This is a genomic window from Streptomyces sp. NPDC028331, assembly GCF_055565775.1.
The window spans coordinates 100,834-158,504 of the sequence record NZ_JBVHTR010000017.1 but is presented as its reverse complement, the minus strand read 5'-3'; the positions used below and the strand labels follow the sequence as shown (position 1 = coordinate 158,504).

General features: G+C 70.9%; 44 protein-coding genes and 1 pseudogene. 33 read left to right on the top strand and 12 right to left on the bottom strand.

Going from position 1 to position 57,671, the window contains the following annotated elements; all coding sequences use genetic code 11:
- Window positions 1-170 precede the first annotated feature (170 nt).
- The 9 genes from ACZ4SW_RS24680 (at window position 171) to ACZ4SW_RS24640 (ending at window position 12,305) form a co-directional block, all read left to right on the top strand.
- On the top strand, window positions 171-299 hold the full coding sequence (locus ACZ4SW_RS24680) for a hypothetical protein (protein WP_468249558.1): 129 nt from the start codon (window positions 171-173) through the stop codon (window positions 297-299).
- Between the two features lie 91 nt (window positions 300-390).
- The gene (locus tag ACZ4SW_RS24675) at window positions 391-570 is read left to right on the top strand and encodes an FxLD family lanthipeptide (RefSeq protein WP_468249554.1); all 180 of its coding nucleotides are present in this window, start codon (window positions 391-393) and stop codon (window positions 568-570) included.
- Window positions 571-788: 218 nt separating this feature from the next.
- Window positions 789-3,734, top strand: coding sequence for a lantibiotic dehydratase (locus ACZ4SW_RS24670; protein WP_468249719.1), 2,946 nt, complete (start codon window positions 789-791; stop codon window positions 3,732-3,734).
- On the top strand, window positions 3,731-4,999 hold the full coding sequence (locus tag ACZ4SW_RS24665; RefSeq protein WP_468249550.1) for a lanthionine synthetase C family protein: 1,269 nt from the start codon (window positions 3,731-3,733) through the stop codon (window positions 4,997-4,999). The genes ACZ4SW_RS24670 and ACZ4SW_RS24665 overlap by 4 nt, the downstream gene beginning before the upstream one ends.
- Window positions 5,000-5,020: 21 nt before the next feature.
- Window positions 5,021-7,102, top strand: a complete 2,082-nt coding sequence (gene fxlM, locus ACZ4SW_RS24660) for a methyltransferase, FxLD system (protein ID WP_468249545.1) — start codon at window positions 5,021-5,023, stop codon at window positions 7,100-7,102.
- Window positions 7,103-7,189: 87 nt separating this feature from the next.
- A complete protein-coding gene (locus ACZ4SW_RS24655; RefSeq protein ID WP_468249539.1) occupies window positions 7,190-8,326 on the top strand; it encodes a hypothetical protein in 1,137 nt (378 codons plus the stop codon).
- A 1,316-nt stretch (window positions 8,327-9,642) separates the two neighbouring features.
- A complete protein-coding gene (locus ACZ4SW_RS24650; protein WP_468249533.1) occupies window positions 9,643-10,848 on the top strand; it encodes a tyrosine-type recombinase/integrase in 1,206 nt (401 codons plus the stop codon).
- 148 nt (window positions 10,849-10,996) lie between these two features.
- Window positions 10,997-11,557 carry a nitroreductase family protein gene (locus ACZ4SW_RS24645; RefSeq protein ID WP_468249713.1) on the top strand — a complete coding sequence of 187 codons (561 nt, stop codon included), beginning with the start codon at window positions 10,997-10,999 and terminating at the stop codon, window positions 11,555-11,557.
- Between the two features lie 55 nt (window positions 11,558-11,612).
- Complete coding sequence (locus tag ACZ4SW_RS24640; protein WP_468249530.1) at window positions 11,613-12,305, top strand: maleylpyruvate isomerase family mycothiol-dependent enzyme; 693 nt, start codon at window positions 11,613-11,615, stop codon at window positions 12,303-12,305.
- A 62-nt stretch (window positions 12,306-12,367) separates the two neighbouring features.
- Here the strand turns inward: ACZ4SW_RS24640 and ACZ4SW_RS24635 are convergent.
- Window positions 12,368-13,295, bottom strand: a pseudogene (locus ACZ4SW_RS24635) (IS5 family transposase).
- 453 nt (window positions 13,296-13,748) lie between these two features.
- Between ACZ4SW_RS24635 and pcaDC the strand changes: the two are divergent.
- From pcaDC to ACZ4SW_RS24615, 4 genes are all read left to right on the top strand, one after another.
- Window positions 13,749-15,047, top strand: a complete 1,299-nt coding sequence (gene pcaDC, locus ACZ4SW_RS24630; RefSeq protein ID WP_468249526.1) for a bifunctional 3-oxoadipate enol-lactonase/4-carboxymuconolactone decarboxylase PcaDC — start codon at window positions 13,749-13,751, stop codon at window positions 15,045-15,047.
- A gap of 60 nt (window positions 15,048-15,107) precedes the next feature.
- On the top strand, window positions 15,108-15,743 hold the full coding sequence (locus ACZ4SW_RS24625; protein WP_468249522.1) for an MBL fold metallo-hydrolase: 636 nt from the start codon (window positions 15,108-15,110) through the stop codon (window positions 15,741-15,743).
- 67 nt (window positions 15,744-15,810) lie between these two features.
- Window positions 15,811-16,590, top strand: a complete 780-nt coding sequence (locus ACZ4SW_RS24620) for an exodeoxyribonuclease III (protein WP_468249517.1) — start codon at window positions 15,811-15,813, stop codon at window positions 16,588-16,590.
- A 124-nt stretch (window positions 16,591-16,714) separates the two neighbouring features.
- Entirely contained in the window at window positions 16,715-17,155 is a 441-nt protein-coding gene (locus tag ACZ4SW_RS24615; RefSeq protein ID WP_468249511.1) for a DUF6278 family protein, read from the top strand.
- On the opposite strand, the gene ACZ4SW_RS24610 is transcribed toward ACZ4SW_RS24615, so the two are convergent.
- Entirely contained in the window at window positions 17,152-17,793 is a 642-nt protein-coding gene (locus ACZ4SW_RS24610; RefSeq protein WP_468249506.1) for a ScbR family autoregulator-binding transcription factor, read from the bottom strand. The two genes, ACZ4SW_RS24615 and ACZ4SW_RS24610, sit on opposite strands and share 4 nt — an antisense overlap.
- A 136-nt stretch (window positions 17,794-17,929) precedes the next feature.
- Between ACZ4SW_RS24610 and ACZ4SW_RS24605 the strand changes: the two genes are divergently transcribed.
- Complete coding sequence (locus ACZ4SW_RS24605) at window positions 17,930-18,799, top strand: ScbA/BarX family gamma-butyrolactone biosynthesis protein (protein WP_468249501.1); 870 nt, start codon at window positions 17,930-17,932, stop codon at window positions 18,797-18,799.
- Between the two features lie 267 nt (window positions 18,800-19,066).
- Window positions 19,067-19,849: an HAD family hydrolase gene (locus ACZ4SW_RS24600; RefSeq protein WP_468249497.1), complete on the top strand. Its 783-nt coding sequence runs from the start codon at window positions 19,067-19,069 to the stop codon at window positions 19,847-19,849.
- Between the two features lie 149 nt (window positions 19,850-19,998).
- Here the strand turns inward: ACZ4SW_RS24600 and ACZ4SW_RS24595 are convergent, their stop codons facing one another.
- The 3 genes from ACZ4SW_RS24595 to ACZ4SW_RS24585 form a co-directional block, all read right to left on the bottom strand.
- Window positions 19,999-20,154 (bottom strand): DUF6131 family protein, encoded by a 156-nt coding sequence (locus ACZ4SW_RS24595; protein ID WP_388561174.1) that lies wholly within the window; start codon window positions 20,152-20,154, stop codon window positions 19,999-20,001.
- A 377-nt stretch (window positions 20,155-20,531) separates the two neighbouring features.
- Window positions 20,532-22,100: an alpha/beta fold hydrolase gene (locus ACZ4SW_RS24590; RefSeq protein WP_468249490.1), complete on the bottom strand. Its 1,569-nt coding sequence runs from the start codon at window positions 22,098-22,100 to the stop codon at window positions 20,532-20,534.
- 116 nt (window positions 22,101-22,216) lie between these two features.
- Window positions 22,217-22,963: a hypothetical protein gene (locus ACZ4SW_RS24585; RefSeq protein ID WP_468249486.1), complete on the bottom strand. Its 747-nt coding sequence runs from the start codon at window positions 22,961-22,963 to the stop codon at window positions 22,217-22,219.
- Between the two features lie 104 nt (window positions 22,964-23,067).
- Here ACZ4SW_RS24585 and ggt point away from each other — a divergent pair, with 104 nt between their 5' ends.
- The gene (gene ggt / locus ACZ4SW_RS24580) at window positions 23,068-24,879 is read left to right on the top strand and encodes a gamma-glutamyltransferase (RefSeq protein WP_468249482.1); all 1,812 of its coding nucleotides are present in this window, start codon (window positions 23,068-23,070) and stop codon (window positions 24,877-24,879) included.
- Window positions 24,880-25,051: 172 nt separating this feature from the next.
- Here ggt and ACZ4SW_RS24575 read toward each other — a convergent pair whose 3' ends face one another.
- Window positions 25,052-27,667, bottom strand: coding sequence for an ATP-dependent Clp protease ATP-binding subunit (locus tag ACZ4SW_RS24575; protein ID WP_468249478.1), 2,616 nt, complete (start codon window positions 27,665-27,667; stop codon window positions 25,052-25,054).
- Window positions 27,668-28,034: 367 nt separating this feature from the next.
- Between ACZ4SW_RS24575 and ACZ4SW_RS24570 the strand changes: the two genes are divergently transcribed.
- The 8 genes from ACZ4SW_RS24570 (at window position 28,035) to ACZ4SW_RS24535 (ending at window position 39,071) form a co-directional block, all read left to right on the top strand.
- Entirely contained in the window at window positions 28,035-29,837 is a 1,803-nt protein-coding gene (locus ACZ4SW_RS24570) for a serine/threonine-protein kinase (protein WP_468249473.1), read from the top strand.
- 185 nt (window positions 29,838-30,022) lie between these two features.
- Window positions 30,023-30,865 (top strand): nitrilase-related carbon-nitrogen hydrolase, encoded by an 843-nt coding sequence (locus ACZ4SW_RS24565; protein WP_468249469.1) that lies wholly within the window; start codon window positions 30,023-30,025, stop codon window positions 30,863-30,865.
- On the top strand, window positions 30,862-32,145 hold the full coding sequence (locus ACZ4SW_RS24560; RefSeq protein ID WP_468249464.1) for an aspartate aminotransferase family protein: 1,284 nt from the start codon (window positions 30,862-30,864) through the stop codon (window positions 32,143-32,145). The genes ACZ4SW_RS24565 and ACZ4SW_RS24560 overlap by 4 nt, the downstream gene beginning before the upstream one ends.
- Before the next feature lie 67 nt (window positions 32,146-32,212).
- Window positions 32,213-33,772: a PucR family transcriptional regulator gene (locus ACZ4SW_RS24555; protein ID WP_468249459.1), complete on the top strand. Its 1,560-nt coding sequence runs from the start codon at window positions 32,213-32,215 to the stop codon at window positions 33,770-33,772.
- A gap of 148 nt (window positions 33,773-33,920) precedes the next feature.
- Window positions 33,921-34,763: a nitrilase-related carbon-nitrogen hydrolase gene (locus tag ACZ4SW_RS24550; protein ID WP_468249453.1), complete on the top strand. Its 843-nt coding sequence runs from the start codon at window positions 33,921-33,923 to the stop codon at window positions 34,761-34,763.
- Window positions 34,764-34,938: 175 nt separating this feature from the next.
- The gene (gene hydA, locus ACZ4SW_RS24545; protein ID WP_468249445.1) at window positions 34,939-36,348 is read left to right on the top strand and encodes a dihydropyrimidinase; all 1,410 of its coding nucleotides are present in this window, start codon (window positions 34,939-34,941) and stop codon (window positions 36,346-36,348) included.
- A gap of 12 nt (window positions 36,349-36,360) precedes the next feature.
- A complete protein-coding gene (locus ACZ4SW_RS24540) occupies window positions 36,361-37,380 on the top strand; it encodes a TIGR03842 family LLM class F420-dependent oxidoreductase (RefSeq protein ID WP_468249440.1) in 1,020 nt (339 codons plus the stop codon).
- A 164-nt stretch (window positions 37,381-37,544) separates the two neighbouring features.
- The gene (locus ACZ4SW_RS24535; protein WP_468249435.1) at window positions 37,545-39,071 is read left to right on the top strand and encodes an NCS1 family nucleobase:cation symporter-1; all 1,527 of its coding nucleotides are present in this window, start codon (window positions 37,545-37,547) and stop codon (window positions 39,069-39,071) included.
- 27 nt (window positions 39,072-39,098) lie between these two features.
- Here ACZ4SW_RS24535 and ACZ4SW_RS24530 read toward each other — a convergent pair whose 3' ends face one another.
- From ACZ4SW_RS24530 to ACZ4SW_RS24520, 3 genes are all read right to left on the bottom strand, one after another.
- Complete coding sequence (locus ACZ4SW_RS24530) at window positions 39,099-39,788, bottom strand: hypothetical protein (protein ID WP_468249430.1); 690 nt, start codon at window positions 39,786-39,788, stop codon at window positions 39,099-39,101.
- Between the two features lie 234 nt (window positions 39,789-40,022).
- Window positions 40,023-40,298 (bottom strand): DUF6480 family protein, encoded by a 276-nt coding sequence (locus tag ACZ4SW_RS24525; protein ID WP_468249426.1) that lies wholly within the window; start codon window positions 40,296-40,298, stop codon window positions 40,023-40,025.
- 108 nt (window positions 40,299-40,406) lie between these two features.
- Complete coding sequence (locus ACZ4SW_RS24520) at window positions 40,407-40,967, bottom strand: hemerythrin domain-containing protein (protein ID WP_468249421.1); 561 nt, start codon at window positions 40,965-40,967, stop codon at window positions 40,407-40,409.
- 242 nt (window positions 40,968-41,209) lie between these two features.
- Between ACZ4SW_RS24520 and qcrB the strand changes: the two genes are divergently transcribed.
- Window positions 41,210-42,844 carry a cytochrome bc1 complex cytochrome b subunit gene (gene qcrB, locus ACZ4SW_RS24515; RefSeq protein ID WP_468249708.1) on the top strand — a complete coding sequence of 545 codons (1,635 nt, stop codon included), beginning with the start codon at window positions 41,210-41,212 and terminating at the stop codon, window positions 42,842-42,844.
- Between the two features lie 60 nt (window positions 42,845-42,904).
- Here qcrB and ctaF read toward each other — a convergent pair whose 3' ends face one another.
- Together ctaF and ctaD are read right to left on the bottom strand one after the other, a co-directional pair.
- A complete protein-coding gene (gene ctaF / locus ACZ4SW_RS24510; protein ID WP_468249416.1) occupies window positions 42,905-43,297 on the bottom strand; it encodes an aa3-type cytochrome oxidase subunit IV in 393 nt (130 codons plus the stop codon).
- Window positions 43,294-45,012 (bottom strand): aa3-type cytochrome oxidase subunit I, encoded by a 1,719-nt coding sequence (ctaD, locus tag ACZ4SW_RS24505; RefSeq protein ID WP_468249412.1) that lies wholly within the window; start codon window positions 45,010-45,012, stop codon window positions 43,294-43,296. Before ctaD ends, ctaF begins: the two co-directional genes overlap by 4 nt.
- 438 nt (window positions 45,013-45,450) lie before the next feature.
- Between ctaD and ACZ4SW_RS24500 the strand changes: the two genes are divergently transcribed.
- From ACZ4SW_RS24500 to ACZ4SW_RS24465, 8 genes are all read left to right on the top strand, one after another.
- Entirely contained in the window at window positions 45,451-47,238 is a 1,788-nt protein-coding gene (locus tag ACZ4SW_RS24500; RefSeq protein WP_468249700.1) for a gamma-glutamyltransferase family protein, read from the top strand.
- A gap of 216 nt (window positions 47,239-47,454) precedes the next feature.
- Window positions 47,455-48,300 (top strand): inositol monophosphatase family protein, encoded by an 846-nt coding sequence (locus tag ACZ4SW_RS24495; RefSeq protein ID WP_468249408.1) that lies wholly within the window; start codon window positions 47,455-47,457, stop codon window positions 48,298-48,300.
- A gap of 90 nt (window positions 48,301-48,390) precedes the next feature.
- Window positions 48,391-49,800, top strand: coding sequence for a phytoene desaturase family protein (locus ACZ4SW_RS24490; protein ID WP_468249404.1), 1,410 nt, complete (start codon window positions 48,391-48,393; stop codon window positions 49,798-49,800).
- Entirely contained in the window at window positions 49,797-50,306 is a 510-nt protein-coding gene (locus ACZ4SW_RS24485; protein WP_468249400.1) for an O-acetyl-ADP-ribose deacetylase, read from the top strand. The genes ACZ4SW_RS24490 and ACZ4SW_RS24485 overlap by 4 nt, the downstream gene beginning before the upstream one ends.
- Window positions 50,307-50,443: 137 nt before the next feature.
- Window positions 50,444-52,789 carry a glycoside hydrolase family 65 protein gene (locus tag ACZ4SW_RS24480; RefSeq protein ID WP_468249395.1) on the top strand — a complete coding sequence of 782 codons (2,346 nt, stop codon included), beginning with the start codon at window positions 50,444-50,446 and terminating at the stop codon, window positions 52,787-52,789.
- Between the two features lie 156 nt (window positions 52,790-52,945).
- On the top strand, window positions 52,946-54,412 hold the full coding sequence (locus ACZ4SW_RS24475; RefSeq protein WP_468249694.1) for an AlkA N-terminal domain-containing protein: 1,467 nt from the start codon (window positions 52,946-52,948) through the stop codon (window positions 54,410-54,412).
- A gap of 9 nt (window positions 54,413-54,421) precedes the next feature.
- Window positions 54,422-54,904, top strand: coding sequence for a methylated-DNA--[protein]-cysteine S-methyltransferase (locus ACZ4SW_RS24470; protein WP_468249391.1), 483 nt, complete (start codon window positions 54,422-54,424; stop codon window positions 54,902-54,904).
- A 234-nt stretch (window positions 54,905-55,138) separates the two neighbouring features.
- A complete protein-coding gene (locus ACZ4SW_RS24465; protein WP_468249387.1) occupies window positions 55,139-56,623 on the top strand; it encodes a hypothetical protein in 1,485 nt (494 codons plus the stop codon).
- Window positions 56,624-56,709: 86 nt separating this feature from the next.
- On the opposite strand, the gene ACZ4SW_RS24460 is transcribed toward ACZ4SW_RS24465, so the two are convergent.
- Window positions 56,710-57,450 carry an SIR2 family NAD-dependent protein deacylase gene (locus ACZ4SW_RS24460; RefSeq protein ID WP_468249383.1) on the bottom strand — a complete coding sequence of 247 codons (741 nt, stop codon included), beginning with the start codon at window positions 57,448-57,450 and terminating at the stop codon, window positions 56,710-56,712.
- Window positions 57,451-57,671: the final 221 nt, after the last annotated feature.

The following is a 57,671-nucleotide window of genomic DNA, read 5'->3' as shown; positions in this document are numbered from 1 at the left end:
GATGTACGTCATCGGGACCTTCTGTTCCGGCTCTGGGTGTGCGGGCCCGCCTGCCGATCGCCCACCCCTGGACCGCGGACCGGAGCCGAGACATGACCCAGTGCCCCGACGTACAAGAGCACTGGGCCACCGGTGACTGCTGGCTCGGGTGCGAGCGCACCGGAGTGCCCGTGATTTGGCTCGGTCCACTGCAGTGGGACGGGCAGCACGCCCCGGTCCACGCCTGCAAGCCGTGCCTCGACCGGCTCAAGGCTCAGGCGCTCGCCTACTTCATGGAGCGGCGTCCGGCTGCCGTCTGACCCGACTCCCGCCTCCTGCCGTCTGGACTGTCCCGTATGGCCGGAGGCGGGCACCACCGCACAACACATTTCAACAATCAGAGGAGTTGGCATGACACGTCGCACCGTCGTACCGAGCAGCACTCATGTGAGGCAGCAGACCCCGAGGACGCCGGACAGTTTCGACCTGGACGTATCACTCGTCGAGGTCGCCGACCCCGCGGGTCTGGTCAACCTGACCGACGACAACTGCGGGTCCACCTGCGGCGCCTGCACCACCAACGTCGCCTGACCGAGGCTTCACGTGTCTCCGGGCTGGTGCCGCCGCGTGTGACGGCACCAGCCGCCCGTCCCTCACCTACGGAGGTAGTGGTGGCTGATCTGCGCCCAGTGTTCCGAACCGGCACGGCCGCTCTCGTGCGAGCCGTTGCCCGGCCGACACTGGCGTGTCCTCCGCTCCCGGACCTCGACGATCACTCTCCCAACGGGTCCGCCAGCTGTGTCGCCTGGCTGCGCGAGGTCTGGGCGCACGGCGACCTCGCCGAGGCCCTGGAACACGCCAGCCCGGTCTTGGCCGCGCAGGTACGGACCCTGTGCAGGGCCGAGGAGCCGTCAACGCGAGACGTCCGGAGTGCGGCACTGTCCGTGGCCCGCTACCTGCTGCGCTCCCAGCACCGGCCGACGCCGTTCGGGCTCTTCGCCGGTGTGACGGTTGCGGAATTCGGTCCGCAGGCGGGCGCACGCTGGGGTGTGGAGCACGTGGCCGTCGGCCATGCAGGCGCAGAGTGGTTGGCCGCCGTCGTCGAGAGGCTGGAGTCCTGCCCCGACCTCCTCGAACGGCTCCCGGTGGTCGTGAACAACACCGTGACGAGCCGCGGCGACCGGCTCATCGTGCCGTTTCATTCCGACGCCCAAAACGATCGGACCCGCGCGGTTGAAACGTCCTTGGCCTTGACCGAGCCCGTGCGCGCTGTCCTTGCCGCGGCGCGGGCGCCGCTCCGGGTAGGCGCGCTCGCGGACAAGTTTCGGGCGGAGTTCCCCGAGGCCAGGCTGGAGAAGGTGCGCCGGCTGCTGGTGGAGCTGATCCAGCGCCGTGTGCTGATCACGAGTCTGCACGCGCCCAGCACCGAGACCGACGCCCTCGGGTATCTGCTCGACCAGCTCGACACGATCAGTGCCGATACCCTCCCTCCGGTCGCAGCGAGCGTGCGCGAGCTGCGGGCGATCCGGACCGGTCTGGAAGAGTGCACTTCGGCGGTCGGGCGTGATGGCGTCGCAGCGCGGATGAGTGCTTTCGTGCCGGGCCTGCGCCGCCACCCCGTCGCGCTCGACCTGCGCCTGGACGCACAGCTTGTACTGCCGGACGCGGTCGCCCGCGAGATCGAGCGCGCGGCCGTCATCCTGACCCGCGTCAGCGCCCGCCCGTACGGCACCGCGGCGTGGGGCGCGTACCACCAGCGGTTCTACGAGCGGTACGGCATCGGCACGATGGTGCCGCTCCAGGAAGTCGTCGCGGACAGCGGTACTGGCTACCCCGAGGGCTACCCGGGTACGCCGCCCGGCGCCCGTCGGCCGCGCCTCTCCGCTCGGGATGACGCCTTGGTACAGCTGGCGCAGGCCGCCGCGCTCGACGGCCGTGACGAGGTGGTCCTCACCGACGAGCTGATCGACGCCCTGGACGCAGGGCCCGACGAACCCCGGGTGCCGTCGCACCTGGAGGTAGGGGTGCGGGTCCAGGCAGCCAGCGTGAGCGAGCTGCAGCAGGGGCGGTTCCGGCTGGAGGTCGTGAGCGTGTCTCGTGGCGTCGGCGTCTCCACAGGCCGGTTCCTCAGCGTCCTGGGCCCCGCCGACCGTGAGGTCCTGGCCGCCGAGCTGGCCGACCTTCCGACCGCCGACAGTAACACCGTGGCGGCGCAGCTCTCCTTTCCGCCGCTCCTGGCGGAGAGCGCCCACGTCGCGCGGGCCCCGCGAGTCCTGCCCACCGTGATCAGCTTCCAGGAACACCGAGCCACTGCCGACGATGTCCTCACCCCTGCGGACCTGGCGGTGGGATGCGACGGCCGCCGCATGTACCTGGCGGCCCCCGAACGCGGCCAGCGCATCGAGGCCGTCGGGATGCACGCGCTGAACCTCCATGCACACACTCCGCCGCTGGTGCGATTCCTCAGCGAGTTGTCCCGCGCCCAGTGCGCGCAGGTCACCGTGTTCGACTGGGGTGCCGCGGCGCCGATGCCGTTCCTGCCGCGCCTGCGGTACGGGCGCACGGTGCTCGCCCCGGCCCGCTGGCGGCTGGAGGCGCCCGAGCTGCCTGGCCGCGCACGCCCTCAGGCCGAATGGGACTCCGCCTTCACCGACTGGCGGGCCCGGCGGCGGCTACCTCGCCGGGTCTACCTCGTGGAGGACGACCGGCGCCTCTTCCTTGACCTCGACCAGGCCGGCCACCGGACGCTGCTTCGCCACCACCTCGACCGAGCGGGCCTGGCCCGGCTCGTCGAGGCGGCGAAACAGGGGGAGTTCGGTTGGTGCGACGGTCGCGCCCACGAGGTAGTGGTGCCGCTCAAGGCGATCCGGCCGCCGGCGTGGCCGGCGCTTCCTGCCCCCATGCCGGCTCGTACCCTCTCCCCAGCCCAGATGCAGACGCCGGCCGCTTCGTCGGTGTTGCTGGCCACCTTGTATGGAGACGCTCGCCGCCAGGACACCCTGCTCTCCCGCCACTTGCCAGATCTCCTCGAACGGCTCGGTGGCCCGCCCTGGTGGTTCATCCGTTTCCGCGACCCCGAGCAGCACCTGCGTCTGCGCATCGAGCTACCCACGCCGGAGGCGTTCGCCGAGACAGCCCGAACCGTGAGCGCGTGGGCCGACGAGCTGCGCGGCGCCGGTCTGGTGGCGGACTTGCGGTACCCCACCTCCTACCGGGAGATGGGCCGCTGGGGCTCCGGCGCTGCATGGGACGCGGCCGAGGAAGTGTTCCGGGCAGACTCGCGCGCCATCCTGGCCCAGCTCTCGCAGCCGCGGCGCCCACACGAGCGCACGCTGGTGGCCGCACACACTGTGTCGATCGCTTCCGCTTTCCTCGGCAGCACTCAAGCTGGGATGCGCTGGCTGATCGCCCACATCCCGCCCACAGCGCCCGTGCGTGTACCGCGCGCGCACTTCACCGATGCCGTACGTCTGTCCGACCCCGCCGACGACTGGGCGGCATTGCGCGCCGCCCCAGGAGGAGCGGCGATCGTGTCGGCGTGGGCCGATCGCGACGCGGCGCTCGCCGCCTACCGGCAGCACCTGCCAGGTCCCCACACGCAGGGCATCGCGCTCGATGACGTCCTGACCTCGCTGCTGCACGTCCATTTCGTACGGCACATCGCAGTGAACTTCCCCGAAGAAGAGGTCTGCCACTACCTCGCTCGCGCTGCAGCCCTGGCCTGGACCGCCCGCACCATGGGGAGGACACCGTGACCGCACAGGCCGCGCTGGACTTGGCCGATGCCATCGCCGATCAGCTCGCCGACCCCCACAGCGCACCTCTCGGGCCAGCGGCCTCTCATCGGCAGCACCTTGCCTACGGCTTGCCCGGCATTGCGCTGCTGCACATCGAGCGGGCCGCGGCCGGCCTGGGACCTTGGCGGCGCGCCCACGACTGGCTCGCTGCCGCGTCCCGCGAACCGTTCACCAGCGGCCCCGACAGCCACCCCTTCTATGGGGCGCCCGCCTTCGCGCACGCTCTGGCCTGCGCCGCCGATCACCTGCCTGGCGCCTACCAGCGCGCGCTTGACACCCTCGACCGACACATGGCTGACGACGTGAGCCGCCGCGTCGAAGCCGCACACCGGCGCATTGATGCCGGTCTCCTCCCAGCGCTCGCGGAGTTCGACACCATTCGCGGCCTGAGTGGTTACGGCTCCTACCTCCTGCGCCGCAACCCTGGCAGCGCCACCTTGCGTGCCGTACTCGACTACTGCGTATCCCTCACCGAACCGATCACCCACGACGGCGGGAACTTGCCCGGCTGGTGGACGGCCATGGGGCCCTCGGGCCGACTAGACGACCGTTTCCGAGGCGGACACGCCAACAACGGCATGGCACACGGTATCGGCGGCTTGCTTGCGCTGCTGGCGCTCGCCGCCAGACAGGGCACCTTCGTTGGCGGCCACGATGACGCACTGGGCCGGATTTTGGTGTGGCTGGACCGATGGCGACAGGACGCCGGCCGAGGCCCGGCGTGGCCGTATTGGGTCACCCGGGACGAGCTGCGGACCGGCCACCTGACCCCATCCGCGCCGCGGCGGCCGTCATGGTGCTACGGCACCGCTGGCCTCGCCCGCGCCCAGCAACTCGCCGCGCTCGCCCTCGGTGACACCCGCCGTCAGGTCGACGCCGAGAACGCGCTCGTGGCCGCGATCACCGACCCGTTTCAGCTCAAGGCCACGACGGACAACGCCCTGTGCCACGGCTTCGCCGGCCTCGCCCACGTCGCCGCCCGTGCGGCGGACGACGCCCACCCCTCTACCGTCGGACAGCTCCGCGCCACGATCCCGGCACTCTTGGCCGCAGTCCATCCGCCGGGCGCCGACCCGGCATACGCCGCCACGACGCTCATGCAGGACGGGGTGCGAGGTCCTGGCCTCCTCGACGGCGCGGCCGGTATCGCCCTGGCCGTCATCGCGCCCAGCACCACTGCACCGCCCCGCACCGCTTGGGACGCCTGCTTTCTCATCGCTTGATCCACTGACCCAAGGACCCTCATGTCCCTCGACCACTGGCAGCAGCACAACATCACCTTCATCGACCGCGAGAGCGCCCAGCGCGCCATCATCGAACGTCTCGGCCCCGCCCTGCTCACGGCCGAGACGAAGGGGCAGCTCGCCGGCTGGTGGTTCATGAACAAGCAGCCCTGGCCCCTGCGGTACCGCGCCGCCGAGCCCTCGCCGGTCATCGAGTCACTGCTGAGCGAACTCGTCAGCGACGGCGTGGCCACGTCGTGCCCCCCCAACATCTACGAGCCCGAGGTGGACGCCTTCGGCGGCCGGGAGGCCATGGACGCTGCCCACGACCTGTTCCACCGCGACTCCCACCACCTACTCATCTACCAGCCAAGCCAGGAGCATCTGGGGCGCAAGGAGACTGCCGTCCTGCTGGCGAGCGCCATGATGCGCGGCGCCGGACTCGACTGGTTCGAGCAGGGCGACGTATGGGCGAAGACCGCCGCCCTCCGTCCGGCCACCACCTCTCTACGGCCCGAACGATCCGCCCAACTGATCTCGTCCATGCAGAAGTTGATGACCGCCAACGCTCTCAGCCTCTGCCGCCCGGACGGTCCGCTGCACAGGCATGGCGAGTGGGTCACCGCCTTCGAACGGACCGGCGCCACGCTCGCCGACCTCGCAGGACGCGGCGCCCTCACCCGCGGCCTGCGAGCCGTCATCGCCCACCACGTGATCTTCCACGCCAACCGCGCCGGTCTTCTCCGGGACGACCAGAGCGCCCTGTCCCACATCGCACGAGAGGTAGTCATGGGAACGAGTGACCACACCGCATCGCCCACCGAGGCAACGGCCGACGCCGATAGCGTCAGCGCGGTGAACACCGACACGATCACGACCCCCACGGCGGACGCCGAGCGCCTCCGCAACGCCCTGGTCGACCAGCTCCGCGTGGACGGACACGCCCGCACGCCTGCCGTCGAGACCGCGTTGCGGACCGTGCCCCGCCACGTGTTCGTGCCCGGGGCGTCGCTCGAAGACGCCTACGCCAACGCACCGGTGCACATCAAGTACGACACCGACGGCACGTCCATCTCCTGCGCCTCCCAACCGGGCGTCGTCGCCCTCATGCTGGACCAGCTCGACGCCCAGCCCGGCGAACGCATCCTCGAACTCGGCGCCGGCACCGGCTACAACGCCGCTCTCCTCGCCCACCTGGTCGGGGAGAGCGGGCACGTGACCACCCTCGATGTCGACGACGACCTTGTGGAGGGCGCTCGCGCACACCTGGCCGCAGCCGGTTTCACCAACGCCGAGGCCGTGACCCGCGACGGGGCTCTCGGCTACGCCGAAGGAGCGCCGTACGACCGGATCATCGCCACCGTGGGCGCGCACGGCGTACCGCACGCCTGGATGCAACAGCTCGCCCCCGGCGGCCGGCTCCTCGTCCCCCAGCGCCTGAAGGGCACCGTCTCCCGGTCCATCGCCTACGAGCAGCGCGACGGCCGTTGGGTGTCTCTCGGCAGCGAGATGAACACCTTCATGCCGCTGCGGCGAGGCATCGCCGACGACGACCGCCGCGTCATCCCGCTCAGCGCCGACGGCACCGTCCGGCTTCAGACCCCTGCAGGGCAGAACATCGATGCCGATGCCCTCGCAGGCGTACTTGACCAGCCGCGCACCGAGGAGTGGACCGGCATGACGGTCCGCGCCATGGAGTCGCCGGAGTGGATGGAACTGTTCGTCACCTGTTCTCTTCCCTCCGGCCTCGTCCGGATGCTGTTCCCCCAGAACGCCAAGGGCACTCTGCTCACCGAGGACCCCTACCCCTCGTCGACAGCGGTCGTCGACAAGGGTGCTGTCACCTACCTCGCCCGGCGCCTGTCGGACAAGAGGACGCCCGAGGGCGGCAAACTCTGGGAGTTCGGCGTCATCGGCCACGGCCCCGGCAGCGACGAGCTTGCAGTGAAGGTCGCCGATGCCATCCGCACCTGGGACCGCGAATACCGCCGCCGTGAGGCCACGTTCGAGATCCAGCCCCTCGACGCCCCTGCCATCGAGCAGCGCCCCGGCCTCTTCGCTCTCGACAATCCACTGAACCGCATCGTCGTCGACTGGCAGTGACGCCCCACGCGTAGCGGACGGTGCCCGTCGGCGCACGGCTGACGGGCACCGTCGCCCCAGCAGTTCCCACTAACGCCCGAGGGACCCATGGACCCACACGGACCCACAGCCCAGCGCTTCCCACTCGTCGCCCGATTCCGGCCCGCCTGCCTGCCCCTGCCCACCCGGGTGCGCGGCCTGGCCGAACTTGCCGACACCGCGGTGAAGAAGACCGACCAGGGGCTCGCATCCGCCGTCTACAACCAGGCCGCGCTCATGGCCTCCGATCTCGGCCTGCCCCACCTGGCCCGCAAGATGTGTCACCAGCACGCCGCCGCCTACTTCCACGCTTGCCCCTTGCCCGGCATGAGTGCAATCCGGGGACTGGAACCGGTCGTCAACCTTGCCCGCCTTCAGATCCGCGCCGGCCACGCCGACGAGGGCCGCCAGCACCTACTCGACCTGTACAAGGCTGTCGAGGCAGGCACCGCTGCCCGGTTCGAGGGGGTCGTCGTACCGGCGGACCTCACTGCGACCGGCGAGGACCGCCACGAGGTCCGCGCGTGGCTGTGGCGCGTGCTTCTCGCTGATGGGACCCGCACCCTGACCACCAAGGGACGTTGGGCCGAGGCCAAAGCACATATCGAAGTTCACCACGGCGTGGGCAAACGGATGCTCGACGGGCGCCAAGTCGCCGTACTCGCCGCCCTCGTCGCGGGTGACACGACATGGGCCGCTGCCCTCCTCGCCGACACTGCGCCGGGCGACCCGTGGGAGCAAGCTGTCACGGACTGCCTCACGGTCCTGTGCCGCCGAGATGCCGGCCGGCTGGCCGACGGCCACCTGGGGGACTTGGTTACAGCCTACTCCGAGCGGAAGGCCGAACCCGGTATGACCGTCTTCGACATCCGGCTTGGCCTCACCATCCTCGACGCGATCGGTTCCGCCGAGGCGCCCGGCGCGCACCACATTGTCGAGCAACTGCACCGCAGGATGACGGAGGCCGAGGATGGCTACGCGGCCCGCGAGAATCTGCAGCACTCTCTGTTCACCGCGCTTGCCACGGAGCGGCAAGCGCACGACTGCCGCGCTCTGATTCGCGCCTGCGCCCTCGGAGCAGAGTCCATCCCGAACAAGCTGCACGGAGAACTGGCGTCGGCTTTGCGCGCCAGCGACAGCGTGATCCGGACGAGTCTCGCGTGGCCCTTCCACCCCGGACATGCACCTTCTATGAAGAGAGCCTGATGGCCGTCCTCTGGCGGCTCGTTGCGCGGCTGCGGCGGAGAGGTGCCTGTGGCCCAGCGTTTTGTGACCCTGCGAGCTCTCGCTTCCTCGGCTCGTGGCCTGGGCGCATGGCGCTCGCCAAAGCATCGGATGCCCCAGGTCAGTGCGCGGGCGGGGCTGCGGGCGTCGTCCAGGGTGCGTTGGCCGAGCGCATGATCGAGGCGGTAGCGGGTTGTGTCCTGCTTCCTCTGCCTCGGCGAGCGCGGTGGCGAGCGCGTCCCAGACCGAGTCGGCCAAGGAGGGGCCATTCTGCTGCTGTCTCCTGCTGGGCGTGCTAGCGGGTGCGGTGCCAGTGCATCGCGAACGCCACAGCGGTGAACCGGGGGTCCACGAGCATCACGAATCCAGCCCCGTCCCTGTCCTGAGGACGGTCGCGCCAGATCGCCTGGAGGCTGTGACGCAGGACGCGGGTGCCGCCGAGGTCGGCAGCGACGCGGGAGCGGGTGGCGAACTCGACGAGGGCAGCGGCCTGTTCGAGTTCGGCCGGTGCGTCAATCGGTAGTAGGTCCAGTGCGGAGCCGAGCGCGACCAGTTGTCTTTGGACCGTCGGTCGTCCCCGTGGGTGAGGTGGTGGGCCGGGCTGCGGCCGAGCTCGTGTCCGCTGCTTCCCGGTCGGCGGCGTGACCGAGGCCGTCCATACACACGCGGTCGGGCCCCGAGCAGGGAGCAAGCGTCGGCCGGAAACCTTCAGCTCACGGCAGACGGGAAAGAGCCCAAACGGACTGGAACCTCCTCCGGGATCATGTCAACGTACAACGAGCCGGGAAATGCCAGGTCAGCAAGGGATATGGGCCTCTGAGTCGAACCGGCACACGCCCGGCCGTCCCCAGGCCGCGATCCGCACCACTCGGTCTCGTGAACGAGCGCAGCCCTAAGGAGGTCCACCTGCAAATTCCCGCAATCCGATCTGCTCGTCTTCACCGCCCCCAATCCTCAAGGCGCTTGGCGCCTCGAGCGTCTCGTGGCCAGCAACCTCGACCGCCCCACGGCGACGGGCTTCTGGTGTATGTCACCGATGGCGTGGTCCCCGGCTCTCCGCTCGTACCGTCTGGCCACCTGACGGAGGCGAAGAAAGGTATGAGGGGCAGGCTCCCGTAGTGCAGCGCGATACATAGCAGACGATCCCCGGTTACCGAAACCGGGGATCGTGCGGAGCATTAATGGTGTTCGCACCCGGCTGTGCTTGGCGGTGGAGCCGTAGCGAATGGTGCCGCCAATTCGCCTACCCCGATCGGTAGACGCGGCGTTGTGAAGTCATGTCCGCCTGTTCGAGGAGTGTGAGTATTCTGTCCGATCCGATCAAGAAGCTTCCGCCGAACTCGAAGGGGAAGGTTCGATACCGGTTTGTTGTCGACGCCGGAATCGACCCCGAAACTGGGAAGCGTAAGCAGTTGAGGCGCACCTTTGACTCGTTGAAGGAAGCTCGGGCTGAGTATGCGAACATAACTAATCGGCGGCATGATGGGTCGCTGGTGCCGCCCAACAAGATCACTGTGAATGAGTGGCTCGACCGATGGCTGGACATGAAAGCGGAGGACCTCGAAGAAACCACCATCTACAACTACAGGGTCACCCTGGACCGAGTCCGAGGGAGGCTCGGCAATATCCGTCTCCAGGACCTTACTGAAGAACACGTGGAAGAGTGGAGGGACTGGGCGCTGACGCATGGCCGCGTACGTGGTAAAAGGGCCGGGATGCCACTCAGTGTCACGAGTGTGGATATGAGCCTCGCTCGGCTGAAGGACGCGCTGGGGAGAGCCGTTACCCGGCGGTTGGTGTACGTCAATGTCGCTACGCATGTGACAATTCCCCGGAGAGCGCGCAAAGAAGAGCGTAAGACTAAAGAGGAGGTGCCGCCCTGGAACGTCCAGGAGGTTCAGAAATTCATACATGGAATCAGGGGTGAGCGTCTTTATGCTGCGCTTCTTCTTTCGCTCATGGGGCTTCGTCCAGCTGAAGTCTGCGGCCTCCGGTGGGAAGACGTTGACTTGGAGAACGCCACGATCGTCATTGCCAACACGCGCACGATGATGGGCAACCGGTACGTGGTGGAGAAGGACACCAAGTCCCTTGCGGGTGAGCGTGATCTGCCGCTCCCGACGCTGGTGCTGGGAGCCCTCAAGGCCTTCCGGGCTCTCCAAGCCGAGGAGAGGCTCGCTCTGGGGGAGGCGTACACGGTGTCGGGCTATGTGCTGGCGCACGAGGCGGGCGACGCCTTTACGATCAAGCAACTTCGCCGACGCGCATACCGACTGATGGAGCTTCTCGGGCTCCGTCGCGTCAGGCTCTACGACGCACGCGCGTCGTGCTTCACCTTCCTGGCCAACAACGGCGTCCCGGACCACATCCTCGCGCGATGGGCCGGACATACGAACGTAAAGACGACCAAGCGGTGGTACGTCAAGCCGGATGTAGAAGATCTTCGTGGAGCCGCCACTACTTGGGATGGCCTGCACGGAGGTGTGGCGGAGGGGCAAGAGTGAGCCACGCGGACTAGGGTGCGTATCGAGTCGTGATCAATGTGTGAGCTTTCCCTAGTTGATCGTCGTTCTGGTAGATCGTCTGGCGTGGGCGGTGTTAGCGCTTGTATCGGCCGGAATACGCACTCACGGTCGCCGGTTGCAGCAGAACGTGCACCATCCTCAGGAGCCGTACAACGGCATACACCCACTGCTTGCCAGGCGCTTCAGCCCCTACCGGTTCGACCCGTCGGCGGTGGTCGACGACCATGCCCTCGGGCTGCTGCTGGAAGCCGCGCGGTGGGCACCGTCGGCAGGGAACTCTCAGCCGTGGGGCTTCTTCATTGGCAGGCCCGGTGAGCCGGAGCATGACCGGGTGCTCCCCTACCTTGCGCCGAGCTCGGCCTCCTGGGCGACGGATGCGGGCCTGCTCGTCGTCACGCTGACGCGCCGATACGTCGATGACACACAGCTGCTCTACTCCGAGTTTGCAGACTACGACCTCGGCCAAGCCATCGCCCACATGACTGTTCAGGCCCAGGCCATGGGACTCGCCGCGCACCAATTCCGGGCCTTCGACCTGGAAGGGCTCACCAAGGAGCTGGACCCGAACCCGGGCTGGGTGATCGTCTCCATGGTCGCGGTGGGCACAGCGGCTGACAGACCTTCAGAGGTCCGCGACCGGCGTAGCGTCGCGCACTTGCGCTCCGCTCCCTGGTCACCAGCGGAGTAGGCGACGGGTCGGGTCCGGGTCGCGATGTCAGCGGGCTGGGTTAGGTTCGCTGGTCATGGACTCGGAATCTCTGTTGCAGCACCTGAGTAACGAACTCGACGCGTTCCGCGCATGCCTCGATGGTGATCTGTCTGTACCCGTCGAGCACTGCGGCGAGTGGACGCTCCGCGACTTGGCCGAGCACCTGGGCAGCTCAAATCTGTGGGCGGCGGCCGCAGTCACCGAGCAGCACGGCAAGCACGAGGCCACCTCGGCTCCGCGTGATCCCGATGAGTTTCTGCGGTGGTTTGAGGAGAGTTCAGGGACTCTGCTCAAGGCCCTCGACACCGACCCGAGTGCGAGCGCCTGGACTTTCCATCCGCCGCACACGGTGGGTTTCTGGCAGCGGCGCCGTGCGCTGGAGGCGCTCATTCACCGCTGGGATGCCGAGAACGCACTGGGCAGTAGTCGACCGCTCGACCCGGTCCTGGCCGGAGAAGGCGTGGCCGAGGTCTTCGACACGATGGCACCAAGGCAGATAGCCCGGGGACGAGCTCAGCACCCGCAGCACGCCCTGCGTCTGCATGCGACGGACATCGGGACATCCTGGGTGCACGGCCCTGGCACTGCCGTGGCCACGCTCACGGCGACGGCGGAACAGCTGGTGCTGCTCCTGTGGGGTCGGATGCGCAGCGCGGATGCCGCCTTTAGCTGGTCCGGCGATCAGGAGGCGGGGCTGCGCATCCTGGCTGGCACGTTGACGCCCTGACACTGTTCAGGAGCGTAGCCAGAGGCGGATTGTGGCGATCTAGGACCTGTATCGGATCGTCATCATGCGGTCCGGGTGAGGTCCTTGATCCAGATCATGGAGGCGCGGAGGTGGAGTCCGGCTTGGTAGCTCTCGGGGGTCTTGTCGAAGCGGGTGGCGATGCCCCGCCACGCCTTGAGTTGGTTGATCAGGCGCTCGACGGTGTTGCGCTCCTTGTACAGCTCGGCGTCGTGGGTGACCGGGCGGCCGCCCCGGCTGCCCTTCTTCTTCCGGTTGGCGGCCTGGTCCTTCTTCTCCGGGATGATCGCCTTGATGCCGCGTTTGCGCAGGTGGGCGCGGTTGGCGCGGGAGGAGTAGGCCTTGTCGCCCGCCACCGCGTCGGGGCGCGTGCGCGGACGACCGACCGGGCCGCGGACCCGTACCTTGTCCAGTACGGGGATGAACTGCGGGCTGTCGGCTGCCTGCCCGGCGGTCAGGATGATCGCGAGCGGGCGGCAACGGCGGTCGGCTGCGAGGTGGACCTTGCTGGTCTGGCCGCCCCGCGAGCGCCCCAGTAGGGCGGCCTTCAGCCGGACTCGGTGCCAGCGCCGGATGCGTCTTCGCTCCTCGCGGCGAGGGTCGGCGTCCTGTCCGCTTTGTCCGTCCGGGTCACCCCCTTTTGCCGGGCCTTCTCCTGCTCGGCGGCGGCCTTCTCCAGGGCGGTCAGGACCTCGTCGTCCATGTGCATTCCGGCCGCGTCGTGGTGGGCACGGGCGGTGGTGGAATCCACGCTGACCAGCCGGCGTCGCGCCACTGCCTAAAGCGGTTGTGCACGGTCGACCAGGCGCCGAACTCGGCCGGCATCTCCCGCCACTGCGCTCCTGAGCGAAACTTCCAGATCACGCCCTCGAACTGCTGCCGCAGCCTGGTGGGATACGGGCCGTACTCACCAACCGGCAGATACGGCTCGACGTACTCCCACTCCTCGTCGCTCAGTTGCGCACGCGTCATGCGCTCCGGACTACCGGATCCGCCCCGCCGCGGAGGCGAAACCCACAGATTGATCACGACCCGATACAGGCCCTAATTGGCCGAGAACGACCTGCAAGCTGTATGGCCTGCAGGAGGTGGGGGAGGTGGCCTTCTACCAAGTGTTCACCGTGTGTGGTGTTCAAGTCGCTGTTGGGTGGGATTCCGGAAAGTTTCCAGGTGGGGCATTCCGAGCCTCGTCCGTGCCACCACACTCGATGCTGCAACCCGAACCGCCTGTGAGGCCGTGATCAAAGAGGAAAGCGTTGCTCGTAGCGACTGAAGGAGCGCACGCGCCCGCAGGGTCCGCTGCCGAACGGCCACGAGCACATGCCGGAGAACGAATACCTTGGGTTCTCGTGCCGGAGCGGGGCAAGGCACGCTCGGTCCGCCCCGGCGATGTGACATCTCGTGACAGATGAGAGGGTCTGACGGGTGAGCGAGACACCACCGAACACCCTGCAATACCGCTTTGACGGGCCAGAAGACGCACCGGTCCTGATCCTCGGGCCCTCACTGGGTACCACATGGCACATGTGGGACCGGCAGGTTCCGGAGCTTGCCAAGCAGTGGCGGGTCTTCCGCTTCGACCTGCCCGGCCACGGCGGGGCACCTGCTCATCCGGCGGGCTCCGTCACCGACCTCACCGCCCGGCTGCTCGCCACGCTCGACGCGCTCGGCGTGCAGCGCTTCGGCTACGCGGGCTGTGCCCTGGGCGGCGCGGTGGGGATCGAGCTGGCGTTGCGCCACCCCGAGCGCCTCGCCTCCCTCGTCCTGATCGCCGCCTCACCGCGCTTCGGCACGGCCGACGAGTTCCGCCAGCGGGGTGTGATCGTCCGGACGAACGGGCTGGATCCGATCGCCCGCACCTCCCCCGACCGCTGGTTCACCGGAGGGTTCGCCGCCGCGCAGCCCGCGATCACCGAGTGGGCCGTGCAGATGGTCCGCACCACCGACCCGGGCTGCTACATCTCGGCCTGCGAGGCGCTCGCCGCGTTCGACGTGCGGGCCGAACTCGGCCGGATCGGCGTGCCGACCCTGGTCCTGGTCGGCTCCGAGGACCAGGTCACCGGGCCCGCCGAGGCGCGCACCCTGGTCGCCGGGATCCCCGACGCCCGGCTCGCGGTCGTCCCCGGCGCCTCCCACCTGGTGCCCGTGGAGCAGCCCGCGGCGGTCACCGACCTGCTCGTCCACCACTTCGCGACCGCGTGGCAGCCCGCCTTCGACGCGACCACCGGTCAGATGACCGCGATCGCCACGCCCCCGGCGAAGCCGGCGCCGGTCGCGCCGCCGCCGGTGGTTCCCGTGGCCGAGATCGCCCCGGCCGCCGTCCCGCCCCAGCCCTCGGCCCGGCCCGACCCGTACGACACCGGGATCAAGATCCGCCGCGAGGTGCTCGGCGACGCGCACGTCGACCGGGTGCTGGCCTCCGCCGACGACTTCTCCGGGGACTTCCAGGAGTTCCTCACCCGCTACGCGTGGGGCGAGATCTGGGACCGGCCCGGCCTCGACCGCCGCACCCGGAGCTGTGTCACGCTCACCGCCCTGGTCGCGGGCGGCCACCTGGACGACCTCGCCGCCCACACCCGGGCGGCCCTGCGCAACGGCCTCACCCCGGCCGAGATCGCGGAGGTGCTGCTCCAGGCGGCGGTCTACTGCGGCCTGCCGGCCGCGAACAGCGCGTTCCGAGTGGCGCAGCAGGTGATCCGGGAGGAGACCACCCTGCAGGAGTGATCACCAGCCGGGTAGCAGGGCCACCACGCTGAGCAGGCCGGGCGGGGGCAGGATGGACCCATGAAGCTCACGAAGAAGTCGCACGCCTGCATCCGGCTCGAAAAGGACGGGCGCACGCTCGTCATCGACCCCGGGACCTTCAGCGAGGAGGACGCCGCGGTCGGCGCGGACGCCCTCCTGGTCACGCACGAGCACCTCGACCACTTCAACGAGGACCGGCTGCGGGCCGGCATGGAGGCCAACCCGGGCGCCGAGATCTGGACCCTGCGGTCGGTCGCCGAGCAGATCTCGGCGGCGTTCCCGGGCCGGGTGCACACCGTCGGCCACGGCGACACCTTCACCGCCGCGGGCTTCGACGTCCAGGTGCACGGCGAACTGCACGCCGTGATCCACCCGGACATCCCCCGGATCACGAACGTCGGCTATCTGATCGACGGCGGCAAGGTCTTCCACCCCGGCGACGCCCTCACTGTTCCCGACCACCCCGTCGAAACGCTGATGCTCCCGGTGATGGCGCCCTGGAACAAGATCGCCGAGGTGATCGACTACGTCCGCGAGGTCAAGCCGCAACGGGCGTACGACATCCACGACGCCCTGCTGACGGACCTCGCCCGCCCGATCTACGACAACCAGATCGGCGCCCTGGGCGGAGCCGAGCACCTGAGGCTGGCGCCGGGCGCGTCGGCGCGGGTCTGACGGCCGGCGGGAGCCCGGGAGACAGGGCCGGGACCGGTTGTCGTACCCGCCGGGTAGGTTGTGAGGCATGCGCATCGCGACCTGGAACGTGAACTCGATCACCGCCCGCCTCCCGAGGCTCCTGGCCTGGCTGGAGAGCAGCGGCACGGACGTGCTCTGCCTCCAGGAGGCCAAGATCGCGGAGGAGCAGTTCCCGTACGACCCGCTGCGCGAGCTGGGCTACGAGGCGGCGGTGCACGCGACCGGCCGGTGGAACGGCGTCGCGGTGCTCTCCCGCGTCGGCCTGGAGGACGTGGTCAAGGGCCTGCCCGGCGACCCCGGCTACGACGGCGTGGAGGAGCCCCGCGCGATCTCCGCGACCTGCGGCCCGGTCCGCGTCTGGTCGGTGTACGTGCCGAACGGCCGCGAGGTGGACCACCCGCACTACGCGTACAAGCTGCAATGGTTCGAGGCGTTGAAGGCGGCCGTCGCGGGCGACGCCGCGGGCGGCCGCCCGTTCGCGGTGCTGGGCGACTACAACGTGGCGCCGACGGACGACGACGTCTACGACATCGCCGCCTTCGAGGGCTCGACCCACGTCACCCCGGCCGAGCGCGCCGCCCTGGCCTCCCTGCGCGAGGCGGGCCTCCAGGATGTGGTGCCGCGCCCGCTGAAGTACGAGCACCCGTTCACGTACTGGGACTACCGCCAGCTCTGCTTTCCCAAGAACCGCGGTATGCGCATCGACCTGGTGTACGGCAACAAGCCGTTCGCCAAGGCGGTCAAGGACGCCTATGTGGACCGCGAGGAACGCAAGGGCAAGGGCGCCTCCGACCACGCGCCGGTGGTCGTGGACCTCGAGCCGTAGCCGCCCCCCGCCGAAGGGGCGGACGAGGTCTAGGTCTCTGCGCGGTCGCCCCCGCCGAAGGGGCGTGACGGTGGCCCCTGCGCGCCTGTGGTGTCTCGACGCGCGCCGGTGTCACGCTGGGCGTATGAACATCTCCTTCCTGGGCAACTGGCGCAAGAAACGCGGCCCCGCCTTGGGCGTCGCGGTGTTCTCCGACGGTGACGCCGACGCGGCCGGTGTCAGTGGACTGCTGTCCGAATGCGAGCTGTTGCGTGCGCACGCCGAGCAGGCGGGGGTGGAACTCGACGACTCCACCGCCTCGTTGGAGGCGCTCGACCAGCTTCTGCCGCGCTGGCGCGACGACGCCGAGACCCTGCCCTGGCTCGGGAACGACGCGGGGCTCTACCTGGGCACGGTCATCGTGCGCACCGTCCCGGGCGCCGCCTGGGAGATCTGGCCGAACGGCCACCCGGTGGTCCGGCTGGCCTCGGGACGCGAGATCGACGTGGTCACCGACGGCCACACCTGGGCCGCCACGGGCGCCCCCGAGCTGTCCCAGGTGTATGCGGAGGTGGCCGAGAGCTAACCAGGGACGTCTGCGGCCACCTGGGCGCCCACCCTGGCCAGCAGACTCCGGGGCGCGGGGTCGGCCTGGAGGCCCGGAAGGAGCAACAGCCACAGGTCGGTCAGGCGGTCCTCGATCAGCAGACGGTCGTCGAGGGCGTCCGAGAGCGTGTGCAGCCCGAAGAAGGCGGCGACCAGGGTGGGTGCGTCGCGGCCGGGCTCCGCCCCCGGCGCGAGGTCTCCGTCGGCGCGTGCCCGGGTGAGCATGCGCTCGACCGTGGCGATCCAGTCCACGAAGGGCGGAGGCATCTCGATGTCGATGGACTTCCGCTCGGCCCACAGCCGGGCGCCCGCGCGGACGAGGACGTCGTCACGAAAGGCCCGGGCGACCGTGAAGCTCAGGCCGACGAGCTTTTCCAGGGCCGGTCGCGCGACGGCTTCATGGCGCGCGATCACCGCCGGCCAGGTCGCGAAATGCGCATTCACCACGGCGAGGGCGAGGTGTTCCTTGTTGGTGTAGTGGAAGTAGATGGCTCCGCTGGTGCGGCCGGACCGGTCGCTGATGTCACTGATACTGGTCCCCGCGTACCCTCGTTCGAAGAACAGGTGAGCTGCTGCCAGCAATACGGCTCTGCGGGTTTCTTCCGCCCGTTCCTGCACGCGTCGCCCCTTGTCCGTCGATGGGTCGCGAGGAGGAATGTAGCCGTCCTGCCGGAAAGTCAGGAGCGCCGCGCATGCGAAAGCAGCAATGGTCTTATTAGCTTTTTGCATGGATTCCCGCTTCTGTTGTGCGTCCTTGAGCCGGTCCAGGACCGTCGAACGCGAGGCGGTGCACCGGGTTTCGGTGGCCGAGGTCCTGCTGACGGACGTCCGCCGCTGCGGGCCGCTCACCTTCTGTGCCGCCGCCGCGTGGACCCGCTCGCATCCCACGTTCCCCCGCGGCCGTGACGACCGGCACAGCCCCTGGATGGTCGTCGAGACGCTGCGCCAGCTCGGCATCTGCGTTCCGCTGCGCCACTTCGGCGTGCCGGCCGCGGCGCGCTTCCTGATCGGCGACGTGTCGTTCCGGCTCGACACGGCGGCGGAGCCCACGGCGCCGCACGGCGCCAGCGAGGTCACCTGTCGGGTGTGGGTCGATGACCTCCGTACCGACGGGAGCGGAGAACGGCTGTCCGCCCTGCGGATGCGGGCCGAATTCCACGCCGACGGCCGCACGTTCGCCCGGGCGGCGGGCGGGGCGCGGATTGTCGGCGCCCGGCGGTACGCCGAACTCCGGTCCGGGTCCGCGGCGGCGGTCCCGGCGCCGAGCGGCCGCCCCCGGCCCGAACCCGCCGTCCTGGGGCTGGAGTCGAGGGCCGATGTCCTCGTCTCCCGGCGAGGGGACGACATCCTGGTGGACCCGGCCGACCCCCGTCACCCGTACTACTTCGACCACGGCACCGACCACGTGCCCGGCATGGCCCTGTTCGAGGCGGCGCGGCAGGCGATCGCCCTGCGCAGCGGGGGACTTCTTCTCCGGCCGGTCTCCGGCCGTATGACGGCCCTGAAGTTCACCGAACACGCACCGCCTGCCGTCATTCACGGCTCCCTGCACGGCCGGACCGGCTTTTTCGTCGTCCGGCAGGGCGGTGAGCGCACGGCCGAGGGTGTGCTGCGTTATCGCTGAGGCATCACCCACACGTGGGTATTGCGGTGGCAAATCTTCACGACCGCTCCGAACGAGCGTAGCGTTCATTATGTTTCTGGTTCCGGATGCGGTCAGGACCACCGCAGACCGCGATGTGTGACCCATGCATGCGTGAACCAGCCATCTTCGCCTGCGTCATCACGCTTTCCTGAAGCGAAAAGCGAAGCAGGCGCACACCCGGTACCCCCCACCGGCGGACCGTGCCGCCGTGCGGCCGTTCCGTCCTGCGCCAAGAACGGCACACACATGGCAACCCATCGTATTTTCGACTGGACTCCCGAGGCCGTCGTCTTCGACTGCGACGGCACCCTGGTGGACTCCGAACGGCACTGGCAGAAAGCGCGGGACACCGTTCTGCGGGACCACGGCGTCGCACCCGACGCGGAGTTCACGCGCCGCAGCACGGGTCTGCACTACACCGAGTGCGGCGCCCTCATGGCCCGCCTGGCCGGCAGGCCGGACAGAGCCGAGGAGATGACCCGGCAACTCCTGGCGGCGTTCCGCGCGCTCGTCGCCCGGGATCCCGTGCCGATGCCCGGAGCCCGGGCCCTGGTCACGGCCCTGAGCCGGGTCGTACCGCTGGCCGTGGCCAGCAACTGCCCTGCCGACGTGGTGGAGTTCTCCCTCGAGTCCGTGGGGCTGCGGCACCACTTCCGGCACATCGTCGTGCCGGGCGCGGCCGTACGCCCCAAGCCGTACCCCGACGCCTACGCCGAGGCCGCGCGGCGGCTGGGCGTGGAGTGCGGCAGAGCCCTGGCCGTGGAGGACTCGGTCAACGGGCTGAAGGCCGCCGGTGCGGCGGGCCTGCGGACCGTCGCGGTGGGGCGGCACCCCGACGGTGAGGCCGCGGCCCTGGCCGACCTGTGGGTGGACACGCTGGAGGACCCCGGGCTGCTGGCCTGGGCGTCCGGCAGGCCCGCCGCGCCGGGGGACGGGCCCGGCGCCGCACGCCCCGTCCGGCCCCGGCCGACGGTCCCCAGACAGGGCGGGCCGGCCGGAACCGGGGCCGTGCCCCGGCGGCAGGCGTGACGGCTCCGGCGGACCTCCGGTGACGACGGCCGACGCCGGGTGCGGACACGCACGGGTCCCGCCCTCACGGGCCGGGTGAGCCCGGCCGCGCGGGGAGCGGGACCTGTCGTGTGCCGCCGGTCCCGGCGGCGCCCATCGACGGACCGGCACTACCAGTAGTGCCGTCGCCCGAAGACCGCGTGTCCGAGGGAGCCGAGCAGGAAGAGCACCGCTCCGATGACGACGAGGATGATCCCGATCGTCCAGAGAATGGCGATCTTCGCGACGAACCCGATGATGAGCAGAATGATCCCCAGGATGACCATGACGCCTCCCGACGCGGGCTGCCGCCGGGCCCAGACCCCTTGAGCGGTGCCCAATAAATCCTATTTTCGGAGTTCCCGGCGCCCTACGCTCCAAACACGCCGCGACGAACGGTGCGGCACCGCGGCCCGCCCGCCGTCGCCGCAGGCCCGCGGAGCACGTGTCGTACCGCTCCTCGGAGGGGGCGGGGGTCTGGGACCGCCCGCCCTGAGCGGACCTAACCACCGCCTGCCGGGCACATCGCGCCGGGTCTCGACTACGATGTGCCGTTCATCCCCGTGGTGTTGACGGCCGTGGGGATCCCCCGCGGTCCGTCGACCACGGGGGGACAGGGGAGCAGCAGCTCAGAGGGCCGGGCCCGGAAGGCGGCAGCCGAAGATCACTGCTCGCGCAGCGGAATCGACACGTACGACGGGTCGTTCGCGGGCGAGGAGAAGGTCAGCTGTGCGCCGGACGGGTTGTGCTCCGTGTACAGCGGGTCGACCGTGTCGACGACCAGGGCGAGGCGGTGCCCGGCCGGGACGTCGTAGGCCGTGGAGAACAGCTCCAGGTCGACGCCGAACGGCGTGCCGGGCGTCCGCCCGTGCCAGGTGTACGGCGCGTTGCTGACCAGCTTGCCGAGGCCGAGCGGGCCCACGTCGTACAGGTACGCGACGAGGGTTCCGCTCTCCTCGGTGGGCGTGAGCGTGGTGTGCAGCCTCGCCGTGCCACGCACGTGCTGGGGGCCGGCGTACTTCCCCGACTGCCATACGGCGGCCCAGCGGCGCGGAAGCAGCGGGATCGACGCGACCGGCGGGAGATGGGCCACCTGGTCGAGGATGCTGGAGAGGAAGACCACCCCGCCGTCCGCGCCGGAGTCCACGTTCGCGTGGATCGTGGTGGTGCCCGCGAGGTCGATCTTCCTCGTGGCCGCGCCCACCGACTTCCAGTCCGGGTAGCCCTCGTAGCCGCCGGTGGAGCGGGACTTGAGCTCGACCGGCTGCTCACGGTCGATGCCGTTGTCCGCGCCCTTGAGGTAGTGGTCGAACCAGCGCTCGGTGTCGGTCCACACGTCGTTGGGCACCCCGAACAGCCCGGTCAGCTCGGGCGTGGCATGGTCGCCCGGGCGGAGTTCCAGTCTCTTGGGGACCGTCAGCTTCTCGTAGAAGTCGGCGTACTGGTTGGGCGGGAAGACCGTGTCGCCCCAGGCGTTGGCGAGCAGAACCGCCGCGCCGTTCGTGTTGAGCCGGTCGACGTAGGTGGCGGGGGAGCGCTTCTTGCCCCACGCGATCAGCTCGGGCTCCTTGGCGAGGTTCGAGGCGTAGAAGTCGTCGAACGTCTGCCGCACTTCGGGGCTCTCACGGCCGGTGAGCGTGGCCGCGCCGTCCAGTACGGCGGCCGCCTGGACGTGCTGGGTGCGGCCGGAGTAGATCGAGTCGATCAGGTCCGCCCAGCCGCTGAGCGAGGCGACCGCCTTGATGCGCTTGTCGTGCGCGGCGGCCAGCAGGCTGATGCCGGCGCCGTAGGAGACGCCCGCCATGCCGATGTGCCCGGGGGCGGCCGGGGTGTGCGCGAGCGCCCAGTCGATCACCTTGGAGGCATCGGCTACGTCGGGTGGCCCCGCGACTTCTATCTCGCCGCCGGACTGCCAGAAGCCGCGCACGTTGTAGGTCAGCACCACGTACCCCGAATCCGCGAGCTTCCGCGCCTGCGCCAGGTACTCGACCTGCGGCAGGCCCCAGCTCGTCGGGAGGACGATCAGCGGATAGCGGCGCGTGCCGTCCGCGTCCGCGGGCGTGACGACGTTCGCCTTGAGGACCGTGCCGCCGTCACCGGTGATGTCGACGAACCGGACGTCGTTCGCGGCGGCCTGAGGGACGGGGGCGAGTCCGAGGGCGCTGCCGGCGATCAAGGTCGCCGAGACGGCACCCACGGCGGTCGTGCGCAGGGTCTTGCGGGACGTTCCCACGGGTCACTCCTCACTCGTGTCAGCGCAAAGTGACCCGACGGTAACCGCATCCCCTTACCAGAGGTAACCCGTCGGTAAGTTACGTGCCAGTAAAGATTGTTGAACCCTGTCGCGACCTAGGAGGCGGTGTGCGAGCTCCGTGTGGTTGGCGTGGGGGCCGGAGTCTGCGCCGCGCGTGTGACGTCGCCCACCAGCTCCACCACATCGGGGCCGTACGCCTCGGAGTTGACCACCTTCAGCAGCAGGACGAAGGAACCTGCGCCGTACTTGCGGGCCAGACGCTCGTGATGGCGCGCGAGGTAGCGCGTCGCCGCCTGGTTGGTGATCGCGCGCTGGCCGCAGAAGAGGAACACCGGCCGCGACAGGCCCCCGACGATCCGGGCCAGCAGGACGTACTCGGCGACGCCGCGTTCCATGCGGTACTGCTCGCCGCCGATCTGGAACGCGCCCTGGTCCGGCCCCCGTTCCGGGTCGAGGTTGACCCGCACGCCCGGCAGCATGGCCGACAAGTGGGCGAGCATCCTCCGGTTGGACCCCGGTCCGCCCACACAGAACTCCGTCCGCTCGCCGAAGCCCTGCTGTGCCGCGTCCTGGGTGACGATCCGGGCGTTGGCCCCGCAGTCCTTGATGAGGGCGGACAGTTCCAGGAGGGCGAACACGTCGTAGCGGTGCACCGCCAGATCCGGGCTGCCGGCGTCCCGGTTGACCACGAGCAGCGACTCGGAATTGTCGGGCAGCCCGAAGAAGGCCTGCTTGCGCCGCAGCTTCCGCTTCCAGAGATAGGTGCGGGCCACCCAGCCGAGCGCGGCGCTGATGCCCGTCGCCAACACGCCCAGGACGATGTTGCGCACGTCGTCGTTCATGGGCGCGCATGCTAGTCCCCCGTTCGGGCCACTGGCCCAGGCGGTGCTGACGAGTCCATGGCAATGTGGTTACCCTGCGTGGACGCACGTCACTGGAGGTACGAATGCGTCGCCCTGTCGCGCGGAAACTGGCGGTTTCGGCGGTCTCGGCCGTCCTGGTGTCGGTGGGAGCGGCGGCGCCGCCGCACGCCGCCCCGGCACCGGAGAAATCGACCCCGGAGAAGGTGCCCGTGGCCGTGGGGTACGGCGGGGCCGTGGCGAGCGTGGACGCGGACGCGTCCGCCGCCGGCATCGAGGTCCTCAGGAAGGGCGGCAACGCGGTCGACGCGGCCGTCGCCACCGCCGCCGCGCTCGGCGTCACCGAGCCCTACTCCGCGGGCGTCGGCGGGGGCGGCTACTTCGTCTACTACGACGCCAGGTCCCGCACCGTGCACACCATCGACGGCCGCGAGACGGCACCGCTGACCGCCGACTCCAACCTCTTCGTGGAGAACGGCAAGCCGCTCGCCTTCGCCGACGCCGTCAGCAGCGGCCTGAGCGTCGGCACCCCGGGCACGCCCGCGACCTGGCAGAAGGCGCTGGACGAGTGGGGCACCGAGCGGCTCGGCACGGTGCTGAAGCCGGCCGAGCGGATCGCCCGCGACGGCTTCACCGTCGACGACACCTTCCGCTCGCAGACCGCCGCCAACGAGACCCGCTTCCGGTACTTCCCGGACACGGCCCAGCTCTTCCTGCCGGGCGGCCGGCTCCCCGTGGTCGGCTCCACCTTCAAGAACCCCGACCTCGCCCGCACCTACGAGGAGCTGGGCCGCAAGGGCATAGGCGCGATCTACCACGGCGACCTCGGCAAGGACATCGTCGCCACCGTCGACAAGCCCCCGGTGGACCCGGCCTCGGGATGGAACGCCCGCCCGGGCAGGCTGTCCGAGAAGGACCTCGCGGCCTACCGCGCCAAGCTCCAGGCGCCCACGAAAACCTCGTACCGCGGCCTCGGCGTCTACTCCATCGCCCCGTCGTCCTCCGGTGGCACCACGGTCGGCGAGGCGCTGAACATCCTGGAGAAGACCGACCTTTCCAAGGCGAGCGAGGTGCAGTACCTGCACCACTTCATCGAGGCCGCCCGGATCGCGTTCGCGGACCGCGGGCGCTGGGTCGGCGACCCCGCCTTCGAGGACGTCCCGACCAGGGAACTGCTGTCGCAGAAGTTCGCCGACTCGCGCGCCTGCCTCATCAAGGACGACGCGGTGCTCACCAGCCCGCTCGCGCCCGGCGACCCGCGCCACCCGGCGCCCTGCGCGTCCCGCGGCACGGCGGCCCCGACCACGTACGAGGGCGAGAACACCACGCACCTCACGGTGGCCGACAAGTGGGGCAACGTCGTCTCCTACACCCTGACCATCGAGCAGACCGGCGGCAGCGGCATCACCGTCCCGCACCGCGGCTTCCTGCTCAACAACGAGCTGACGGACTTCTCCTTCACGCCCGCCAATCCGGCCGTGCACGACCCGAACCTGCCCGGCCCCGGCAAGCGGCCGCGCTCCTCGATCTCGCCGACGATCGTGCTCGACAAGCAGGGACGTCCGGTCGTCGCGCTGGGCTCGCCCGGCGGCGCGACCATCATCACCACCGTGCTGCAGACCCTGACCGAGTTCCTCGACCGGCATCTGCCGCTCGTCGACGCGATCGCCGCACCGCGCGCCAGCCAGCGCAACGCCGCGAAGACGGAACTCGAACCCGCCCTCTACAACAGCCCTCTGCGCGCCCGGCTGGAAGCCATCGGGCACTCCTTCACGCTGAACCCGGAGATCGGCGCGGCGACGGGCGTACAGCGCCTGCCGGGCGGCGCGTGGCTGGCCGCGGCCGAGAAGGTGCGCCGCGGCGGCGGCTCGGCGATGGTGGTGAACCCGGCGCCGTGACCGGCATCCCGGCCCGGCGCCGTGACCGGGCATCCCGCCGTGACCGGCGTGCCGCCCCGCCGGTGGTGACCGGCATCCCGGCCCGATGACCCTGAACTAATGCCGCCCGGCGGCCGTGCTGACGGCCGCCGGGCGGTTCCTGTCACGCCGGGCCTCATGCATCCCGGGCGGTTCACCAGGGGGCGGTCCGGCCTTCCCGGTGGGGCGCCGCACCGTCGCCCGGCTCGCGGGGAGCCGAGGCCCCCGCCGAGGCCGGCGGCCGCGGACGGAAGACGAGTTCGCCCTTCTCGGCATCGACGTCGACATCGACCCGGCTGCCGCGCTCGATCCGGCCGTCCAGGAGCAGACGGGAGAGCCGGTTGTCCAGTTCCCGCTGGATCGTGCGGCGCAGCGGTCGTGCGCCGTACTCCGGCTGGTAGCCGCGCCGCGCCAGCCACTCCACGGCCCCTTCGCTGAACGTCACCTCGATGTCCTGCGCCCGCAGCCGGCGCCGGGTCTTGTCGAGCAGCAGGTCCGTGATGCGCCGCAGTTGCTCGGTCGTCAGCTCGCGGAACACGACGATCTCGTCGATGCGGTTGAGGAACTCCGGCCGGAAGTGCTGGCGCAGCGGACGCAGGATCTGCTCGCGCCGCGCCTCCTCGTCCGCGTCCGCGCCGCCCGCACCGAACCCGATGCCGGCGCCGCGCCGGGTGATCGCCTCCGAGCCGAGGTTGCTCGTCATCACGATGACCGTGTTGGTGAAGTCCACCGTCCGGCCCTGGGAGTCGGTCAGCCGCCCGTCGTCGAGGACCTGCAGCAGGATGTTGAAGACGTCCGGGTGCGCCTTCTCCACCTCGTCGAGCAGCAGCAGCGAGTACGGGTGCCGCCGTACGACCTCGGTGAGCTGCCCGGCCTCCTCGTGGCCCACGTACCCGGGCGGGGCGCCCACCAGCCGGCTGACGGTGTGCCGCTCCTGGTACTCGCTCATGTCGAGCCGGACCATGCGCTCCTCGCTGCCGAACAGCGCCTCCGCGAGCGCCCGGGCCAGCTCCGTCTTGCCGACACCGGTCGGGCCGAGGAAGAGGAAGCTGCCGATCGGCCGCTCCGGGCTGGACAGTCCGGCCCGCGAACGCAGCACCGCGTCCGCCACGACGGCGACCGCCTCGTCCTGCCCGACGACCCGCTGGTGCAGATGCTCCTCCAGACCGAGCAGCCGTTCCTTCTCCTCCTCGGTGAGGCGGCTCACCGGGATGCCGGTCTGCCGGGACACCACCTCGGCGATGGCCTCCGCGGTGACCTCCAGATGCTGCCCCTCGTCGGCCTCGGGCTCGCCGCTCGCCTCCTCGATGCGCCGCTTCAGCTCGACGATGCGGTCACGCAACCGTGTGGCCTGCTCGTACTGTTCGTCGGCCACCGCCTGGTCCTTGTCCCGGGTCAGCCGCTCGGCCTCCCGCTCCAGCGCCCGTACGTCCGTGCCCTTCGTCTTGGCGCGCAGCCGCACCCGGGCGCCGGCCTGGTCGATCAGGTCGATCGCCTTGTCCGGCAGGTGACGGTCGGTGAGGTACCGGTCGGACAACTCCACGGCGGCCACCAGCGCCTCGTCGGTGTACCGCACCTGGTGGTGGGCCTCGTAGCGGTCCCGCAGCCCGCGCAGGATCTCGATGGCGTCCTGGACGGACGGCTCGGGCACCAGGATGGGCTGGAAGCGGCGGGCCAGCGCCGCGTCCTTCTCGATCCTGCGGTACTCCTCCAGCGTGGTGGCGCCCACGACGTGCAGTTCGCCGCGGGCCAGGGCGGGCTTGAGGATGTTGCCCGCGTCCATGGAACCGCCCTCCGTGCCGCCGCCCCCGGCGCCCACCACGGTGTGCAGTTCGTCGATGAAGACGATCAGTTCGTCCGAGTGGGCGCGGATCTCGCCGACGATGTTGTTCAGCCGCTCCTCGAAGTCGCCCCGGTAGCGGGTGCCGGCGACCACACCGGTCAGGTCCAGGGCGACGACCCGGCGGCTGAGCAGGACGTCGGGCACGTCGCCGTCGGCGATGCGCTGCGCCAGCCCCTCCACGATGGCCGTCTTGCCGACGCCCGCGTCACCGATGAGCACCGGGTTGTTCTTCCCGCGGCGGGAGAGCACCTCGATCGTCTGCTCGATCTCCTCCTCGCGTCCGATCACCGGGTCGATGCGGCCCTGCCGCGCGAGGTCCGTGAGGTCCCTGCCGTACTTGTCCAGGGTCGGGGTCGAGCTGGGGCGCGGGCGTTCCGGGCGCGCGGGTGCGTGCTCGCCGGCCTCCGGCGGCAGCGGGGAGGGGGCGAAGCGCGTCGAGTGGAGGATGTGCCCGGCGGCCGAGTCGGGGTTCGCGGCGAGCGCGCTGAGCACGTGCTCGGGGCCGATGTAGCCGGTGCCGCTGGCCCGGGCCAGTTCGTGCGCGTCCAGCAGGGCGCGCTTGACGGCGGGCGTCAGGGAGAGCGAGGTGGGCGGCGGCGCGTCGCCCGAGGTCTGCTGGACCGGGCCGGAGCGCTCGTCGATCTCCGAGGCCAGCGAGTCGGGGTCCGCCCCGGCGCGGCTGAGCAGACTTCGGGTCGGTTCGGTGGCGAGCGCGGCGCGCAGCAGGTGCTGGGTGTCGAGGTCGCGACTGCCGTGCTCCGCGGCGTAGCGTGCGGCACCGGCGACCAGTTGCCGGGCCGGCTCGCTCAGGAGCCGACCGAGGTCGATCTGCCGGGGGCCGGGACGCTGGCCACCGAAAATACGTGCGAAGAACTCTGCGAAGGGGTCCGAGCCGTAGCCCTGCGGACCCGTGAAGCCGCTGGTCATGGCCTTCCGTTCCGCTGATGTACATGCCGGTCCGTCGCGGGTGCCCTGAGTTGTCCGGTTTACACCTGAGGTGCGGGTGCCGGGCCGCGCTTAGAACACCATCGCACGATCGCTGTTCAGGGGCATGTCCAGAGCTTCCGGGGCATGTCCGGAGCGCGACGGGGAGGGGCTTGCCCGTAGGGGCTTGCCCCTCGCCGGGCGGCCGGTCCTCGGGCGCGGTGCCCGTGGTGCGGGCGGGGCGCGCACAGGTCGCGCATGCTCCGCTGGAGCGCACTGCGTCCGCTCTGAAAACTGCCTGTAGCCCATCTGTAACACGAGGGGTGTTTTCTACCGGACTGGAGCACTCCACTCGGGCGGGAGCTGAGCGATGGCGGTGGATCAACTCCCGGGTGCTGTGCGGGAGTTCGCGAGCTACCTGAACGGGCTGCTGGCGCGGCTCGACCAGGGCGGCGGCTGGTGCGGCGTCTTCTGGCAGCGCGACCCCGACGGCATGCGGGCCTGCCTGGACGGCCGGGAGGTGCCGCCCTGGGACGTCGTGGAGGCGTTGCTGCAGGACCTCGGCGCCGCACAGGGGCCCGCGGTCGCCGTGCGGGAGGCCGAGCGGGCGCGGGCGCTGCACGGTGCCTCGCTGGCCGCGCACGACGCCCGGCCGGGGGCCCGGGAGGCGCTCGCCGACCGTCTCGACGTGATGCTCCGCGAGCGGCGTTTCGCGGCGGAGCGCCAGGCGGACCTCGCGCGCCGGCTGGAGTCGGCGGCCACCCGGGAGGAGGCCGCGGCCCTCCGGCTCGACCTGGCCTGGGCCCACGACGACCACGACCGGGCCACGGCCCGCTGCGCGGAGCTGCGTCGCCGCATGGAGGCCCTCGAGCACCGCGCCCTGCCGGCCCCGGGCACGCGGCCCTCCGGGGCGGCCCGGACCGGGGACGTCTTCCGTGCGGAGCGGGAAACGGCCCCGGAGGCCCGCGCACCCGGGGAGACGGGCGGTGGGAGCGCTCCGGCGCCGTCGGGCGGCCGTGTGGAGGGCCGGGGGGCGCAAGGCCGCTGGGCGGAGGCGGCCCGCGCCCGCCGGGGCGAGTGGACGCAGACCGGGCGGGCCTGGCCACAGGGCCCGGACACGGCGCCGAAGCGGCCTCACGGCGGACCGGGAGCCCCGGACACGGAACCGGCCGACGACGCCTCCGTCTGGCGCCGTGACCGCGCCGACGGCGCCCCCGGACGGGCTTCCACGGGGCTGGGCGGCGGCCCGTCCGCCGAACCCGTGAACCGCGAACGTGCGAACCGCGAATCTGCGAACCACGAATCTGCGAACCGCGAACCTGCGAACCATGACCATGCGAACCACGAGCCGGTGAACCACGAACCCGCGAACCGCGAGCCCGTGGAGCCCGAACCCATGAGCCCCGCCCCCCGCCCGGCCCCCGTGTCCGTGGACGCCCCCGCCAAGCAGCGCCCCAAGCGCCGCGCCCGCGGCAGCGCCCGTTTCGCCGGAATGATGGACGTGCAGGAGCCGCCGACCGGCGCCGTTCCGCCCGTCGCCGCGCCCGCGCCGGGGCGCCGCAGCCCCCGTGGCGCCCGGTTCGCCGGGGCCGCCGACGCCGAGACCCACGAGACCTCACAGCCGCGTACACCCTCCCTCGACGAGGCCGACCGGCGGCTCACCGCCGACACCGTCGCCGCGCTCGTCCGGCTGCGCGCCGAGGGCCGCAGCGGCGAGGCGCACGCCCTGCTCGTCGAGGCCGCCCACTGGCCCGCCGCCCGCTACCCCCTGCTCGCCGCCGAACTGCAGCGCGCGGGCCTCGACGCCGACTGGGCCACCCTGCTGTGGGAGGCGGCCTCCCTGCCCGCCGACCGCCTCGTCGCCGCCGCGGACGCGCTCACCGCGGCCGGCCGCACCACGGACGGCGAGCAGATGCTGCGGCAGGGCGTCGCACGGCCCGCGCCCGAGGTCGGTGAGGCCGTCCTGGTCCTGGACGCCGACGGCCGGCACCGCGAGGTGAGTGCGCTCCTCGACGCCTACGTGCGCGTCCGTACTCCTCAGGAGGCGGCCCGCAGTGTCGCCCCGGACCCGCAGCGGCTCGTACCGTTGCTCCTGGAGGCCGCCCGGGGTGTCTCCGCCGAGCGTCACTGGGACCTCGTCCACGCACTCAGGGTCGCCGGATTCACCGCCTGACCGGCCCGCCGACAATCCGATCACTCACCCGCGGGGGTGCGAAACGTGATCGACTCAGCGGGTTGACGACGATGGTCTTGGCAAGGCCGCCGCGGAGGCTTACGTTCGAGCCTCTACAGCCTGGCTCTACGGGCGTAGAGGCTCTCTGACGTCCCCCGCGGACCATCAGGCAAAGGAGCGGCACCATGGCCCACGTCGTACGCGCCGCACTGGTCCAGGCGACCTGGACCGGCGACACCGAATCCATGATCGCCAAGCATGTGGAGCACGCCCGGGAGGCGGCCCGGCAGGGCGCGAAGGTGATCGGCTTCCAGGAAGTGTTCAACGCCCCGTACTTCTGCCAGGTCCAGGAGCCCGAGCACTACCGCTGGGCCGAGCAGGTGCCCGACGGGCCGACGGTGCGCCGTATGCGGGCCCTCGCCCGCGAGACCGGCATGGTGATCGTGGTCCCCGTCTTCGAGGTAGAGCAGTCCGGCTTCTACTACAACACCGCGGCCGTCATCGACGCCGACGGCACCTACCTCGGCAAGTACCGCAAGCACCACATCCCCCAGGTCAAGGGCTTCTGGGAGAAGTACTTCTTCAAACCCGGGAACCTCGGCTGGCCCGTCTTCGACACCGCGGTCGGCAAGGTCGGCGTGTACATCTGCTACGACCGCCACTTCCCGGAGGGCTGGCGGCAGCTCGGCCTGAACGGCGCCCAGCTCGTCTACAACCCCTCCGCCACCCACCGCGGCCTGTCCTCCCACCTCTGGCAGCTCGAACAGCCCGCGGCGGCCGTCGCCAACGAGTACTTCGTCGCCGCGATCAACCGCGTGGGCCGCGAGGAGTACGGCGACAACGACTTCTACGGGACGAGCTACTTCGTCGACCCCCGTGGGCAGTTCGTGGGCGAGGTCGCGAGCGACAAGGAGGAGGAACTCGTCGTGCGGGACCTCGACTTCGACCTCATCGAAGAAGTGCGGCAGCAGTGGGCGTTCTACCGCGACCGCCGCCCCGACGCGTACGAAGGACTGGTGAAGCCGTGAGCGACCTGTACGACCGCCACAGGGCCGTCCTGCCCGAGTGGCTGGCCCTCTACTACAAGGACCCCCTGGAGATCACCCACGGCGAGGGCCGGCACGTCTGGGACGCGGACGGGAAGAGGTACCTGGACTTCTTCGGCGGCATCCTGACCACGATGACCGCGCACGCCCTGCCCGAGGTGACCAAGGCGGTGAGCGAGCAGGCCGGGCGGATCATCCACTCGTCCACGCTCTACCTCAACCGGCCCATGGTCGAACTCGCCGAGCGGATCGCCCAGCTCAGCGGCATCCCGGACGCCCGCGTCTTCTTCACCACCTCCGGGACCGAGGCCAACGACACGGCGCTGCTGCTCGCGACGACGTACCGGCGCAGCAACCAGATCCTGGCGATGCGCAACAGCTACCACGGCCGCTCGTTCAGCGCGATCGGCATCACCGGCAACCGCGGCTGGTCCCCGACCTCCCTGTCCCCGCTCCAGACGCTCTACGTCCACGGCGGGGTCCGCACCCGCGGCCCGTTCGCCCACCTGAGCGACGCCGAGTTCATCGCGGCCTGCGTCGAGGACCTGAGGGACCTCCTCGGCCACACCCGCCCGCCCGCCGCGCTGATCGCGGAACCCATCCAGGGAGTCGGCGGCTTCACCTCGCCGCCCGACGGGCTGTACGCGGCCTTCCGCGACGTCCTCCGGGAGCACGGCATCCTCTGGATCGCGGACGAGGTGCAGACCGGCTGGGGCCGCACCGGCGACCACTTCTGGGGCTGGCAGGCGCACGGGCAGAGCGGCCCGCCGGACATCCTCACCTTCGCCAAGGGCATCGGCAACGGCATGTCCATCGGCGGCGTCGTCGCCCGCGCGGAGATCATGAACTGCCTCGACGCCAACTCCATCTCGACGTTCGGCGGCACGCAGATCACCATGGCCGCCGGGCTGGCCAACCTCACGTACCTGCTGGAGCACGACCTCCAGGGCAACGCCCGGCGCGTCGGCGGACTGCTCATCGAGCGGCTGCGGGCCGTCGCCGCCCAGCTCCCGGGCGTGCGGGAGGTGCGCGGACGCGGACTGATGATCGGCGTCGAGCTGGTGCGGCCCGGCACCGACGAGGCCGACCCCGACGCTGCGGCCGCCGTGCTCGAAGCGGCCCGCGACGGCGGTCTGCTGATCGGCAAGGGCGGCGGGCACAACACCAGCGTGCTGCGCATCGCCCCGCCGCTGACGCTCACCGTCGCGGAGGCCGAGGAGGGTGCCGCGATCCTCGAGCAGGCCCTCGGGAGCGTCCACTGATGACCCGTTCCCCCGACAGCACCGTCATGAGGTGTCTTCCGTAGGACCAGAGCAAGGGGACACAGCCATGCCCACCGCCTTGGAACCCGCCCTGTCGGTTCGCCAGGTCCTCGCCCTGGACCGGGTGCTCGCCGGCGAGCCCGAGGTGGTGGCCGGCGCCGGGAGCCTCGACCGGCCCGTGCGCTGGGTGCACGTCGCCGAGGCCCCCGACGTCGGCGTGATGCTCAGCGGCGGCGAGATGGTCCTCACCACCGGGGTGCTGCTCGCCGGCGACGTGGAGAAGCAGGCCGAGTACATCCGCTCCCTGCACCGCGCGGAGGCCGCGGCCGTCGTCCTCGGACTCGGCCGCGCCTTCCCGGCGCCCCCGGACGCGATGCGCCGGGCCGCCGAGCGCTGCGGGCTGCCCATGGTGGTCCTGCACCGGCCGTTCCCGTTCGCCGAGCTGACCGAGGAGGTCCAGTCCCGGCTGGTCCGGCGCAAGTTCGCCGCGGTGAGCCTGTCGGAGTCCGTCCGTACGGCCCTGACCGGGCTCATCACCGCGGGCGCACCGTTGCAGCGGCTGCTCGACGAGATCGCCGTGCACGCGGGCTGCCCCGTCGTCCTCACCAACCTCGCCCACCGGGTGCTCGCCACGGCCGGGGAGCGGCCCGCGGTCGACGACGTGCTGCGCGACTGGGAGCGCATCGCCCGGCAGGCGGGCGGCAGCGAGGGCGACGGCTGGGTCCGCGCCGAGCTGGGCGGGCACGGCGAGCGCTGGGGCCGGATCGTGCTGTGCGGCTACCGCGGCGACAGCCCCATCGGACGCCTGCTCGCCGAGCGGGCCGCCGAGGCCCTGGTCCTGCACCGGATGCTCCACGGCTCGGTGCACACCTGGGAGGAGCAGTCCGCCCAGAGCCTGCTCACCGACCTCGTCTCCGGTGTCGTCCAGCCCGGCCGGCTGCTGCCCCGGGCGCGGGCGGCCGGGCTGCCCGTCAACCGCCGCACCTTCGTCCCCCTCGTCGTACGCGAGCGCGATCCCGTCCAGCTCGACCGGGTCCTGCGGCTCCTGGGGCTGCACGGGCTCGTCGCCGAGCTGGCCGACGGGGCCACCGCCGTCCTGCTCAGCCTCGCCCGGGACCAGGACGCGGACGCCCTGACCGCGCACTTCGCCACCCGGCTGCGCACGGAGTCCGGGCAGGGCGGCACGGTCGTCGCGGCGGCCGGCCCGCGCACCGCATGGGAGGACGTACCCGCCGGGCTGCGCGAGGCCCAGCACGTCGCGGACGCCGTCGCGGGCCACTCCGCCGCGCAGGACCTCCCGGCCGTCGTACGCCTCAGGGACGTCCATCTGCGCGGCCTGATCCGGCTGCTGCGCGACGACCCGCGCGTGCAGGCCTTCGCCGAGCGGGAGCTGGACGGGCTGCTGTGCGGGCGCGACGCCGAACAGGAGCTGCTGCCGGTGCTGCGGACCTACCTCGCCACCGGCCGCAACAAGTCCCGCACCGCTCAGCTCCACCACGTCAGCCGACCTGCCCTGTACCGCAGGCTGGAGGCCATAGAAGCCCGCCTCGGCGTCGACCTCGACGACTTCGAACAGGCGGCGTCGGTGCACATCGCGCTGCTCGCGCACGACGCCCAACAAGGGTGAAACGCCATGGAAAAGAGCGGGAAACAGGTGTGTACGCGCCGGTATGACACGGTGCAACGCCCGGCGCCCGCAGACGTGACACGGTGCAACTCAAACCGCCCCGCCGGGCTTCCTAAGCTCGCCGCACACCGAGCGACCGGAGGTCCCGATGAGCAGAGTGATCCGTGCCGCCGTCTTCCAGACCGCCTGGACGGGCGACAAGGAATCGATGATCCAGGTCCACGAGCAGGCGGCCCGCGACGCGGCCGCGCAGGGCGCTCAGGTCCTGTGCTTCCAGGAGCTGTTCTACGGGCCGTACTTCTGCCAGGTCCAGGACCCGGCGTTCTACGAGTACGCCGAGCGGATCCCGGACGGCCCGATCGTCAAGCGCTTCCAGGCCCTCGCCAAGGAGCTGGGCATCGTCCTCGTGCTGCCCATGTACGAGGAGGAGCAGCCGGGCGTCCTCTACAACACCGCCGCCGTGATCGACGCGGACGGCTCCTACCTCGGCAAGTACCGCAAGACCCACATCCCGCAGGTCAAGGGCTTCTGGGAGAAGTTCTACTTCCGGCCCGGCAACTCCGGCTGGCCCGTCTTCGACACCAAGGCGGGAAGGATCGGCGTGTACATCTGCTACGACCGCCACTTCCCGGAGGGCTGGCGGGCCCTCGGCCTGGCGGGCGCCGAGATCGTGTTCAACCCCTCGGCCACCTCGCGTGGCCTGTCCGGCTATCTGTGGCAGCTCGAGCAGCCGGCGGCGGCCGTCGCCAACGAGTACTTCGTCGGCGCGATCAACCGGGTGGGCGTCGAGGAGTACGGCGACAACGACTTCTACGGGACCTCGTACTTCGTGGACCCGGAGGCCCAGTTCGTCGGGGAGGTGGCGAGCGACAAGGAGACCGAGCTGGTCGTCCGCGACCTGGACCTGGCCAAGCTGCGCGAGGTCCGCGACCGCTGGCAGTTCTACCGCGACCGGGCGCCGGGCGCGTACGGCCCGCTGACCGCGCCGTAACGGGCGCGCACACCCGCGCCCCGTGAGGGGCGCGGGTCCGTGCTCGACATGCGGCCACCGCCGCGATGGGGGTCCCCCTGTTCGAGCGAAGCCGAGAACCCGGGGGAGCGACCAGCCACACACGACCCGCACTGCCCGATCGCACCCCAGTGGGGCACTACGCAGGAGAGGGAGCATGAGCAGCCGCAGCCGTACCGTCATCCGCGGTGGCCTCGTCATCACCGCGTCCGACGAGATCCACGCCGACGTCCTGATCGAGGACGGCCGCATCGCCGCCCTCGCCGCGTCCGGGACACCGGCCGCCGGGGCCTTCACCGCCGAGCGGAGTATCGACGCCACCGGCAAGTACGTGATCCCGGGCGGTGTCGACGCCCACACCCACATGGAGCTGCCCTTCGGCGGCACCTTCGCCTCCGACACCTTCGAGACCGGCACCCGGGCCGCCGCCTGGGGCGGAACGACCACGATCATCGACTTCGCGGTGCAGAGCGTGGGCCACTCGCTGCGCGAGGGCCTGGACGCCTGGCACGCCAAGGCCGAGGGCAACTGCGCCGTCGACTACGGCTTCCACATGATCGTCTCCGACGTGAACCCGGAGACCCTGAAGGAGATGGACCTGCTGGTCGAGGAGGGCGTCACCTCCTTCAAGCAGTTCATGGCCTACCCGGGAGTGTTCTACTCCGACGACGGGCAGATCCTGCGCGCCATGCAGCGCTCCGCCGAGAACGGCGGCCTGATCATGATGCACGCCGAGAACGGCATCGCGATCGACGTGCTGGTGGAGCAGGCGCTGGCCCGCGGCGAGACGGACCCGAGGTATCACGGCGAGGTCCGCAAGGCCCTCCTCGAGGCCGAGGCCACCCATCGCGCCATCAGGCTCGCGCAGGTGGCCGGCGCCCCGCTGTACGTGGTGCACGTCTCGGCGACGGAGGCGGTCGCCGAGCTGGCCCGGGCTCGCGACGAAGGGCTCAACGTCTTCGGCGAGACCTGTCCGCAGTACCTGTTCCTGTCCACCGACAACCTCGCCGAGCCCGGCTTCGAGGGCGCCAAGTACGTGTGCTCGACCCCGCTGCGCCCCAAGGAGCACCAGGCGGCCCTCTGGAGGGGCCTGCGCACCAACGACCTCCAGGTGGTCTCCACCGACCACTGCCCCTTCTGCTTCGTCGGCCAGAAGGAGCTGGGCCGGGGCGACTTCTCGAAGATCCCCAACGGCCTGCCGGGCGTCGAGAACCGTATGGACCTGCTGCACCAGGCCGTCGTCGACGGGCACATCTCCCGTCGCCGCTGGATCGAGATCGCCTGCGCCACCCCGGCCCGGATGTTCGGCCTCTACCCGAAGAAGGGCACCATCGCCCCCGGCGCGGACGCCGACGTCGTCATCTACGACCCGCACGCCGAGCAGGTCATGTCGGCGAAGACGCACCACATGAACGTCGACTACTCGGCGTACGAGGGCAAGCGCACCACCGGCCGGGTCGAGACGGTCCTCTCGCGCGGCGAACCCGTCATCACCGAGCGGGAGTTCACCGGACGCGCGGGACACGGCGTCTACACCCCCCGCTCCACCTGTCAGTACCTCAACTAGGAGTGGCCCCCCATGGACTTCGGACTCGTCCTGCAGACCGACCCGCCGGCCTCGCGGGTCGTCAGCCTGATGAAGAGAGCCGAGCGCAACGGCTTCCGCTACGGCTGGACCTTCGACTCGGCCGTGCTGTGGCAGGAACCGTTCGTGATCTACAGCCAGATCCTGGCGAACACCCGGAAGCTGACGGTCGGCCCCATGGTGACGAACCCGGGCACCCGCACCTGGGAGGTCACGGCCTCCACCTTCGCCACCCTCAACGACATGTTCGGCAACCGCACCGTCTGCGGCATCGGCCGCGGTGACTCGGCGATGCGCGTCGCGGGCCGCAAGCCCAACACGCTGGCCCGCATCAGCGAGGCCATGAAGGTCATCAGGGCGCTGGGCAGCGGCCAGGAGGCCGACCTGGGCGGCACCGTCGTCAAGTTCCCCTGGATCAAACCGGGGGCCCGGCTCCCCGTGTGGATGGCGGCGTACGGCCCCAAGGCGCTGAAGATGACCGGGGAGGAGGCCGACGGGTTCATCCTCCAGCTCGCCGACCTGTATCTCACCGAGTACATGGTCAAGGCGGTGAAGGACGCGGCCGTGGCCGCCGGTCGCGACCCGTCCGAGGTGACGATCTGCGTCGCCGCCCCGGCCTACGTCACCGAGGACGACTCGCCCGAGGCACTGGCGCACGCCCGTGAGCAGTGCCGCTGGTTCGGCGGCATGGTCGGCAACCACGTCGCCGACCTGGTCGCCAAGTACGGCGAGCACTCCTCCGCCGTCCCCGAGGAGCTCACCGACTACATCAAGGCCCGCCAGAGCTACGACTACGCCCACCACGGACGCAGCGGAAACCCCGACACCCAGTTCGTCCCCGACGAGATCGTCGACCGGTTCTGCCTCATCGGCCCGGTCGAGAAGCACATCGAGAAGCTGAAGGCACTGCGTGAGCTGGGCGTCGACCAGTTCGCCGTCTACGACATGCACGACGCACAGGAAGCCGTCATCGACGCGTACGGGAGCCAGGTCATCCCGGCCGTCAACGGCTGATCCACCACCGGGTCAGCGGACCCCTCCTCTCCCCGCTCGTCCCCTTCCCGCCCTCCCGGGAAGGGGTCCCAGGACGCTCCGGTCGATCCGTCCACCGGGCGCACCCCCCATCGGCGCCGCACCCGCACGGCCTTTCCCGTCCCACCTCCTGATTGGCCTGCCCCATGACCGACACCGCTCCCACGGCCATACCGCCGTCCGCCCAAGTCACCCTCCCCGACGGGCGCGTGGAACTCGCCCCGGGCTCCCCGCCGCCGAGCGGTGCGTACGCCAACGAGGACCTGCTGCCCGTCCCCGTCGCCAAGCGCACCTGGACCACGTACAACTTCTCCGCACTGTGGGTCGGCATGGCCCACAACACGGCGTCCTGGACCCTGGCCTCCGGCCTGATCGCCGTGGGCATGGACTGGAAGCAGGCGGTGTTCACCATCGGCCTGGCCAACGTCATCGTGCTGATCCCGATGCTGCTCACCGGGCACGCCGGGCCCAAGTACGGCATTCCCTTCCCGGTCTTCGCCCGCGCCTCCTTCGGCGTGCGCGGCGCCAACCTCCCCGCGGTCGTGCGGGCGCTGGTGGCGTGCGGCTGGTTCGGCATCCAGACCTGGATCGGCGGCGAGGCGATCTACTTCCTCGCCGGGAAGCTCATCGGCGACCGCTGGTCCAACGCCTCCCACGTCGGCGGCTACGCCTGGACCATGTGGCTGTCGTTCGCGCTCTTCTGGGTGCTCCAGGTCGCCATCATCTACCGGGGCATGGACACCATCCGCCGCTTCGAGAACTGGGCGGCGCCCTTCGTGCTCGTCGGCGCCTTCGTGATGCTGTGGTGGATGAGCGGCAAGGCCGGCGGCCTCGGCCCGCTGTTCGACCAGCCCTCCAAGCTGGGCTGGGGAGCGGACTTCTGGACGCTGTTCGCCCCCTCCCTCATGGGCATGATCGGCTTCTGGTCCACGCTGTCGCTGAACATCCCGGACTTCACCCGGTACGGCCGCAGCCAGAAGGCCCAGACCTGGGGACAGGCGCTCGGCCTGCCGACCACCATGACGCTCTTCGCGTTCCTGTCGGTGCTCGTCACCTCGGGTTCGCAGGCGGTGTACGGCAAGCCCGTCTGGGACCCGGTGCAGTTGGCGGCGAAGACCGACAACGTGGTGGGGCTGCTCTACGCCCTGGTGACCGTGCTGGTGGCGACCCTGTCGGTGAACATCGCGGCCAACCTGGTCTCCCCGGCGTTCGACTTCTCCAACGTCGCGCCGCGCAAGGTGAGTTTCCGCACCGGCGCCCTGATCACCTCGGTCCTCGCGGTGCTGATCTTCCCCTGGAAGCTGTACTCCGACCCGCAGGGCTACATCTTCACCTGGCTCGGCCTGGTCGGCGGCCTGCTCGGCACGGTGGCGGGGATCCTCATCGCCGACTACTGGATCCTGCGCCGCGCCCGGCTGCACCTCGCCGACCTGTACCGCTCCGGGGGCCGCTACTGGTACGACGGCGGCTGGAACTGGCGGGCCGTGCTCGCCTTCGTCGTCGGCGGGGTGCTGGCGATCGGCGGCGCCGACTTCCATCCGCTGATCGACGGCCGCCCCGTCCCGGCCCTGAAGCCGCTCGCCGACTACGGCTGGGCGGTCGGCCTCGGCACGTCGTTGGTCCTTTACCTGCTGCTGATGCTCACGCGCGGCCGGGACGACGCCACGGCCTGAGGCTCCGGCCGGGGACACGGAGGACGGTCAGCCCTTGCTCTGACCGTCCTCCAGCGCGGCCACCGCCTCCCTGGCGGCCTTGATGGCCCCCTTGTTGATCTCGTCCGTGTCGGGTGCCTTCTTCGTCTCGAAGTCACTGCCGTTGTAGTCGACGGAGACGAGCGCGTTGGACACGCGCACCAGCACCAGACCCTCGCGGGTCTGCTGCTTGTCCTCGGTGCTGAGGTTCACCACGGAGTAGGCCGCGTCGCCGAGACCGGGGACCGTCCCGCCGCCGCTCTTGTCCGTGGTCCGCTCGGTGTACGACTTCTGCGCCTGCGCCTGCGAGTCCATGATCTCGAAGGTGACGTCGAGCCAGCGGTAGTCGTAGCCCTTGAGCGCGTTCCAGGAGCAGGTGCGGCGGACCGATGTGTCCGTGGAGGGGATCTCCTTGCCGGCCGCCTTGGCGCCCGGGACCAGGGAGGTGATGGTCTTCGCGGACAGGGCGGTGCACGGTGCGGGCGCGCTGGTGTACGCCTTCGCCGCGGCCGACGGCCCGGGCGCGGAGGCGGTCCCCGCGCCCTGGGTGCTCGGGGTGTCCTGGCTGTGCTGGGCCGCCTTGTGCCCGGTGGCCGAGGAGGCGGCCGGGCCGGAGGTCAGCGCCCAGCCCGCACAGGCGAGCACCAGGACCGGGCTCAGCCGCGCCGTGAGAGCGAGCGGCAGGGGAAGATCACGCACGGGCGCACTTCTCGTGGGGGACGGACGGTGCGGAGGGAGGTCCACACTGCGGACGGGACGACAGTTTCACATGACTGCCTGTGGGGCGGAAGGGCCGACCGCCCGTGCGATGACGCGGGCCCACCGCCCACAGGCCCGTGTGTCCCCTTATGCCCGAACCGAGCCACCGCGTGGCGCGAGCCGGCCCGGCCTGCACGACACGAGCACGCCCCGCACGGGCCGCCCGCGGAGTGCTCAGACCATCAGCGAGATGGCGTACGCCAGGAAGAACCCGGCCACCAGCACCACCAGCCCGAGGATGATGATCAGGGGCGCCTTGCTCCAGCCCCGCGTCCGGTCGTAGTCGTCCCGGTGCGTGACCTCCGACGTGCTGCTCTCGCCGGGAGGGGTCTCACCCGGAGGCACCCCGCCCGGCTCCACCCCGGGGGTCTGCGACGGCTCGGGATCGGAAACGCCGTACTGGCGGTTCCGTGTCCCCCCTGGTCCGCTGTCCCGGTTCATCTGGTTCATGGCCGCCGAGTACCCGCGCGACCAGGCGTCACGCGGACCCCGGGGGGACGAAACGGGCGAGCGTCGGCACGAGCGGGTCGTTCGTGACGCAGCGTGACCGCCCGGGAGTCACTGGCGGCCGCGGCGTGTCACGAGGTCGCGGAGGCGGTCCCAGGGGCCCCATGCCTGTGCGGTGACCTTCACCACGGGGGCCGATCGGGGTGCGCCCGGTCGCGGCCGGGTGGGCGCGGAAGCCTCCGCGTCGCGGACCTTCGTACCGAGGTCCTGCAGGACGTCGGCGGGACACACCGCTTGCAGGCGTGGGAAGAGGAGCTGCTCCTCCTCGACGACGTGTTCCGTCACACGGGTGATCACGGACAGCAGGAGGTGACCGAATTCCTCACTGTCCGCCTCCCGGGCCTCCAGGGAATTCAGCAGCTCCTCGATTTCACGGTGCTCGGCGAGTTCGCGTTCCGCCCAGGCGTCGCCGTCCGCCACGTATCGGCGCACCGCCGGATACAGATACTCCTCCTCCGCCACCGCATGACGGACGAGGCTGATGGTGACCTGCTCGACCAGTGTCCTCCGCTCGTCACTGCGGGGCGCCGAGGAGCGAATACGGTCGAAAAGACGCTGGACCTCTCGGTGGTCGGCCGTCAGTACCTCGAGGATGCCGCTGCGACTGCCCACTCCCACTCCCTGGTGGCGTCCTGCCCCGTACGGCGTCGTGTACCGGGCGGCGATCGGGTGCGGAGCCACCCGGGCGCCGTGGAAAAGCGTGCACCCCCGGCATGCCTGCGCAATACGCCCAGGGATCACGATCAAGATTGAATCACGCGGCACTCGGTGCTCCCGGCGTGCCGCGCGGCCGACCGAGCTGCGCGGCGCGCCGGAACGGGAAAGGACGTGGAGGAGCGTGGTGCGGCGTGTTCATGCGGCGGCGCAGGGCGAGGCTTGAGGCGCAGGCACGGCAGGCGGCGTTCCAGGCGTACGTGGTGATGGACCGCCGGGCGCCCGTCTCGGAGCTGGCCGGACAACTGCTGCGCAAGGCCTTCCCCGACCACTGGTCGTTCCTGCTCGGTGAAATCGCTCTGTACAGTTTCGTCATTCTGGTTCTCACCGGCAGTTATCTGACGCTCTTTTTCGATCCGAGCCTGGCCCAAGTGATCTACTCGGGGTCGTACAAGCCCCTGCGGGGCCTGCTGGTCACCAAGGCATACGCGTCGACGCTCGATGTGAGCTTCGACGTGCGCGGCGGCCTGCTGATCCGCCAGATGCACCACTGGGCCGCCCTCGTCTTCGTCGCGGCCATCGGCGTCCATATGCTGCGGATCTTCTTCACCGGCGCGTTCCGCCGGCCGCGAGAGCTCAACTGGGTCATCGGAGTGACCCTGTTCCTGCTGGCCCTCCTGGAGGGGTTCTGCGGTTACTCCCTCCCCGACGACCTGTTGTCCGGCACCGGGCTGCGCACCGCGAACACCATCGTGATGTCGATCCCGGTCGTGGGGACGTATCTGGCCTTCTTCCTGTGGGGCGGTTCGTATCCCGGCCAGGTACTCGGCCAGCGGCTGTACATCGTGCACGTGCTGTTCGCGCCCGGACTGCTCATCGCCCTGGTCGCCGTGCATCTGGCCATGGTGGTCTATCTGAAGCACACGCAGTGGGCGGCGCCGGGGAGGACCAACCGGAACGCGGTGGGGCAGCCGATGTACCCCTCGTTCGCCGCCAGGTCGGCGGGTCTCTCCCTGATCGTCTTCGGTGTCACCGCGCTGCTGGCCGCGGTCGCGCAGATCAATCCCGTGTGGAGCTACGGCCCGTACGTCGCCGACCAGGTCTCGACCGACGCCCAGCCGGACTGGTACGTCGGATTCCTGGAAGGGGCGCTGCGGCTGATGCCGGGCCTGGAGACGAACGTCGCCGGCCACACCTTCATGTGGAACGTCCTGCTGCCCGCGGTCGTCCTGCCGGCGCTGCTGTTCCTGGTGCTGTACCTGTATCCCGTCTTCGAGCGATGGGTGACCGGGGACCTGGTGGAGCACCATCTGTGCGACCGGCCCCGCGACCGGCCGGTGCGCACAGGGCTGGGCGTGGCGGCCGTCGTCTTCTACGCCGTGCTGCTCCTGGCCGGCGGCAACGACGTGATCGCCTATGAGTTCGGTGTTTCCGTCAACGCCCTCACCTGGGCCTTCCGTATCGCCGTCATCGCCGGCCCGGTCCTCGCTCACCTCCTCACCCGTCGTATCTGCCTCGCGCTGCAACTGCACGAGCGCCGGCTGTACCAGGAGGGCGAGGAGACGGGCGTGGTGCTCCAGGACGTCGCGGGCGGCATGGGGGAGCGTCACACGCGTCTCGACCGGGAGCGGCGCTACCGCCTGCTGGTCAGGGAGCTTCCCCGGCCGCTCGAGCCCCCGGGACCCCGGGCAACGCTGCGCCGGCGCCTCAAGTCGGCGCTCAGCTCCTGGTACTACCGCGACCGGGTGGAGCTGCCCGCAACGGCGGAGGAACGTCTGCAGGTCACGGGCCGCACGGCGGACCCGGTGTCGGGCGGGGTGGACGGGGAGGATTGACAGGGAGTGAACGGGCCCTCGGCCGCGGGCAGGGCAGTCGAGGCGGGACCGCCGTCCGCCTCAACGGCTTTCCCGGTCCCCGAACTGGAACACCATGCCGAAGACTCCGGGCCAGAGGAGACCGAACCCGATGAGGATGACCCATACGCCGTAGACGATGCCGACGGCGATCACCGCGGCTCCCAGCGCTGTGAGGACCGGGTAGCCGCTGTGCGGCGGGAAGAAGTCGATCGTGCCGCTGCGCTCGCGGATGTCGGAGTCCGGGCGGTCCTCGGGGCGCAGGCCCTTGCGCCGGTAGTTGATCAGGCAGAAGAACGCGATCACCGAGGACATGGCGAACGACACGCTCAGCGCGGCGATGCCCGCGGGTTCGCGCCCGAACCAGGCGTAGGCGGCGTCGGTGAGCAGGAAGAACAGCGCCACGCCGGCGAAGAGGTAGCCCTCGGACTTCATTCGCTCTGCTCTCCCAGGGTGTCGGGGGTCGGCTCCACCGCTCCATGAGCGGACGGGGCCAGTTCCTGCAGCACCTCGGGGTGGTGCAGGTCGAACGCGGGGGAGTCGGACCGTACGCGGGGCAGCGTGGTGAAGTTGTGCCGGGGCGGGGGACACGAGGTCGCCCACTCCAGGGAGCGGCCCCAGCCCCAGGGGTCGTCCACGCCGACCTTGGGGGCGTACTGAGCGGTCTTCCACACGTTGTAGAGGAAGGGCAGGGTGGACAGGCCGATCAGGAAGGCGCCGATGGTCGAGACGGTGTTCAGGGTGGTGAAGCCGTCGGCGGCCAGATAGTCCGCGTAACGGCGGGGCATCCCGATCTCGCCGAGCCAGTGCTGGACGAGGAAGGTCGTCTGGAAGCCGACGAACAGGGTCCAGAAATGGATCTTCCCCAGGCGTTCGTCGAGCAGCTTTCCCGTCATCTTGGGCCACCAGAAGTAGAAGCCGCCGAACATGGCGAAGACGATCGTCCCGAAGAGCACATAGTGCAGATGGGCGACGATGAAGTAGGTGTCGGTCAGATGGAAGTCCAGGGCCGGGGAGGCGATGATCACGCCGCTGAGCCCGCCGAGCAGGAACGTCACCAGGAAGCCGGCCGACCACAGCATCGGCGTCTCGAAGGAGACGCTGCCCCGCCACATGGTGCCGATCCAGTTGAAGAACTTCACCCCCGTCGGGACGCCGATCAGGAACGACAGCAGGGAGAAGAACGGCAGCAGCACCGCTCCCGTGGCGAACATGTGGTGGGCCCACACCGTGGCCGACAGCACCGTGATGGTGATCGTCGCACCCACCATGCCGGCGTACCCGAAGACCGGTTTGCGGCTGAACACCGGGATGATCTCCGTGACGACGCCGAAGAACGGCAACGCCACGATGTAGACCTCGGGATGGCCGAAGAACCAGAACAGGTGCTGCCACAGCAGCGCCCCGCCGGAGGGGGAGTCGAAGATGTGGGCGCCGTAGGCCCGATCGGCCACCAGGGCCAGCAGGATCGCGGTGAACACCGGGAAGGCCAGCAGCGCGAGGATCGACGTGAACAGGATGTTCCACGTGAAGATCGGCATCCTGAACATCGTCATCCCCGGCACCCGCAGCGACAGGATCGTGGCGATGAAGTTGACACTGCTGAGCGTGGTGCTGACGCCCGAGACCGCCAGGCCCATGGCCCACAGGTCGCCGCCGTGACCGGGGGAGTGGACCGCGTCGTTCAGCGGTGAGTAGGCGAACCAGCCGAACGCCGCCGGGCCCTGATCGACGAAGAAGCCCGAGACGACGATCAGCCCGCCGAAGAGGAACAGCCAGTACGACAACGCGTTCAGGCGGGGGAAGGCGAGATCGGGGGCGCCGATCTGCAACGGCATGACGGCGTTCGCGAACCCGGCGAACGTGGGGGTCGCGAAGAGCAGCATCATGATCGTGCCGTGGATGGTGAACAGCTCGTTGTACTGCTGCTCGGTGACGATCTGCAGCCCCGGACGGGCCAGCTCGGCGCGCATCACCATCGCCAGCACCCCGGCGAACAGGAAGAAGCCGAACGCGGTGATGAAGTACAGGTGGCCGACCTTCTTGTGATCGGTGGTCGTCAGGTACTCCCTGATGAGCTCCCCCGTGGGAACCCGGGGCTCACGGGTGGTGACCCGCGGCCCGCCCGGCCCTGGGCGTGTCTGTGACATGAGCGCCCTCCATGCGCCGGTCGGTCCCCCGGGGGGAAGCGGGCGGTGTGAATCGGCCGGGCGGCCTGGCGTGGATGAGGAGTCGGCGACGGCCGCCGGCCTCGGCGTACTGCGAGGGCCGACCGGTGGCGGACGGGTGGCCCGGAGGACACGGCGTCAGCATGCCAGACATGATCGCCGGTCACGTGTGACGCGGCGGTGCCATCCGGGTTCACCCACCGTCCGGCGGAGGGCGACGTGATCCGAGGCCAGCCGGCCCGGCGGGATGACGTCCGGTCGATAGTCTGTCGGCTGATCAGGTGAACCGGGGCTGCGGCCCGAATTGCCGGGACGATCCCCGGGACGGCTCCGGGCGCTGATCGGGACCGCTGACGGGCGTCAACAGCGAGGTGAGAGGTGCAGTTCACCACCCGGCCCACGCTCCAGGGCTCCTTCGGCATGGTGTCCTCCACCCACTGGCTGGCCTCCCAGTCGGCGATGGCCGTACTGGAGAGCGGCGGCAACGCGTTCGACGCGGCCGTCGCCGGGGCGTTCGTCCTGCACGTCGTGGAACCACACCTCAACGGCCCCGCGGGCGAGGTCCCGATCCTCCTCGCCCCGGCGGGCGGCGAGGTGCGGGTGCTGTGCGGGCAGGGCGTCGCGCCCGCCGGCGCCACCATCGCCCACTACCGGGGACTCGGCCTGGATCTCGTCCCCGGCACCGGGCCGCTGGCCGCGGCCGTCCCGGGAGCCTTCGACGCCTGGATGCTCCTGCTGCGCGACCACGGCACCAGGACCCTCGCCGACGTCCTGGAGTACGCCATCGGCTACGCCGAGCACGGGCACCCGCCCGTGGAGCGCGTCGGCCGGACCGTCGAGACCGTGCGCGAGCTGTTCGAGACCGAGTGGACCTCCTCGGCCGGGGTGTACCTGCCCGGTGGGAGGCCGCCGCGCCCCGGCGAGCTGCTGCGCAACCCCGCACTGGCCGCCACCTGGAAGCGGCTGCTCGCCGAGGTCGCCGGGGCCGGGGACCGGGAGGCCCAGATCGAGGCGGCCCGCCGGGTGTGGCGGTCCGGGTTCATCGCCGAGGCCCTGGTACGGCAGGCGGGGCGACCCACCATGGACACCACCGGCGAGCACCACAGCGGCACCCTGACCGCCGAGGACCTGGCCTCCTGGTCGGCCGCCTACGAGGCCCCGGCGACCTACGACTGGAACGGCTGGACCCTGTGCAAGGCGGGCCCCTGGAGCCAGGGCCCCGTCCTCCTCCAGCAGCTCGCCCTGCTCCCGCCCGAGCTGCCCCGGTACGGCTCCGCGGACTACGTCCACCTGCTGATCGAGGGCTGCAAGCTCGCCATGGCCGACCGCGAGGCCTGGTACGGCGACGCGGCCGAGGTCCCGCTCGACGACCTGCTGTCGGACGCCTACAACGCCGAGCGGCGCGCCCTGATCGGCGACAGGGCGTCGTACGAACTGCGCCCCGGCGCCCCCGGAGGGCGCGTGCCGCGCCTGAGCGAGTACGCGCGCGTGGTGGCCGCCGACGATCCCGGCTTCCACCCCATGGGCGTCGGCGAACCGACCGTGGCGAAGAGCCCGACGTCGCCCGTGCCCGGTGAACCGGACGTCACCGCCGACGGTGCCACCCGGGGCGACACCTGCCACCTGGACGTCGTCGACCGCTGGGGCAACATGATCGCGGCCACGCCCAGCGGCGGCTGGCTGCAGTCCAATCCGGTCGTACCCGAGCTGGGCTTCCCGCTCGGCACCCGGCTGCAGATGACCTGGCTCGACGAGGGCCTGCCGAACTCCCTGACGCCCGGGCGCCGCCCCCGTACCACCCTGACCCCCTCGATCGCGCTGCGCGACGGGGTACCCGTACTGGCGTTCGGTACGCCCGGCGGCGACCAGCAGGACCAGTGGCAGCTCCACTTCTTCCTGGCGGCCGCCCTGCGCCCGCAGGTCCGCGGCGGCCTCGACCTGCAGGGCGCCATCGACGCCCCGAACTGGCACAACGACGGCTTCCCCGGTTCCTTCTACCCGCGCGGCATGCGCCCCGGCAGCGTCACCGTCGAATCCCGCACGGACCCGGAGGTCGTCGCGGAACTGCGCAGGCGCGGCCATGACGTCACCGTCGGCGACGCCTGGTCGGAGGGGCGGCTGTGCGCGGTCGCCCGGGACCCGGCGACGGGCGTGCTGTCGGCCGCGGCCAATCCGCGCGGCATGCAGGGGTACGCGGTCGGCCGCTGAGCCGGCCGGAGCCGCTGGATCCGTCGGGCTCGTGGGATCCGCAGGGCTCGTGGGATCCGCCGGGCTCGCGGGACCCGCCGCGCCCGACGGATTCGCCGGTCCGGCCGGATTCGTCGGCCCGGCCGGGCCGGGGTCGGCACGTCGAATTCATGCCGATTCCAGCCGGAGTACACCGGGCCGGAGGGGACTGTCAGTGACACGTGCTCTCATGGAGGCATGATCGACGACTACGAAACCATCGACGGGTTTCTCACGCACGGCACGGCAGACGTGGAGGAGGCCGTGCGCAAGGCGGCCGCCACCGAGATCATGCCGCGCTTCCGGCAGCTCGCCGCGGACGAGATCGACGAGAAGAGCGGCCCGCACGACCTGGTCACGGACGCCGACCGCAACGCGGAGGCCTACCTCACCGAGGTGCTCGCGAAGCTGCTGCCCGGCTCGGTCGTGGTGGGCGAGGAGGCGGTGCACGCCAACCCCGTGACGTACGAGGCCATCCGGGGCGAGGCCCCCGTCTGGATCGTCGACCCGGTCGACGGCACCCGCCAGTTCGTGCACGGCGACCCGGGCTTCTGCACCCTGGTCGCGCTGGCCCAGGGCGGTGTCGTACGCGCCTCGTGGACGTACGCCCCGGCCCTGGACCGGCTCGCCACGGCGGTGCGGGGCAAGGGCGCGTTCCTCGACGGCGAGCGCCTGCTGGCGGGCTCTCCCGCGGCGGGCCGCGACCTGGAGGTGGCCACCTCGCACCCGGACTTCACGACGGACGAGCAGAAGCGCGCGCTGCTCGGCCTGTGGACGGACGGCGTCCGCCCGCGCTCGTGCGGCTCGGCGGGCCTGGAGTACCTCAACATCGCCAAGGGCGTCCTGGACGCCACGGCCTTCTCCTGGGAAGCGGCCTGGGACCACGCGGCCGGCCTGCTTCTGGTCGAGGAGGCGGGTGGCGCGCACCTCACCCTGACGGGCGAACCGTTCCGGATCACGGGCGGCAACGCGCTGCCGTTCACCGCGGCCCGGGACGAGGCCACGGCGCGCCGAGTGGTGGGGCTGCTGTCGGACGCCGCCTGATCTTCCCCCGTACCCCGGGCGTGTCGGACCCCCGGCATATCCTGATCTCCTGTGGCCGTCGGCTGACGAAGGAGTCCGAAGGTGCCGTCGATGCTCGATGCGGTCGTGGTGGGGGCGGGGCCCAACGGGCTGACGGCTGCCGTGGAGCTGGCCCGCCGCGGGTTCTCCGTGGCCGTCTTCGAGGCACGCGACACCGTCGGCGGCGGCGCCCGTACCGAGGAGCTGACGCTGCCCGGCTTCCGGCACGACCCGTGTTCGGCCGCTCACCCCCTCGGCATCAACTCCCCCGCGTTCCGCGCGATGCCCCTCGAGCGGTACGGGCTGCAGTGGCTGCACGCGGAGCTGCCGATGGCGCACCCCTTCCCCGACGGCACCGCCGCGGTGCTGTCCCGGTCCGTGGCCGAGACGGCCGCCTCGTTCGGCCCCCGCGACGCGGGGACGTACCGCCGCCTGGTCGCGCCCTTCCTGAGCCGCTGGGACACCCTGGCCCGGGACTTCATGTCCCTGCCCCTGACCGCGCTGCCCCGCGACCCGGTCACCCTCGCCCGCTTCGGCCTCGTCGGCCTACCCCCGTCCACCTGGCTGATGCGCCGCTTCCGCGACGAGCGCGCCAAGGCCCTGTTCGCCGGGCTCGTCGCCCACGTGATCGCCCCGCTCGGCGGGTTCGCCACCGGCGCGGTCGGCCTGGTCTTCGCCCTGGCGGCGCACGCCCGCGGCTGGCCGGTGGCCCGCGGCGGCTCCCAGTCCGTCTCCGACGCCCTCGCCGCGTACCTGAAGGACCTCGGCGGCGCCATTCACACCGACTACGAGGTCAAGCGCCTCGACGACCTGCCCCCGGCGCGCGCGTACGTCTTCGACACCTCGCCCACCGCGCTGGCCCGTATCGCCGGCCTCGGGCGCTACTACGACGGCTACCGCTACGGCGCCGCCGTGTTCAAGATCGACTACGCGCTGGACGGCCCGGTCCCGTGGACCGCGAAGGAGCCGCGCGTCGCCGGCACCGTGCAGATCGGCGCGGACAGCGCGGAGATCGGCACCGCCCTGCGCGCCGCGTCCCGGGAGGGCCGCGCGCCCGAGAGGCCGTTTCTCATCACCGTGCAGCCCAGCGTCGCCGACCCCACCCGGGCCCCGGCGGGCAAGCAGGTCTTCTGGGCGTACGGCCATGTGCCCAACGGCTGGCGCGGCGACCTCACCGATGCCATGGAGCGCCAACTCGAACGCTTCGCCCCCGGATTCCGCGACCGCGTCCTGGCCCGCGCCACCGCGGGCCCGCCCGAACTGGCCGCCCGCAACGCGAACTACGTGGGCGGCGACATCGCCTCCGGCGCGGCGTCCGGCCTCCAGCTCCTGCTGCGCCCCAAGGTGTCCCTGTTCCCGTACAGCACCCCGCACCCGGCCGTCTTCATCTGCTCCTCGGCCACCCCACCGGGCCCTGGCGTGCACGGCATGTCGGGACACAACGCGGCGAAGGCGGTCTGGCGGAGGCTGAGGCAGCGATGACCACCATCACGCTGGTCCGGGGCGACATCACCCGGCAGAGCGCCGACGCGATCGTCAACGCGGCCAACTCCTCGCTGCTCGGCGGGGGAGGGGTGGACGGCGCGATCCACCGGCGCGGCGGTCCCGCGATCCTCGAGGAGTGCCGCGCGCTGCGCGCCTCGCGGTACGGCAAGGGACTGCCCACCGGCCAGGCGGTCGCCACCACGGCGGGCGAACTGGACGCACGCTGGGTGATCCACACGGTCGGTCCCCGCTTCAGCCATCAGGAGGACCGCTCGGAGCTGCTGGCCTCCTGCTACCGGCAGTCGCTGCGCGTCGCCGACGAGCTCGGCGCCCGGACGGTCGCGTTCCCGGCCGTGTCCGCGGGCATCTACGGCTGGCCGATCGACGACGCCGCCCGCCTCGCGGTCGAAACGGTCAGGGCCACGCGGACGGCCGTCGAGGAGGTCAGGTTCGTCCTCTTCGACGAGCGGGCCTACGAGGCGTTCGCCGCACAGCTCACCTGAGGGAACGCTCACCCCCATCGCCCTCGGTGAGGTCGCCCGCCTCTTTCGGGGCCCTGTGGGGGTGGAGTGACTGGTGAAGCGGGAAGATACAAACATGGCCTGTCAGGCTTTCCGGACATATCCCCGGAGGACCCGCCGTGATCACCCACCCCGCCTACGGGGTCGAACCCTGGTGCGTACGCGAGACCGGGCTCGACCTGGACGTCCTGGCACAGAGCGAATCGGTGTTCGCCCTCTCCAACGGACACATCGGCTGGCGAGGCAACCTCGAGGAAGGAGAGCCGCACGGACTGCCGGGCTGCTACCTCAACGGCGTCCACGAAGTCCACCCCCTGCCCTACGCCGAGGCCGGATACGGCTACCCGGAGTCCGGCCAGACGGTCATCAACGTCACCGACGGCAAGCTCATCCGCCTCGTCGTGGACGACGAGCAGGTCGACCTGCGCTACGGGCGCCTCCGCTCCCACGAGCGGGTCCTCGACCTGCGGGGCGGGGTGCTGCACCGCGTGTTCGAGTGGGTCTCGCCGGTGGGGAAGGCCGTCCGCGTGCGCTCCACCCGCCTGGTCTCCTTCACCCACCGGGCCGTCGCCGCGATCGCCTACGAAGTGGAACCGCTGGACGACGAGGTGCGCCTCGTCGTCCAGTCCGAACTCGTCGCCAACGAGCCCATGCCGCGGCCCAGCGACGATCCACGGGTCGCCGCCGCCCTGGAATCCCCGCTGCAGCCCGAGGAGCACTATGCCCAGGGCGCCCGGCTGCACCTGATCCACCGCACCGCCCGCAGCGGACTGCGGGTCGCGGCCGCCGCCGACCACATCGTGGAGGGCCCGGCATCCACCCGGACGGTCGGGGAGAGCGCGCAGGACGTCGCCCGGTTCACCGTCATCGCCGACCTCAGGCCCGGCGAGAGGCTCCGGCTGGAGAAGCTGGTCTCCTACGGCTGGTCCTCGCTGCGCTCACTGCCCTCCCTGAGGGACCAGGCGCAGGCGGCACTCGCCGAGGCGCGCGTCACGGGCTGGCAGGGCCTGGTCGACCAGCAGCGGGCCGTCCTGGACGACTTCTGGGCCCACGCCGACGTGGAGGTGGACGGCGACGCGGAGATCCAGCAGGCCGTCCGTTTCGCGCTCTTCCATGTGCTGCAGGCCGCCGCCCGGGCCGAGCAGCGGGCCATCCCCGCCAAGGGCCTGACGGGCTCCGGCTACGACGGGCACGCCTTCTGGGACACGGAGACCTACGTTCTGCCGGTGCTCATCTTCACCCACCCGCGCAGCGTGGCCGCGGCACTGCGCTGGCGCCAGGACACCCTGCCCGCGGCCCGCGACCGCGCCCGCCAACTGGGCCTGAAGGGGGCGGCCTTCCCGTGGCGCACCATCGACGGCGCGGAATGCTCCGGCTACTGGCCGGCCGGTGCCGCCGCCTTCCACGTCAACGCCGACATCGCCCACGCCGTCCTGCGCTACGTCTCGGTCTCCGGCGACGAGGACTTCGAACGCGACACCGGTGTGGAGCTCCTGGTGGAGACCGCCCGGTTGTGGCGTTCCCTGGGACACCACGACTCCCAGGGCCGCTTCCACATCGACGGCGTCACCGGCCCCGACGAGTACAGCGCGCTCTCCGACGACAACGCCTACACCAATCTCATGGCCCAGGAGAACCTGCGGGCCGCCGCCGACGCCGCCGCACGCCACCCCGCACAGGCCACCGCGCTCGGGGTGACCGAGGAGGAGACGGCCGCATGGCGGACCGCCGCCAGGGCGATGACCGTGCCCTACAACAGCGCCCTGGGCATCCACGAGCAGGCCGCGGGCTTCACGCGCCACGAGGTCTGGGACTTCTCCCGCACCCGGCCGCAGGACTACCCCCTGCTGCTGCACTTCCCGTACCTCCAGATCTACCGGAAGCAAGTGGTCAAACAAGCCGACCTCGTGCTGGCGATGTACCTGCGCGGGGACGCCTTCGACGACGGCGAGAAGGCGCGGAACTTCGCCTACTACGAACCGCTCACCGTCCGTGACTCCTCGTTGTCGGCGAGCGTGCAGGCCGTCATCGCCGCCGATGTCGGCCATCTGCGCCTGGCCTACGACTACCTGGGCGAGGCGGCTCTGATGGATCTGGACGACCTGGAGAACAACACCCGTGACGGCCTGCACATCGCGTCCCTGGCGGGCTCCTGGATCGCGCTGGTCGCCGGCTTCGGCGGCATGCGCCACCACGGGGGAACCCTGTCCTTCGCCCCCCGGATGCCCGATGCCCTGAGCCGGCTCGCCTTCTCGGTCCACGTTCGCGGTCACTGCCTCCGCGTGGAGATCACCGACTCGCGGGCCGCGTACACGCTCGTGGCAGGGGAATCGATCCGGATCAAGCACTACGGGGAACCGCTGACCGTGTCCCGCGACACCGCGCAGACCCGCCCCGTCGAACCGTCGCCGCCCTTGCCGCAGCCCGCCCAGCCGCCCGGACGCCAACCCGAACGTCCGCACTGAACGCGAAGGTCTGTTCGGGCTGCCGTGCGGCGGTGGCCTGGGAACGACCGAGGTGGCGGCGGCGATCGGGGGAGCGGCAGGTCGACCGAACCACATGTCGGATTTTCGCCAGCCCGACAGGCTTCCTTGCCCGATGCTTGAGGCATGCGGAACGTGATGCACACCGACCGGGAACGCTGTGTGCGCGCCGTCCAGTCCAAGGACGCGCGCTTCGACGGCTGGTTCTTCACCGCGGTCCTGACCACGCGGATCTACTGCCGCCCCAGCTGCCCGGCGGTGCCGCCCAAGCCGGAGAACATGACGTTCTACCCGAGCGCCGCCGCCTGCCAGCAGGCCGGGTTCCGCGCCTGCAAGCGGTGCCGCCCGGACACCAGCCCCGGCTCGCCCGAGTGGAACCAGCGCGCCGACCTGGTCGCCCGCGCCATGCGGCTGATCACCGACGGCGTCGTGGACCGCGAGGGCGTGCCCGGCCTCGCGGCCCGCCTCGGCTACAGCGCCCGCCAGATCGAGCGCCAGCTCCTCGCCGAACTCGGCGCCGGCCCCCTCGCGCTCGCCCGGGCCCAGCGCGCCCAGACCGCCCGGCTGCTCATCGAGACCACGGGCCTGCCCATGGCCGAGATCGCGTTCGCCGCCGGATTCTCCTCGATCCGCACCTTCAACGACACCCTCCGGGAGGTCTTCGCCGTCTCCCCGAGCGAACTGCGCGCCCACCTGCCCAAGCAGCGGGTGATCGCACCGGGCGTCCTCAGCCTCAGGCTGCCGTTCCGCGCCCCCTTGAACCCCGACAACCTCTTCGGTCACCTGGCCGCCACCGCCGTACCCGGCGTGGAGGAGTGGCGCGACGGCGCGTACCGGCGCACGCTCCGGCTGCCGTACGGACACGGCATCGTGGCGTTGACCCCGCGGCCCGACCACATCGGGTGCCGCCTCAGCCTCAGCGACATGCGCGACCTGCCCGTCGCCATCAGCCGCTGCCGCCGCATGCTCGACCTGGACGCCGACCCGGTCGCCGTCGACGACCAGTTGCGCACGGACCCGGTGCTGGCGCCCCTCGTCGACAAGGCCCCCGGACGGCGGGTGCCGCGCACCGTCGACGAGGCCGAGTTCGCCGTGCGCGCCGTCCTCGGCCAGCAGGTGTCCACGGCCGCCGCCCGCACCCACGCGGCCCGCCTGGTCACGGCGCACGGCGAAGCCGTCGAGGACCCCGAGGGCGGCCTCACCCACCTCTTCCCGGCACCGGAGGCCCTCGCCGCGCTCGACCCCGAGTCGCTGGCGATGCCCCGCACCCGCCGGACGACCTTCACCACCCTCGTCCGTCAACTCGCCGAGGGAGCCATCCACCTGGGCGTCGAGAGCGACTGGGAGGAGACCCGCGCCCGGCTGCTCGCGCTGCCCGGCTTCGGCCCCTGGACGGTCGACGTGATCGCGATGCGCGCCCTCGGCGATCCCGACGCGTTCCTGCCCACCGACCTCGGCATCCGACGCGCCGCCCGGGAGCTGGGCCTGCCCTCCACGCCGGCCGCGCTCACCGCCCGCGCGGCGGCCTGGCGGCCGTGGCGGGCGTACGCGGTCCAGTATCTGTGGGCGACGGACAGCCACCCGATCAACTTCCTTCCCGTGTAAGGACACGCAGTGAAACAGCACACCATCATCGACAGCCCCTACGGCCCGCTCACCCTGGTCGCCGACGACGGAGTCCTGTGCGGCCTCTACATGACCGAGCAGCGCCACCGCCCACCGGAGGAGACCTTCGGTGATCGCGACGAGGGTCCCTTCGCCGAGGCGGAGGAACAGCTCGAGGCGTACTTCACGGGTGAGTTGAAGGAGTTCACGCTCGAACTGCGGCTTGCCGGCACCCCGTTCCAGCGCAGCGTCTGGGACCAACTGCGCCGCATCCCCTACGGCGAGACCCGCTCCTACGGCCAACTCGCCGACGCCCTCGGCAACCCCGGCGCCTCCCGCGCCGTGGGCCTGGCCAACGGCAAGAACCCCATCGGCATCATCGTCCCCTGCCACCGCGTCATCGGCACGAGCGGCGGCCTGACGGGCTACGGCGGCGGACTGGAGCGCAAGCGCCGGCTGCTGGAGTTCGAACGGGGATCGGCGCTGTTCTAGAGCTTTCTGCCACGATCGGTGCAGGCACACCAGAGCAAAGGGTCATGCGCGGGCGGACAGGTGGTCGCCCGCGCCCCGGTCGCGGGCTCCGGTGACCCGGTCCTCCACGCATTCCCCGTCGAAGACGGGAATGTGTGCCGCGCCCTCCGCACATCCCGCATATGATCTACGCTTCCTTGCGCACTTGGCATGCTCCAGACGAGACATGCATCGGTTCACTCATGGAAGGTGCGCGTGGCGCCCATACGAAAATTCAGACCGCTGGCTGTGATCGCGGCCGCGGCCGCACTGTTCGCCGGGCTGACGGGACAGCCGGCGACGGCGGCGGACACACCCACGGTGACGCAGCTGACGCTCAGCGGCGACCAGTTCAAGATGACGGACACCAGTTACGTCGCTGCGACGAACAACCTCTACAACACCTACCTGACGGACCATGCCAGCCTGACGGACGTCATCAGCACGGACTACACCACGAACTCGTCGGGCGCCACCGACTCCTGGCTGAACCTGCGCTCGATGCGGGCCTGCTCGGGCAACGAGACCAAGGCGCTGCCGCCGGTGACCACCAAGGTCGCCTGGTGCTGGTCGTCGGCGCACGGCGACGACACCACCCAGCACTGGTATCCGCAGGGCCTGAGCACCACGGGCACGGCCGACGGCGGCGACGGCGCGATCCAGGGCGACCACGTCGCCGCGGTCTCCTGGCACTACGAGACGCTGTCCGGGGAGACCTCCAGCGGCTGCAAGACGGACAACCTGCTGAAGCTCACCTTCATCGACCGCGACACCGGCAAGTACCGCCACGTGCTGCTCGCCGAACCGACCAGCACGTCGTCGGGCGCGTCGAACTTCAAGTTCGTCACGGGCCACGGCGGTGGCATCGTCTGGTACTCGAACTACATCTACGTCACGGACACCGCACACGGCATCCGGGTGTTCGACATCAACAAGCTCGCCAAGGTCGACGACTACGGCTCCGGCGTCAGCACCTACGGGATCAGCGGCGGCCGCTCCAGCGCCTGCGGCTACCCGTATGTGCTGCCCGAGGTGCACTACTACCAGCAGTCGGGCACACCCACCGCGTGCGACTCCGACGCGAACGCCGGCACCCTCGACCCGGACCACCTCTGCTACTCGTGGCTCTCCCTCGACAAGACCGGCGGCAGCCCGTACAAGCTGGTCACCGGCGAGTGGTACGGCGGCGTCGACGGCGGCCGCGTGGTGCGCTACCAGCTCAACCCGACGAGCTCCTCGACCTACCCCGGGCTCCTCAACATGTCCGGCGGCAAGACCGTCATCCAGGACGCCTACGCCGCCTCCCGCTACCGGGGGCTGCAGGGCGGCATGACCTGGACCGACGACCAGGGCGTGCTGAACTTCGCCTTCCACAAGGGCTGTGGCACCCAGCCCGGCGTGTACTCCCACACGTGGATCGGCGACACCAGGGCCGGGACGACCTGCGCGGCCGGCGGCAACTGGTCGGCCGGCCCGCCGCAGGCCCTGAGCTACTGGCCGAAGCTCGGCACGACTCAGGTGGACGAGCTGTGGGGACTGACCGAGGGCATCTGCTTCAGCCCGAGCGACCCGCGGTACGGCGAGCACACGCCGACGAGCACGCTGGACGCCTGCTACGGCTACAACGGCTCGACGACCTCGTCCCTGCGCGCGGTCTTCGCGGTCGGCTTCACCGACCCGGCGGTCCAGAACCTGCACTGACCTGACGCGGGTCGGACGGGGCCCGTTCCCGGCGCCACGCGGCTCCGGGAACGGGCCCCGAAAGGCTCGGCCCCGTGGGCGCTTTGTCAGCCCTGCTGACTTCTGGCGCTCAGCCGGCCCAGCAGTGCGGGCAGGGCTGTGCCGATCGGTTCCCGTACGACCTCGTCGGCCCGGTCGTCGTAGGGGGTCGGCTCGGCGTTGACGATGATCAGCCGGGCCCCGTGGTCGGCGGCCAGACCGGCGAGCGCGGCGGCGGGGTGCACCTGGAGGCTGCTGCCGACCGCGATGAACACCGTGCACGCCTTGGTGATGGCGACGGCCTCGCCGAGGACCTCCGGGTCCAGCCGCTCACCGAACATCACGGTCGCCGACTTCAGGATCCCGCCGCACCCCAGGCACGGCGGGTCGTCCTCCCCGGCGTCGACGCGGGCGAGGGCGTCCTCCATCGACCCGCGCGCATGGCACCGCGTGCAGACCACGCCGCGGGCGCTGCCGTGCAGTTCGAGCACCTTGCGGGCGGGCATCCCGGCGAGCTGGTGCAGCCCGTCCACGTTCTGCGTGATCACCCGCACGGGCACCCCGGACCGCTCCAGCTCGGCCACGGCCCGGTGCGCGGCGTTCGGCTCCGCCTTCAGCGTCCGGTTCTGCCGCCGCATCTGCCACGAGCGCCGCCGGATCTCCGGATCGCTCATGTAGTACTCGTACGTCACGAGCTTCTCGGCCTCCGGGTCCCGCCGCCACAGCCCGTTCGGCCCGCGGTAGTCGGGGATCCCGGAGTCGGTGGAGATGCCGGCGCCGCTGAGCACGGCGACGAGGGGCTTGTCCATGTCCCCGAGAGTAGGGCGCCCACCCGCTCGGGACGAACGGATATCCGGGCCTGCGCCCTCCGGCGGTTTCGCCTGGCGGCGGAACTCGGCGACCGGGTGCCGAGCCGTGCCGCCCGGGACCGCGCCGCGGTGGGGGGGGGGGGGGGGGGGGGGGGGGGGGGGGGGGGGGGGGGGGGGGGGGGGGGGGGGGGAGGGGGGGGGGGGGTGGGGGGGGGGGGTGA

Excerpts from the sequence above, each read along its gene's own strand:
- ACZ4SW_RS24675 (WP_468249554.1), top strand. The coding sequence starts at position 391 with ATGACACGTCGCACCGTCGTACCGAGCAGCACTCATGTGAGGCAGCAG.
- fxlM (WP_468249545.1), top strand. The coding sequence starts at position 5,021 with ATGTCCCTCGACCACTGGCAGCAGCACAACATCACCTTCATCGACCGC.
- ACZ4SW_RS24655 (WP_468249539.1), top strand. The coding sequence starts at position 7,190 with ATGGACCCACACGGACCCACAGCCCAGCGCTTCCCACTCGTCGCCCGA.
- ACZ4SW_RS24640 (WP_468249530.1), top strand. The coding sequence starts at position 11,613 with ATGGACTCGGAATCTCTGTTGCAGCACCTGAGTAACGAACTCGACGCG.
- ACZ4SW_RS24625 (WP_468249522.1), top strand. The coding sequence starts at position 15,108 with ATGAAGCTCACGAAGAAGTCGCACGCCTGCATCCGGCTCGAAAAGGAC.
- ACZ4SW_RS24620 (WP_468249517.1), top strand. The coding sequence starts at position 15,811 with ATGCGCATCGCGACCTGGAACGTGAACTCGATCACCGCCCGCCTCCCG.
- ACZ4SW_RS24615 (WP_468249511.1), top strand. The coding sequence starts at position 16,715 with ATGAACATCTCCTTCCTGGGCAACTGGCGCAAGAAACGCGGCCCCGCC.
- ACZ4SW_RS24600 (WP_468249497.1), top strand. The coding sequence starts at position 19,067 with ATGGCAACCCATCGTATTTTCGACTGGACTCCCGAGGCCGTCGTCTTC.
- ACZ4SW_RS24595 (WP_388561174.1), bottom strand. The coding sequence starts at position 20,154 with ATGGTCATCCTGGGGATCATTCTGCTCATCATCGGGTTCGTCGCGAAG.
- ACZ4SW_RS24585 (WP_468249486.1), bottom strand. The coding sequence starts at position 22,963 with ATGAACGACGACGTGCGCAACATCGTCCTGGGCGTGTTGGCGACGGGC.
- ggt (WP_468249482.1), top strand. The coding sequence starts at position 23,068 with ATGCGTCGCCCTGTCGCGCGGAAACTGGCGGTTTCGGCGGTCTCGGCC.
- ACZ4SW_RS24575 (WP_468249478.1), bottom strand. The coding sequence starts at position 27,667 with ATGACCAGCGGCTTCACGGGTCCGCAGGGCTACGGCTCGGACCCCTTC.
- ACZ4SW_RS24570 (WP_468249473.1), top strand. The coding sequence starts at position 28,035 with ATGGCGGTGGATCAACTCCCGGGTGCTGTGCGGGAGTTCGCGAGCTAC.
- ACZ4SW_RS24565 (WP_468249469.1), top strand. The coding sequence starts at position 30,023 with ATGGCCCACGTCGTACGCGCCGCACTGGTCCAGGCGACCTGGACCGGC.
- ACZ4SW_RS24555 (WP_468249459.1), top strand. The coding sequence starts at position 32,213 with ATGCCCACCGCCTTGGAACCCGCCCTGTCGGTTCGCCAGGTCCTCGCC.
- ACZ4SW_RS24550 (WP_468249453.1), top strand. The coding sequence starts at position 33,921 with ATGAGCAGAGTGATCCGTGCCGCCGTCTTCCAGACCGCCTGGACGGGC.
- hydA (WP_468249445.1), top strand. The coding sequence starts at position 34,939 with ATGAGCAGCCGCAGCCGTACCGTCATCCGCGGTGGCCTCGTCATCACC.
- ACZ4SW_RS24540 (WP_468249440.1), top strand. The coding sequence starts at position 36,361 with ATGGACTTCGGACTCGTCCTGCAGACCGACCCGCCGGCCTCGCGGGTC.
- ACZ4SW_RS24535 (WP_468249435.1), top strand. The coding sequence starts at position 37,545 with ATGACCGACACCGCTCCCACGGCCATACCGCCGTCCGCCCAAGTCACC.
- ACZ4SW_RS24525 (WP_468249426.1), bottom strand. The coding sequence starts at position 40,298 with ATGAACCAGATGAACCGGGACAGCGGACCAGGGGGGACACGGAACCGC.
- qcrB (WP_468249708.1), top strand. The coding sequence starts at position 41,210 with ATGCGGCGGCGCAGGGCGAGGCTTGAGGCGCAGGCACGGCAGGCGGCG.
- ctaF (WP_468249416.1), bottom strand. The coding sequence starts at position 43,297 with ATGAAGTCCGAGGGCTACCTCTTCGCCGGCGTGGCGCTGTTCTTCCTG.
- ctaD (WP_468249412.1), bottom strand. The coding sequence starts at position 45,012 with ATGTCACAGACACGCCCAGGGCCGGGCGGGCCGCGGGTCACCACCCGT.
- ACZ4SW_RS24500 (WP_468249700.1), top strand. The coding sequence starts at position 45,451 with ATGGTGTCCTCCACCCACTGGCTGGCCTCCCAGTCGGCGATGGCCGTA.
- ACZ4SW_RS24495 (WP_468249408.1), top strand. The coding sequence starts at position 47,455 with ATGATCGACGACTACGAAACCATCGACGGGTTTCTCACGCACGGCACG.
- ACZ4SW_RS24490 (WP_468249404.1), top strand. The coding sequence starts at position 48,391 with ATGCTCGATGCGGTCGTGGTGGGGGCGGGGCCCAACGGGCTGACGGCT.
- ACZ4SW_RS24485 (WP_468249400.1), top strand. The coding sequence starts at position 49,797 with ATGACCACCATCACGCTGGTCCGGGGCGACATCACCCGGCAGAGCGCC.
- ACZ4SW_RS24475 (WP_468249694.1), top strand. The coding sequence starts at position 52,946 with ATGCACACCGACCGGGAACGCTGTGTGCGCGCCGTCCAGTCCAAGGAC.
- ACZ4SW_RS24460 (WP_468249383.1), bottom strand. The coding sequence starts at position 57,450 with ATGGACAAGCCCCTCGTCGCCGTGCTCAGCGGCGCCGGCATCTCCACC.